Raw genomic sequence first — 56646 nt, 5'->3', positions numbered from 1 at the left:
TGTATATCGTGACGCCGCCGGCGAGCGCCGCCGCGCGCACTTGGTCTGCCAGGTCGGGAATCCATCTCTCGGGAAACATCATTCCCGGTGTGTTGGTCGTGACGACGTTGATGCCGGCCTTCAGAAAACGGACATAGTCGGGAACTGCGGCCGCATCCATGTCGGCACCCAAAGCCGCGTAGACCACGCAGTCCGGCCTGAGCTTGATGATGTCGTCGAGGTCGGATGTGGTCGTCACGCCGATGGGGCCAAGGCCGACGACCTCACCGGCATCGCGGCCCGTCTTCTCGGGACTGTGCACCCACACCCCGACCAGGTCGAGGTGTGCTCGGCGGTGAATCGCCCGCACCGCGATGCTGCCCACACCGCCTGTCGATATGACTGCTACGCGTAACACTTTGTCTGACAAGGGCCTTGCTCCTTCACTCGGTGCTTCTTGGCTACAGATCGGGGATCGGAAGCGATGAGTTCGGCCCTTAGCGGGCCGACAACAGCCCGCTGAGCTGCCGCGCCAATTCCGACTTCTTCACTTTCCCGGTCGCGGTGAAAGGGAGGTCCTGTTTTGTGGTGACCCAGATGAACTTCGGCACCTTGTACGCCGAGAGGCGCGCGCGCAGTTGCTCTCGCAGAGATTCGCCATTGAGTGTCGATTCGCCGCGGGGCACCACCGCCGCGGCGACCACCGTCCCGTCATCGCTCTCGGCGCCGACCACGTACGCCTCGAGTACGCCGTCGCACTCGGCCAGTGCCAGTTCGACTTCGCCGGGTGTGACGTTGGTGCCACCGCCGGTCTTGATCAGGTCGCCCAAGCGTCCGGTGAACCTGATCCAACCGTCGTCGTACGAGACGCCGCAGTCGCCGGTCCGGTAGTAGCCGTCCGGGGTGAACACCTCTTCCCGCTCGCGCTTGTGCAAGCGTTGCATCAACGAGTACCCGCGAACCCATATTTCGCCTTGCGCGCCAACGGGCGCCGGCTGTCCCGTGTCGGGGTCGACGATCAGATGGTGCAGCCCTTCAATTGGTGGACCGCCGATTTCGGACCGATCGGGCGCCTGCGGCAGATACGGGTCGATTCCCAGGTGATTGCCGCACAGCTCGCTCATTCCCAGGCCGCTCGAGCCCTTGGGCTGACGCTGCGGTGGCACCATCGCCGGCATGCTGGTGCGGTGCACCGAACTCAGATCGCGTGCCGAGAAGTCGGGATGTTCGGCCAACGCCTTGCCCTGCTGCGGCCAGCCCAGCGCGATGGTCGCGTGGTGGCGCTCCATGAGTTCCAACGCCTCTCCCGCGTCGAACGCGGGCTGGGTGACCAGGGTGGCGCCGTGGTGGATCACCGCGTGCAATCCGGTGATCAACCCGCCCACCCAGAAAAAGGGCATGGAGGTGAACATCACGTCGTCGTGGGTGACGGTGTACATGAACGTGAGGTTGTAGGTGTGCCGGACCAGTGTGCCCTGGCTGTGCACAGGTCCCTTGGGGTCGCCCGTGCTGCCTGAGGTGTAGATGATCATCGCGTCATCGGCCGGTGTTACACACGATTCGACGTCAACGAGAAAGTCGGTGTCGCGAAGGGACATCGGGCGATCGGCGTCGATCGTCGTCGTCCAGGCGCGATCGGATGCCGCTCCCCACACCGCGACGGTCCGCAGGAACGGAGCGACGCGCACCGCGATGCGGTCCGGCTCGCGCTCATCGGCCAATCCCGGCAGCGCCTCCTCGAGGAGGGCGAGGAAGTCCTGATTGCGGAATCGTGACCACGAGAGGATCGCCTTCAGGTCGGCATGACGCGCAGTCCAGGCCAGTTCGGACGCCCTGTAGAAGGTGTTGAGTGGAACGGCCACCGCGCCGATGCGTGTGGTGGCAAACCAGGCCAGCGCCCAGTCGACGCTGTTGGGCATCAGGATTCCGACATGATCGCCTTTGCCGATGCCCTGAGCCAACAGGGCAGTTGCGAGTGCAGCCGAGCGCCGATCGAGGTCGGCATAGGTCAATACCTGGCCGTCGGCGATGAGGAAAGCCTTGTCTCCGAAGCGTGCCGCGCAAAATCTCACCAGTGCGGGGATCGTGGGTGAGATCTTCGGGAAGGGCATGAGCGCAGGATAGTAGGATTTCCGGAAAACGGTAACACCGGTTCTCGCCCTCCGGGCTCCGCTTACAATATCCGCCATGGCCACAGAACTGCGGAGCTCGATAGCCGGCGACAGATTGGACCGTGTGGAATCGAGCCTCGCAATCAGTCAGCTGCCCAGCAAATATGCGATGGCCCTCGACGCCCGGGACCTCGACACCCTGGTGGGGCTCTTCGTCGACGATGTCGGTGCCGGCGCGGAAGGCCGTGGCAGGGATGCGTTGAAACGTTGGTATGACGGGGTGCTTCGGCGGTTCTACCGCAGCATCCACCTGATCTGCGGCCACCAGTTTGACTTCGTCGACGCCACGCACGCGATCGGATCGGTCTATTGCCGCGCCGAACACGAGGACGGTGACGGGTGGTACGTGATCGCGATGCGCTATGACGACGTCTACGAGCGCCGCGATGGCCAGTGGTGTTTCGTCAAGCGGAGGGAGCATCCCTGGTATTCAGTCGATGTGACGGAGCGCCCGGGACCGGAGTTCATGCGCTGGCCGGCTGACGTTCCGTTGCGCGCGGCCATGCCCCAACGCATGCCGACTTGGCAGGCATTTTGGGCTGACGCGGATCCGGCGCTGCCCGAACGGCTGTCGGCACGTCCGTAGCCTTAAGCTCGGGTTGCTTGCCGGTCGGCGCGGTTTACAAAACCGCATAGAACTGACATTCTCAAACAATGCAAACAGGCGTTATCGCCGTTGCTGACCTGGTGGTGCGCTCGCACCCATCCCACCGCGACCAATGGAGGCCGTCATTTCCGTCGACAAAGTACTCAGCGGTGTGCGTGTGCTGGAGGTCGCCGCGTGGACGTTCGTGCCGTCGGCCGGCGCCGTCCTGGCGGAGTGGGGGGCCGAGGTCATCAAGGTCGAGCCGCGTGACGGCGGTGACCCGCAGCGTGGACTGGTCACAATGGGCATCGTCGACGAGGGCGGCGGCACGGTCAACTACATGATCGAGATACCCAATCGGGGGAAGAAGTCGATCGGCGTCGATCTCCGCACTCCCGGCGGCCAGGACGTTATCCGCAAGCTGGCCGCGACCTGCGATGTGTTCCTCACCAGCTACCTGCCTAGTCGGCGCAAGAAAATGGGCATCGACGTCGACGACATCAGAGCCGCCAACCCCAGCATTGTGTACGTCCGCGGGTCGGGCCACGGTCCGAAGGGGCCCGATGCCGACAAGCCCGGCTATGACGGTGTCTCCTACTGGGCACGCGGCGGCATCGCCACCGTGCTCACCGAGGACGCCGAGGAGCTGGTGCGCTCGCGACCCGCCTTCGGCGACCTGCTCGGAGGAATGACGATCGCTGGCGGCATCGCGGCCGCGCTGTACCGCAAGGCGACCACGGGACAGGGATCGGTGGTGGATGTCTCCCTGCTTGGGCTTGCGGCCTGGAACCTCAGCCCCGACGTCGCAGTCAGCCAGATCCACGGCGGCGGCGCCGTCCCGCACTACAGCCACGGCGACGCGCCCAACCCCTTGGTGGGGACCTACAGCACCAAGGACGGGCGTTACGTCCAGCTGATGATGCTGCAACTCGACAAGTTCTACCCGGAAGCGATGCGCGCCATCGGCCTACCCGAATTGATCGATGATGAGCGGTTCGCCGGCCCAGCAGCGCGATTCGCCAACCGCGCTGAGCTTATTTCGCTGATGGACAACGCGTTTGCCCAACACACACTCGCCGAATGGCGGGAAGCGCTCGCAGACCTTTCCGGCGCCTGGGGCGTGGTGCAGACGCCGGGGGAGCTGTGTCATGACCCGGCGGTGTCCGCGAACGGCTATATCGCCAGCACCACGACGATGAACGGTGCGTCGTACTCGCTGCCCACCAACCCCGTCCAGTTCGACGAGCATGCCGTCGTCCCGCCGGGGGCGCCCGAGCACGGCCAGCACACCGAAGAAGTGTTGATGGAGGCAGGATTCGACTGGGACACCATCGCGGCTTACAAGGAGACCGGAGCGATCCTATGAGCGCGACGACGTCACACGAAGTCGCCGGCAGCCCCGTGGAATTCGACCCGTTCTCTGAAGACTTCTTTAACGGGGCGTTCGACACCTACCGGCGGCTGCGGGACGAGGCTCCGGTCTATTACAACGCCAGGTGGGATTTCTGGGCTCTGACCCGGTACGAAGACGTGGCGCCCGCCACCAAAGACCACGAAACATATTCGTCGGCAAAGGGCGCGACGCTGGACATGGTGCACGCGCATGACGATGCGCTACCCGTGCCGAAAGTGATCATTTCGATGGACCCGCCGGAGCACAACAAGATGCGCAGGCTGGTCAGCAGCGTGTTCACCCCGCGCGCCATTGCCGCGCTGGAAGACATGGTGCGCGAGAAGGTCTACGAACGAATCCACGCAATCGACCCGTCTTCTTTCGACGTGGTGGCCGACTTCTCGGCCCGGTTCCCGAACGAGATCATCACCACCATGCTCGGGGTGCCGAAGCAGGATCGTGACCAGATCCGGCACTGGCTCGACCTGTTGCTCGAACGGCGCCCGGGTCAGATCGCGGTTCCCGCAGAAGGTTTCGAGGCATCGACGAAGACCGGCATCTACTACTACAACCTTGTTCAGCAGCGGCGCGCCGAACCCCGCGACGACATGATCAGCCGGCTTATCGAGACCGAGATCGAGCGCGACGGTCAGGTGGAGAAACTGACCGACGTAGATATCACCGGATTCGCGACCATGCTCGGAGGCGCTGGAGCCGAGACCGTGACCAAGCTGATCGGCAACGCCATGGTCGCCTTCGCCGACTTTCCCGACCAGTGGCAGAAGTTGCGACAGGACCGCAGCAAGATTCCCGCGGCGGTCGAAGAGTTATTGCGTTACGAGGCGCCGTCGCAGTACCAGGTTCGCACCGCCACCCGCGATGTGGTGCTGCACGACAACGTGATTCCCCAAGGTAGCGCCGTGCTGCTTGTCACCGGGTCAGCGACGCGCGACGAACGGATGTTCCCGGATCCCGATCGGCTTGACATCGACCGTGAGCGCAAGATGGGCTTCAATCTCGCGTTCGGCTACGGCATTCACAGCTGTCTGGGGGCGGCGCTGGCGAGGATGGAGAGCCGCATCGCTCTCGACGCGCTGCTCGACCTCATCCCGGAGTACGAAGTCGACCGCGGCGGGTTGCGCCGGGTGGCCATGTCGAATGTTTTCGGCTGGGCCAACGTTCCCGTGCGCAAGCGGGACTGACGGGACTGAATTGTGTTCGCTCCTTTATGAAAGCGGGAAAAGATGACCTCTGATCGCGTGGCTCTACACCGCAGGATCGCACACGGGAAGTGGGAGACCTACGCGAAGGCTCCCGAGACCGGCAAAATCAGCTACGGCGAGGAGTGGGTCTACGCACCAGACGCTGTAATGATGTGCCCCCTGTTCAACGGCGGCGCCGATCACGTGATGGCCGACCTGGCGTCGGAGGAGGTTCTCGCGGCCATGCAGAAGTACGCGCCCGACGGAGACATGCTCACGTGCGAATTCCGCATGTGGTGGAAGCACATGCCGGACTTTCGAATCGTCACTCCGTTCGAGTGCACCTCTGCCGATTGGGGGTTCGCAGTCCGCGACACCTACGCGGGAACGCTGACCGACGGCACGGTACTCCAGCTTCACGAATGGGATTACGTGTGGACCAACGACGAGGGCCACATAACCCGTTGGGACTGGTTCGTCGATTCCCGGGAGTGGTATCCCTTCGTCGATCTCATCGGCCTCGATCGCGACAGCCTGACGTATCAGGCCTACACCGTTAACTTCCTGCGTGAAGGCAGCATTGTGGGCTGAGGTCTGGCGCCTTGATGTGCTTCGTCGACCGCGCCATCAGCGGGTAGCGGTGTAAGGGCGAGATCTGGTTCGTGATTGCCTGCTCACGACTGCTGGACCCGCCAAGGGATAACCAAGCACGCCGGGTGCCGCGTCCACGACCTCGGGTATGGAGTTGACCGCAGCCAGCGCTGTAACCGCGACACCCGGATTGACTCGATCCGAGGCCGATTGCTCGAAGTACAGCTCCAAACACATACTGGGCCTCCCCTCGACTCGGATGACCATGCCACCTTGGTCTTCCCTCGACGGCCTGGGCCATCGCTCCGGCCAGGGTGTGGAACTCACCGTTGCGAAATACTGCACCGCGACCGCTGGCCGACCGTCGATGACGCCGGCGAGCTGCCAACGGTGCGCGCAAATCGTCCCTTCCGGAATCACGCCGATTTCGGTTTCCAGATCCGTTGGTGCGAGCAACGTTTCCCAATCCAGTTCCACTCCGTTGAGTTCCAGACCGAGGATGTCGGCGATGTAGCGCACCACGGTCTCCCAATCGTGGTTGACCTTGCCTGACGCGATTCGAGCGGGCACATGCCCGTCCGGCTTTCCAAACCCCATGGATTCGTGCAGGACATCCCAGATGGGGTAGGACTTGTCGAGGTCGATCGCGTATTCGTCCATCCGATAGGACTCGACGGTTCCGGCGCCGGCAAGCAGGGCGGTAGGGATGTTAAGGCTGACGAAGCCCGGCTCGGCGCCGGTGGCGTAGAAAGTCGAATTACCCTTTGCCGCTGCGGCTTCTACGGCCGCGCGCCACTGCGGCGGCGCCGCAGGCGGGTAGACCATCGGGATCGTCGAGATCGTCACGACGTTGATCCCCGCCTCGAGGTAGGTGACGATGTCGGCAATTGCGTCGTTCTCGCGCCGGACAGCGGTGGCACAGTAGGTAACACAGTCCGGCGTGAGAGCCAGCACCGCGTCGAGATCGTCGGTTGCCCCTATACCGACCTCCGTTCGGCCACACAGGCGACCCGCGTCGACTCCGGCCTTTTCGGGCGTGGACACTTTGACTCCGACGAGTTCCAGTGCCGGATCATCGATGATTGCCCGGAGTGCCTCCTTCCCGGTCAGTCCCGTACCTACGTGAACAACGCGATACCTTCCACGTTTCTCAGTTGCCACCGTTCAATCTCCTATGTCGTTTTGCCGGGAGCCGCCATCATCGTGCTCCACGGTTACGGCGGATCATTGCGCTACGGCACGCACGGGTACGCGTCCCCAGCCGAAGACATTCGGCATCTTGACCCGTTGCAGGCCCGCGACGTCTACCTCGAACTCGGGGATCAAGTCCAACAGGGCATCGATGGCAATGCGTCCCTCCATGCGCGCCAGTGCCGCGCCGAGACAGCTGTGTATTCCGTAGCCGAATCCGAGGTTGTGGCCGGAGTGCCGACGATAGATGTCGAAGCGATCTGCGTCGACGAACGCACGCTCATCCCTGGTGGCCGAACCATTGATGAGCATCACCGGCTTGTGCTTGGGCATCACCGTGCCATGAAGCTCGACATCGACCTTGCTCCAACGGATGTCGTATTGCGATGGTCCCTCGTAACGCAGCAGCTCTTCGAAGGCGGCGGGGATAAGGCTTCGGTCTCGCCTTAGTGCCTGCCATTGGTCCTGGTGTCGCGCAAACACCACTGCGGCGCTGGCGACCAGCTTGGTCACCGTCTCGGCGCCCGCACCGCCGAGCATCGACGCAAAGGCCGAAATCTCCGTGTCGTCGAGGCGGGTCATGGTGCCGTCATCGCGTTCGACCTCGACCTGGGTGAGCCGCGAAATCATGTCGTCTTGCGGGTTGGCGCGTTTCTCGACGACAAGGTCGTAGTAATACCTCCACATGGTCACCGCCGACTCGCGCCCGTGCAGCGTCGTGCTGATGTTTCCCGGCTCGCGTTCCAGCAGCGCGTCGAGCCAGTGCCGGATCTGCTGGCGACCGTCCGGCGGCACCCCCAACATCGTGGTGATGATCTCGACGGGGAATGGTGCCGAGAAGTCCTCGACCATGTCGAACGACGTCACATCGATGGTTTGCGCGATTGTTTCGATCACATTCCGGATCATCGGCTCGAGCTTGGCGATTGCACGTGGGGTAAATACCTTGTTCACCAGCGACCGCATTCTGGTGTGCTGCGGAGGGTCCATCATGATGATCACCCCGTGCGGGACCATCGCGTCAGGATCGATGAAATGATCGAGGGTCACTCCCTTCGCCGAGGAATATGTTTCGTGATCACGCATCGCGGGCGCGACGTCCTCATAGCGGGAAAGGGCCCAGAAGTCGTACTGCGTGCTGTGGTAGACCGGCGCCCGATCGCGTAGTTGGCGGTAAGTCTCGAACGGATCGTTGAAGAACTCATCCGAGAAGGGATCGAAGTGAACGGATCCCGGAGACGTGCCGGAATGATCGTTCATTGCCCTCCTTTACGTTTCGATGTGCGCCACGTGATCTTGAGCCAGGTGGCCGGTCAGTTCAGCGGTCGTAGTCTCTGTGCGCCTCCTGCGCGTAAAGACCTCCTTACAATATTGAGAGTAGATCTTCTCACGTAATAGCACGGACTGGCCTCGCTCGTTATGCACCGTCTCCAGAAGGTGGGTAGGGTGATCACGGCTGGAGCGCTAGGCCCCCACGCCGCCCTCCTTCAGGAAGTTGATGGTGTACTCCTGGCTCGTCAGCCCGTCGGGCTCGAGCCCGATCAGTGCCAGCAACGATTTCCACTCGGCCGAGTCGACAAACCAGTCCCAGCGCGAGATACGCCCCTTCTCGTCGGTCCAGATGTAGTCCCATTCCCGCAGTTCCAACCGGGTCCCGTCGGGAAGTGTCCCCGCATAGGTGTCGCAGGAGGAGAAGCCCCAATCGCCAGCCACACATTCGAATGGGCTGATCAGCCGGTAGTCCGGCATGTGCTTCCACCACATGCGCCACTCCGGGGTGAGAATATCGCCGTCCGGCGCATACTTGGCGATGGCCGCCGCGACCTCGCCGGAACGCATATCGGCGGCCGACTGCGGGACCCCGTCGTTAAACAGGGGACTCATCATCACATAATCGGGTGCCCAGATGAACTCGTCGCCGAATGTAACGTGGCGGTTGCGCTCAATCGGTTTTGCATAGCCCTCCCACTTCGTGAAGGCAATCCTTTCGTGTAGCGCCACGCGGTCCTGGGCCATCTCATGTCCTTTCGGCTAGTGCAGCGAATCTCTCTAAATAGGGCCATGCGATCGCGGGCGGTATCCCGCCGCATAACGGCGAGATGTTGAACATCTCACCCGCTGCGATGCGCTTGCGCGCTTCGTCGACCGAGAGGATCACATGTGACGACGTATTGCGAAGCTCGTCGATGGTCGTGGCGGTGGTGATGTTGGCTGACACGGCGTTGCCGGGGTTCCACTCCGAGTAGGCCATTGCATCGTGCAGGAGGTACTTGCCGATCTCGTCCCATGCCGCGTCGACGTCGTCGGCGACGAAGCAGTTGGTCGCCGCGTCACGCTCGGGGATGAGGACGAAGCCGGGCTCGAACCCGTTGTCGCGGCATGCTTTTTCGTAGGCCTCCCGCATTCCGGGCACTCCGCCGTTGGCAAGCAACCCGAGACCATTGCGTCCAGCACGCCGAGCGGCTGCCAGGCTGGCACCGCCCCAGCTCATCATGGGACCTTCCGGCGTGCGCGGTCGTGGGGTGACCTTCATTCGCCTGCCGCCGTATTCGATCTCTTCGCCGGCAAGGAGGCGGCGTAGCACGCCGAGCTTCTCGTCGGCCAGCCTGCCGCGGTCGGACATAGAGAGCCCGAAGTGATCGTATTCCTCAGCGCGATATCCGATTCCGAATACATAGGTGGCTCTGCCCGCGCTGATGTGATCCAGCACGGCCATGTCCTCGGCCAGCCGTGCCGGATCGTAGAAGGGCAACAAGATCGTCAGGTTCAGCATCAGTTGCTTCGTGCGAGCGGCAATGGCCGCGCCGAGCAGCAACGGCGACGGCAGATAACCGTCATCTGCGCAGTGGTGTTCGCACAGCACGACGGCGATACAGCCATGCTGCTCGGCCCATGCCGACATCTCACTGGCCGCGGCGTACAACTCGGTGGCCGGCGCTCCGATGGAGGGCGCTCGCATGTCGAAGCGAAGGGTGAACATAGCCCTGTCTAATCCAGTTGCCGCGCGTCGGATCCCATGACTTCGGTGCTCATCTGCATGATCAGCCGAACCACTTCGTTGCGTGACATGTGCTTGAAAAGTTCAGACGCCATTCGGACGTCATCGCCCGTGGCGATCGTCGGTCCGTTGCCAAGATTGGCGAACGCCTCATCCACCACGCTCGCCGCGGTCACCGCACCCGGGGGAACCTCGTCGACAGATTTGAGTCGGCCGCGCTCGAACTCCAGTTGCCGCAGAGCCGGTGTGTCGGTCATGCCGAGGACCAGACCCAGGACGTCCACGCCCTTGTCGTGCAACTCCGCCCACAGCCCCTCAGTGAAAACCATGTCGAAGGCCTTGGTTCCTCCGTATGCCACCATGTTTCGGCCACCGGCCAGCGCAGCACCCGAAGTAAAGTTCACGATGCCGCCTCGTCCTCGCTCAACCATGAGACCCGCGAAGTGGTGGCACAACCGCATCAGCACCAGGCAGTTGCGTTGCAGCAGGGCTTCGGCCGCCGATACCGGATTGGCAAGAAAAGGTTGGTAATTCGGATCCCCGCCGGCGCAGTACACCAGCATGCCGACCTCGATGTCTGCGGTGGCGTCGATGATGGACTGCGAAGCGTCGGCCTCGGTGAGATCGATGGCGAGCGTCCGAGTTTCGGCACCGGTGCGCTCGTGAATCGCCTCGGCCACCTCCTCGAGAAGGCGTTGGCGACGGGCGACGAGCGCGACGTTCACTCCTTCCCGTGCCAACCGTTCGGCGAACAGCGCGCCGCATCCATCGGACGCGCCGACGATCACCGCCCACGGTCCGTACCTTTGTGCGATGTCACCCATGGGTGGCCGTCACCGCAGCGAGCCGAACAGAGGTGTAGGTGCGACGGTTGATCCGCCAACCGTCCGGCGTCCGTACGGCGTGGTCGTCGTAGTAACCAACGGGGTTCGCGCCCGAGCCGTCCTCCATCAGGATCAGTGCGTCGACGTAGGTGCGGATCGTCGCGGTGTCGGTGTCTATTGCTATGGCCTGGTTGGTCATTCGATGGATCGTGTGCGCCGCGCCGACGTGGGCCGCCTCCATAAACTGTGCCACCTCTGCGCCACCGGTCCATTGGCCGACCACACCGTAGTCGACGCGCGCATCCTCGGTGAAGACCGTCGTGAGAAGCCGATATTGCTGGCTGTCGATTGCGGTTGCGTACCGGACCGTGAGGTCGAATACGTCGTCGCGGTCCGACATCAGAGATCACCGTTGGGGTGGATCACGACGCGGGGTGGCCCCTCGGACCGCCGCGCCGCCTCCAGCGCTGCGGGAACCTCGTCCAGACCGATGATCTTGCCGACGCTGGGCAGTGGGTCCAGCTTCCCCTCGACGACCGCATCCAGAACGCCGTACCAGTCCTGCGGTAGCGGCCCTCCGCCGAACTGCAGAGTGAGGCCGTTTCGGGTGGCCGCGGTGATGTCGAGGGTGTCGCCGCTGTACCAGCCACCCGCGCAGTAGATGCGCGACGAGAACTCCGCCTCCGCGACAATCTCGTCGATAAGACCCGCGGCACCAACGCATTCGAATACCACGGCGGAGCCGGCCAGGTGGCGTTCGGCACGAACCTTGCGGAACACCTCGAACACCGACTCCTGTGCCGGGTCGACCAGAACATGCGCGCCGAACCCCGTGCGGGCCAGTTCGCGTCGCTCGGCGCTGAAGTCGGACACGATGATCGGATCAACCCCGCGCCCGCTCAGCGCAGCGACCGCGGACAGCCCGATGGCACCCGCGCCTAGGACGATCGGGATCTCACCAGACTGCAAGTTCGAGGCCCGGACGTAGAACTCGCCGACGGCGAAGGCGTCGACCACAGCGACCGCATCGCTGGACACCCCACCCTCTATCACCCTCGCCGTTGCCTCTGGTACAACGAGCAACTCACCGAAACTGCCCTGGGCCTCGGGGTGCTGTCCGATGATGCGCAAACCGCCGGCGCCGCCGTCAACCAACCGGATAGGCATCGACGTCACCCTGGCCCCGATCGGGAAGGCATCGCTGCATCCAGGGCCATGGCCGATCACCTCGCCCACGAACTCGTGTCCCATGACGATGTCGCGGTCGGGGTCGTAGAGCGACCGGCCCGTCGGATCGTCGATCGCCAACTCGGGATGGTCCATGTAATGCACATCGGACGCGCAGATCGCGGTGCTGAGCGTCTTGAGCAGCAGGTCACCCTGCCCGGGGATGGGATCGGCCGTCTCGCGAACCGTAAGCTCGCCGCCCCGCAGCACCACGGCACGCACTGGCTCTCACATCCTCATGGGATAATCTCTACTATTAGAGAAAGTTTTATCCGATTACTGAGTCGACCGTAGAATGCGGCGCGAAGGGAGTCAAGATGCGCGGAGTCGCCTCAGCGCCGGCCGAGCGTGTCCTCGATGTCGTTGAGTTGCTCAGCCGGCCGGACAGTGGCGGGCACCGATTTTCCGACGTCGCTCGCGAGCTCGGTCTTTCTCAGGCGACGGCACACTCCATACTCAAGACCTTGTGCGACCGCGGTTGGGCGACCCGGGATCCCATTTCCAAAAAGTTTGTCCTTGGCCTGACTGTGGCCCGCATCGCGGAGAGGTTCGAAGCCACGCGCCCATTTCACGCCGTCGCTCGCGAGGCCATCCGCCGTCTCGCAGAGACGACCCATATGCCCGCCTCGGTAGTCGAGCGCACCGGAGACGAACTGGTGATTACCGCGTTCGAAACTCCTGACGAGTCAACTAATCCGGTCGCTTCCCACGAGCGTATCCCGTATGCCCCGCCTTTCGGGATCGCCTGCGCCGCTTGGGATATCCCAAGCGAGCAAGAATTGTGGATTCAGCGCGGCGCGGCGGGAGACGCGCCGCTGGCAGAGCGCCTTCGCACCGTGTTGGCTCAGACGCGAGACCGCGGTTATGACGTCGATTGGATGACCCCGGCGCTGGCGCAGGCGGCTCATGCGATCGAAACGTTGTCTAACGAGACAGTGCCCCACAATCTGCGCTCCGTTGTGGACCAACTGCGCGTCGAATTCATTTCGGCGAACTTGCTATCGGGTGACAGCGCACGCGATGAGCTCCCGGTTGCCACAATCTCGGCGCCCGTCTTGGACGAGAAAGGCCGTGTGCGACTCATTCTCGGGCTCCACCCGCTACGCGTTATGACGATGAGCGAAATCCGTGCTGCGGCAAAACCGCTGCTGCGCGAGATCGACCGAGTGGGAGGCCACAGGGCGCCATGAGCTCGTGCACCAATCGCCTCGACGCTCGGGGCCGGAAAACTCGTCGAGGCGCTCGGCGGCGCATCGTCGTGCCGGACCTCACGGCTCGAACGTGAGCTTGTATGCGATGTACTGCCGCCGAAATCTCGTGCATAACTTCACGTTCGACCACTAGGCCGAGTCGGGCAGCACCGCTTGGGCGATGTCGGGAAGCGGGCGTCTGCAGATCTCGCGCGCCTCGTCGGTGGGAACTCCGAACAATCGCAACACGTCTTCGGTCACCCGATCGGCGGCCGCGGCATCGTCACGCTCCGGCTCGTCCTGCAGTAGCTTGCCGAGCCCTAAGAGCGCGCCGGCGGCGACCGCGACGGCCAACTTGGGATCATCGACCGTGAACCGCCCGGCCGCCGCTGCCGCCGTGATGTCCCGCAGCGCACGCGGACCGAGACCGCGGTCCGACCCCATGAGATTGAGCCCACTGACAAGCAGGATCCGGCTCTCCTGCGGGCGGCGCCGAAAGAGCCGACCGGTCAACCGGAAACTGCAGGCGAAGGTTTCGGCGGGATCCTCGATCGAGTCCGTTAGCTGATCGAGCAACGCGCCGTGGGCGTCGAGCACATCTGCGACGGCCGCCTCGAACAGCTCTTCCTTGCTGTCGAAGTGGTTGTAAAACGATCCCATCCCGACGTCGGCGGCCTGGGTGATTTCGAGCACCGGGACGTTCAGCTTGCCCGCGGCGATCAGCGCCTGCGCCGCCTGGATGAGGGCCGCTCGGGTGCGCTGTTTCCGCCGCTCCAGCCGGTTGATCGGCTCATCCTGCGCTTCGCTCACGTGGACACAATAGCAGAGCTCAGTTTTGAGGATTTCGTCATAAGCTCTTGACTGAGCGTTCCGTCGCATGTGACGATTTCATCAGTTAGAGAGGAGGCCGGGATGAAAACTGGTCGGCGCCCCATCAGCAAGCTCGGCCGCTACGACCTGACATGGGACATCGAGGAGCGGTCATGACCGGCACGTCGTCGACGGTCGTCACGGCCATGCGCGCCAGCGTGCCGCGCTACCTCCGTTGGTATCACCGCCACGAGATCCACATTGACGCCGAAATACCCGAGCCCGCACTGATTGTCGGCAACCACGGTTTTGGCGGGCTGGCCGACCTCAACGTGCTGGCGATGTTCGCCGTACGCGAGGAAGCGGCATTCACACGACCCATCACCGCGTTGGTTCACCAACTGGCGTGGACGATGGGCGCCGGGCGGGTTGCCGAAGTTCTCGGTGGTCGGCCTGCGAGTCGCGAATCCGCTGATGCCGCGTTCGCCGCCGGACACAACGTGCTGGTCTTCCCCGGCGGCGACGTCGACGCCGGCAAATCTTGGCGCGACCGCAACCGCGTCCAGTTTGATGCTCGCTGCGGATTTGCCCGCCTCGCGATGATCCACGATGTGCCGGTCGTGCCTGTCGTCACGGCGGGGGCGGGTGATTCGTTGTTCGTCGTCTCCGACGGCCAACACCTTGCGCGGCGGCTGCGGCTGCACCGGCATCTGCGAGTCAAGGCGCTTCCGATCAGCGTGTCGATTCCCTGGGGAGTCAGCGTCGGAGTCGCCGGGATACTCCCCTATGTCGCATTGCCAACCAAGTTGATCACCGCAGTGCTGCCTGCCATGACTGCGCACCCCGACGAATCAGCTGAAGATTTCGCCGCCCGCGTCGAGGCCGCCATGCAGGCCCGCCTCAACGAACTTGTCGCCAACCGCACGCCGCTCGTCGGCTAACACCCATTCAGCACTGACCCCCAATCAGCTCACCGCCCACAGCGAAACCCCATGAAGCGCCGAGCGATACGAGGATCCAATGATCGTCATTCATCCCGCCCTAGCGACACGGTCTCGATGATGAGCCGACGCAAACAATCAAAAGGCCAAGCCGACCGAATCCTGGGCACGTTGTGGATGCCATTGGTGGCGCTTCTCGTCATCGCAATCGTGGGTTTCGGTGTGAATCGGATTCGGGAGAAGTCACTGGCGATCAGCCACCCGCCGAATACCCGTCCGATCGCCGCCACGGTGGTTCAGATCAATCCCAAGAACGTCACCTACGAGGTGTTCGGCAATTTGGGAATTAGCGGAAAGGTGTCTTATGCCAACCTCAATAGCGAACCCGTCGACGTCGTGCTGACATCGTTGCCGTGGTCGGTATCTGAAACCACTATGTCGTCGGCGGTGTCGCTGAGCATGGTGGCGCAGGTGGACGGGGACTCGTTGGGTTGCCGTATCCGGGTCAATGGTGAGGTTCGTGAGGAACAGGTCGTCAACCACGCCGGTGCCGCGGTTGCATGCACGGTGGCGGCAGCATGACCTCGGGCCGGCAGCCGCCACCACCGGGTGACGACGTCGACACGGGTCCGGTTCCGGTGCCGGCCCAACGCCCGGTGAAGCACGAAATGCAGAAATATCCAGCTCCCGCACGCTGGCTTCGCGTGCTTGCGATTCCGGTGTTGCTCTTCTGGGTCATCGCTGCGGCGATCCTGAATATTTTTGTTCCCACGTTGGAGGAAACGACCGCGGCCAACGCCAAGGCGATGATCCCGCGTGATGCACCTTCCTCGGCAGCTGCCATCACGCAAGGGCAGGACTTCAACGAGTCCCACTACACCAGCGCTGCCGTCGTCGTGCTCGAGACTGAGGGCCGCAAGCTCGGCGGGCCGGATCACCGGTACTACGACGAGTTGGTCCGCCGGCTGCTCGAGGACAAGGCGCATGTGCAGTCGCTGATGAACCTGTGGGGCGATCCGGTGACCCGCTCGGGTCAGCAGAGTGCGGACGGTCAGGCTGCAACGCTGACGGTCCGGCCGACCGGAGATTTGGGTGACGCCGACTCGAACAGGTCGATCAAGGCCATCCGCGGCATCGTCGAAAAGCTGGACAAGGACAAGCCCGCGGGGCTCAAGGTATATGTGAGTGGCCCCGCGCCGCTGGCGTCGGACACGCTCGGTGCCGCCGACGAGAGCATGGTCACGCTGACCATCGTCACCATCGTGGTGATCATCATCATGCTGCTCATCGCCTTTCGCTCCATCACCCGGGCGATCATCCCGTTGGTGGGTGTGTTGATCACGCTGGCTACGGCACGTGGCGTGGTTTCTCTGCTGGTGGAGAACCATGTCATCGGGATTTCGTCGTTCGCGATGAACATGGCGGTGTCGTTGGTTCTCGGTGTCGCCACCGATTACGGCATTTTCTACCTGGGCCGTTTTCAGGAGGCTCGGCGGGCCGGGGAGGACCGCGAGTCGGCGTATTACACCTCGGTGCGCAGCGTGGCTCACGTCGTTATCGGTTCGGGGGTCGCGATCTCGGGTGCGTGCCTATGCCTGAGCCTGACCACGCTCGATTACTTCCGCACCTTGGGGCCGCCGTGTTTCGCGGCGATGGTCGTGGCGGTCGTCGCGGCCCTCACGCTGGGCCCGGCGCTGTTAACGCTGGGCAGCAAGCTGCCCTGGTTGTCGGCGCCGGCCAAGACCAGCCCCGCCTGGCGCAAACTCGGCACCGCCATCGCTAAATGGCCCGTCGCGATGATCGCGGTTGCGGCACTGGTGATCCCGCTGTGTATTGCGAATCTGGCCAATTACACGGTGAGCTACAACGACCGGGACTACGCGCCCAAGGGCGTCGAGTCGTCGCAGGGTTATGCGGCGGCCGACCGGCATTTCCAACCCAGCCAGCTCTCCATCGACACCCTGTACATCAAGGCCGATCACGATATGCGCAACACCACTGACATGATCAGCCTGGATCGGATTGCCAAGAATATTGTTCGCACACCGGGCATTTCGATGGTGCAAAGCATCACCCGGCCCAACGGCCGACCGCTGGAACACGCCTCCCTGCCTTATGCCATGGGTTCGATGGGCACCAAGATCGGCCAGAATCTCGGATTCTTGAAAGACCGGGTCGCCGATATCGACACCATCGCCGCCCGCATGGGCGACACAATGGCCTCGACCGAAAAGATGGCGGACATCACACGACAGTTGGCTGAAGGTGCGCAGATCTCCACAGAGGCCGCCAAGGGGCTCAAAGAAACGATGGAGAAGATGCGCGACAACATGGCCAACTTCGATGACTTCTTCCGGCCGTTGCGCTCCTATCTGTATTGGGAACGGCACTGCTTCGACATCCCGATCTGCTGGGCCATGCGCTCGCTGAACGAGTCGCTCGACGGTATCGACGAAACGACGCAGTACCTTGGGCCGATGGTCGATGGTCTGACCAAGATTTCCACCGCCACCCCGCAGATGATCGCCCAGCTCAATGCGACAGTGCAGAACATGGCTGTCATGCAGCGGCTGACGCTGACGATGCAGAGCCTGTTTCATGCCACCATCGTCCAGCTCGAGCCGATGATCAACCCGATGGTCGACATGGCGCAGGCATTCGACAACGCTAAGAACGACGACTTTTTCTTCCTGCCACCGGATTCGTTCAAAACCAAGGACTTTCAGGCTGGGTTGAAGTTCATGATGACGCCCGACGGCAAGGGCGCCCGCATCATGATCTACCACCAGGGCGAAGCGATGAGCCCCGAGGGCATCGATCAGATCCAGCGCGCCGAGGCCGCCGCACACGAAGCCATCAAGGGCACCTCCGTGTCGGACGTGGAGCTTCTCATGGCCGGCTCGTCCTCTAATTATCGTGATGTACAAGTGTTTTCGATGAACGACATCTTGACGATGATGTTGGCCACATTCGGATTGGTGTTCCTGATCGTCATGGCCATCACCCGCACCCTGGCCGGTTCGGTGATCGTCTTGATCACTGTGGTGTTGTCCTTCCTCGGCTCGCTGGGACTGGCAGTCTTCATCTGGGAAACCCTGATCGGCATCAAATTGCATTGGCTCACACTGCCCATCGCCTTCATCGTGCTCGTCGGCGTGGGGTGCGACTACAACTTGCTACTACTCTCCCGATACCGCGAAGAACTCTCCGCCGGAATACGTACCGGCCTCATCCGCACCATTGCCGGCTCAGGCAACGTCGCCGTCACCGCGGCGTTCGTGCTCGCCGGAACCATGCTCGCCATGCTCTCCAGCGACGTGGTCAACATCGGCCAAGCCGGAGCGACCATCTGCATCGGACTGATCTTCGACATGATGATCGTTCGCCTCTTCTTGGTGATGCCGCTAGCCAGGATCCTCGGGCCGTGGTTCTGGTGGCCGCAGAAACTACCCACCCGTCATGCCGCCCAATTCAGGGAAGCACCGGCGCCGGACCACAATCGATCAGCATTGGCCAACCAGGCACTGGAGGGCAGCGCATTGGTTTAGGGTCCAATTCAGTCGATCGCACCAGTCGGGTCTAGTTACGACCTCAAGCGATCTTGACCCGCTGCTACCTCTTGCGTCGGTCATGGACGAATCCTCGCACGACATACGCGCGGACGAAGTCGCCCACCGCGACGTCGTTAGCGCCGTGATACGGCGACGGAGTGGTGAACAACGAGAACAAGATTCGCGCAAACCACTCCGATGCCGACCGAATGTCGAGATCGCTGCGCACCTCACCGGTCAGTCTCGCGGCCGAAATGTACGGCGCGAGAAATTCGCCACATTCGCGGAGGAGCGTCGCCGCATTCTTCGTCAACATCAGGTCGACTTGTTCTTGGTCGAAATACAACTCGGATTCCACTAGTCGGCGGGCCTGGGTGACGAAAACGCCTGCCCGGACCAGTTTGTCCTCGAGGGTGCTTCCGCCGTCGCGCTCGATTGCCCTGGCCAGCTTGCGGTAGAAGCCCTGCGACGCCGCCTCCGCACAGGCCTCGACAATTGTTTCCTTGTCCCGGAAGTACTCGTAGAACGTGCTCCTGGACACCTCCGCGGCCCGAGCGATGTCGACGATCGTCGTCTTTCGCAGCCCGTGCGTTCGGAAGCAGGTGAAGGCGGCAGAGATGAGCAGCGCGCGGGTGTCGACGGCGGTCGCGCGGGTCATCAGGCTCCCTTGCATCGGCGAACTCAGCGATCCGGCGCGAGAATCAGACCGCTCGTCGGAACGCCCGTGCCGGACGTGACGAGCACGTGTTCGACGTTGTCGACCTGGTTGTGCGAGGTGCCGCGCACCTGACGGACGCCCTCGGTGATGCCGTTCATGCCGTGGATGTATGCCTCGCCGAGCAGGCCACCGTTGGTGTTGATCGGCATCCGGCCCCCGAGCGACAACTCGTCGACTGAAACGAAGTCCTTGGCTTCCCCGCGCCCGCAGAATCCCAGTTCCTCGAGCTGGGTGAAGACGAAGGGTGTGAAGTGGTCGTAGAGGAAGGCGGTCGAAATATCTTGCGGTTTAAGGCCGGAGTCGCGCCAGAGCTTGTCGCCGACGACACCCATCTCGGGCAGGCCCGTGATGTCCTCGCGGTAGTAGCTGGTCATCACTTCGCCGTCGTAGGCGGCGCCCTGCGCTGCGGCGGTGATGACTGCGGGCGGTTTGGCCAAGTCTCGCGCTCGCTCGAGGCTTGTCACCACCATCGCAACACCACCATCGCTTTCCTGGCAGCAGTCGAGCAGCCTGAGCACCGGCTCGATGATCCAGCGCGATTGCTGGTGCTGCTCAATGGTTATCGGCTTGCCGTAGAACCACGCGTCCGGGTTCTTCGCGGCATGCTTGCGGTCGATGACGGAGATCTTGCCAAAATCGGCGTTACTGACCCCGTACGCCGTCATGTAGCGTTGCGCATGCAATGCGACCCAGGCCGCGGGCGTCATGAAGCCGAACGGGGCATAGGGCGCCATCCACAACGGCGTCACGCCCGGTTGGCGGCCGGCACCCCCGAAACGAAAGCCGGAGCGCTCGTTGAAGGCGCGGTAGCAGACGACCGCCTCCGCAACGCCCGTCGCGACCGCCATCGCGGCCTGCATTACGGTTCCGGCGGCCGCACCGCCACCGTGCGGGACTCTGGTGAAGAAGGTCAGGTCGCGAATTCCGACGTTACGGGCGACCTCGATTTCCTCGTTCTCGTCGACGCTGAATGTGACCATGCCGTCGATGTCGGCGGGCTTCAGGCCGGCGTCGCGGATCGCCGCCAATACCGCTTCGCAGGCAAGCTGCATCTCGGTGCGGCCAGATTCCTTGGAGAATTCGGTTTGCCCGATTCCGACGAGGGCGGTTTTGCCGCCGATACCGTCGCTCATGCATCCACACCCTGGAGCAGGCTGAGCACCGCGGTTCCCGAGACGTGGTCGCCCAGGCTGTTGGTGCCCTTGAAGGTGACCTCGACAAGGCCTTCCCCGTCGGCCGATGATTTGTCCGTGACGGAACCCGTGAAGCGCAGCGGGTCATTCGGGTAGGCCGGTACGCCGAGTCGAATGGACAGCTTCTTGATCATCGCCTCGGGGCCCGCCCAGTCGTGCAAGAACTTCACACATAGCCCGTTGGTCGTCAGGATATTCATGAAAATGTCTTTGGAGCCTTGAGAATTGGCGAAGTCGCGGTCGTGGTGTACCGGCATGTAGTCGCGTGATGCGATGGCGCCGGCAACGATCAGCGTGGTGGTCACCGGTACGTCCATTGGGGTGACTTCGTCGCCCACGTTGATGGAGTTCCACGCCCGTGTGGTGGTGCGGTCGACGGTGGAGGTCATTTGCTTCCTTCCGGGTATGCGGCGCCGAGGCGGGCGAGTTGTTGGGAGGCAGAGCCGAGCGAAAGCTCGATTTGCTTGGCCCATAGGAAATAGCGGTGGAGCGGGTAGGTGACGTCGATGCCCATCCCGCCGTGTACCTGCTGGGCCGATGCGACGACCCGAGCGCCGGCCTCGGCGGCCCAGAACTTGGCGATCGCCGCTTCGCGGCTCGCTGGCCGGCCCTCATCGATCAGCCAGGCCGCGTGCCAGGTGGTCCAGCGGATCGCCTCGACGTCGATGAAGGCATCGGCCAGCCGCTGCTGCACCGCCTGGAACGAGCCGATCGGCCTGCCGAATTGCTCGCGTTCGCTGGTGTAGGAAGCGGCGAACTTCAGCGCCCGTTCGGCCACGCCGACCTGCATCGCGCACAGCCCGACGAGCGCCCTGGTGTAGAGGGAACCGATTGCGTCCGCGCCGCCGGTGTTGTTGAGCCGCTGTGCGACGGCGCCGGTGAGTTCGACGTCCGCGTAGGGTTCACCGTTGGTGGTAGTCGCCGGCGTGACGGTCACCCCGGCGGTCGCCGCCTCGACGATGAATAGTCCAGGTCCGTCGTCGGCGAGCGCCGAAACCACTATGGCGTCGGCAAGCTGAGCGGCGGGTACGAGTTCTTTTGTGCCGTCCAGGATCCAAGCGTCACCATCTGCGCGTGCGGTGGTGCGCGGCGTGGTCGGATCCGAGTTGCCCGGCTCGGCGAGTGCGGCGGTCAGAATCGCACTGCCGTCCACGACTTTTGACAGGTAACGCTGCTGAATTGTCGAATTACCGTGCCGCGCAATTGTATCCGCGCCGAGGACGAGGGTCGCGTAGACGGGGACGGGCGCAACGCTCCAGCCGACCTCGACGAGCAGCACGCCGAGCTCGAGGAAGCCGCCGCCACTGCCGCCAACGGACTCGGGCAGCGCGATGCCCAGCAAGTCCGAGGATGCCAACTCGCGCCACAGCGCTTCGTCGAAGCGGACCTCGCCGGATTCCAGGTCGGCAAGGTGTTCGGGGGTGGCGCGGTGCTCGAAGAGCTGGCGCGCCACCTTGCCGACTGTCTCTTGTTCTTCGGTGAAGGAAAAGTCCATACTCGCCTAATTCCTTATGGGTCAGCGCGCCGGCCGGAACTGGTGCAGAACCAGTTCCTCACCGCTCGGGATTGCTTCGAACTTTTCGTAGAAGACCTCAACGGGAAGCCCCACCTCGATTGCCTCGGGCTCGATGTCGCAGAGGTTTGAGACGATGCGCACGCCTTCGTCGAGTTCGATCAGCGCCACCACATACGGATACTGGAGGAAGGGCAGCGGCGGATATTGCGGCATTACGAAGCTGTAAACAACGCCACGCCCGGTCGATTCGACGGAACCCCAGTTCAGGGACTGACAGTGTCCGCACATCGGCCGAGGCGGCACGCGCAACGTATTGCAGTCCTCGCACCGCTGGATCAGCAGCTTGTGGTCCTTCAGGCCCGACCAGAAGAATTCGGTGTCGGGGCTGATCGATGGAGCGAGTCTGGTGGCCATCAGTTTCCCGTCTTGAATCGCAGGGTGCGGAACCGCTGGCGGCCGATCACTTCACCGTTCTGATCCCGATAGGTCGTGATCCAGGTGACGAAGTAGCCCATACCCATCGCCGTCTTCTTCTCGTCGGAGATTGTCTCGAAAACAGTTTCGGCCGTGATGTCGTCGCCGACGCGCGGGTATCGCTCGATCTCGAACTCGGAGTTGGTGGCGACCGTGCCCGTGTAGCCGGCATCGGTGAGGAACTGGAGCGGATTTTCCTTGAGTTCGACCGGGACTCCACCTCGCTCGTGGATGCCGACAAGTTTGGGTGGCGCCATGGTCCACGACTGCAGCATCACCGGAGGCGAGACGAGGCCGCCGTAGCGGGAGGAGGCCGCGAACTCCGGATCCAGATACGCCGGGTTCATATCGTCCAACGCGTAAGCCCAGTGTCGGATCATGGCCGCATTCACGGGATCTGGCGCCTTGACCGGCTGTCCGGAGCTGATGGGTTGGCCGATGAGCGCATCGAGGCGTTCGCGCAGTTCGTCCTTCGTTGTCTCGGTCACGAGCTTCCTTTCTCCGATGCGCTGGCTCGCATGTCCCGGGGTGCGCGCGGCATCCCGAGACCGGCCATAGCGATGATGTCGCGTTGAAGCTCGTTGGCTCCGCCGCCGAATGTGTTGATGACCGCCATGCGGTATGCGCTCTCCAGCTCGCCCTTGAGGGGAGCCGCCGAGCCCTTCCGAACGCCGGCCTGACCCACGACTTCGAGTAGTTCGCGGGCGACCTGCTGGGTGAGTTCGGTGCCGAATACTTTTGTAGCGGAGGCCTCACCCATGCCGAGCGCGCCAGAACTCATCGTCGTGTTCACCCGCAGGTTCAGCAGCCGGTAGGCGGCGACTTGCGCTTCCACCCGGGCGAGAGCCTGCTGCACCCAGGGCTTGTCGATGACAAACCCGTCGTCGAGCGGCGTCGTCGATGCCCATTTGAGGGTCTTCGTGAACAACGGCTCCAGCGCGCCGAGGTTGCCCAAGGCGGCGCGTTCCAGGTTGAGCTGGTTGGTGACCAAGGTCCAGCCTTGGTTTTCGCCGAGCACGATCGCACTTTCGGGCACCCGGACATCGTCGTAGAACGTGTAGTAGGTGGACACGCCCGGCATCGTGTGCAGCGGCTTCCACGAGAATCCTGGTGAGTCGGTCGGCACGATGAAAAGCGTGATGCCCTTGTGCTTCTTGGCAGTTGGATCGGTGCGTGCAGCCAACCAGATGTAGTCGGCGAACTCGGCGCCGCTGGTGAACATCTTCGAGCCGTTGATGACGAACTCGTCGCCGTCGCGCACTGCGGTGGTGCGCAGTGACGCGAGATCGCTTCCCGCGCCCGGCTCCGAGTAGCCGATCGCGAATTCAACAGTTCCCTTGAGAATTGCGGGGAGGAACTTGGTCTTCTGCTCCTCGGTTCCGTACTGAATGAGCGTGGGGCCCACCGTGTTCAGGGTGATCATTGGCAACGGCGCGTTGACCCGGCGCGCCTCTTCCGAAAAGATGTATTGCTCCAGCGCTGTCAGTCCGCCGCCGCCGTATTCGACTGGCCAGGCGACGCCGAGCAGGCCGGCTTCGCCGAGCGCGCGCCGGCATTCGGCGATCGCGGGGCCTCCCTCGAGCAGGTTGGCTACAGCGGCGCGGCGCTCGGGGGTCATCACCGCCTCGAGGCGGGTGCGGTAGTCCTTGCGGAGCTGTTCCTGTTGAGGTGTGTAGTCGAAGTCCATCAATTGCCCGTTCCCAGTCGAATCGGCATGCGTTTCACCCCGGGCACCATGGTGGCCCGCAGGCGTGACACGTCACCGGTGAGTTCGATCGTCGGATATGTGCCCAGCAGCACCTCGAACATCACCCTGGCCTCCAACCGGGCGAGCTGGGCGCCCAGACAGGCGTGCTCACCGGCACCGAACGCGATGTGCGGGTTGGGGTTCCGCGTGATGTCGAAATCTTCGGACGTCGGGCCGAAGATCTCTTCGTCGCGGTTGGCGGCGCCGTAGAGCATGACGACGGTGTCGCCGGCCTTGATCTGTTGGCCGCGGATCTCCACGTCCTGGGTGGCGCAGCGGGCCATATGGGTGACCGGGCTGGTGAATCGCAGCATCTCCTCGACCGCGCCGGGCAGCAGAGAAGGGTCCGACCGCAGCAGGGCGAACTGATCGGGATGGTCGATCAACGCCAACGTGCCCAGTGCGATGAGGTTGCGAGTCGTCTCGTTGCCGGCGACCAAGAGCAAGAAGGAGAAGTTGAGTAGATCGGCGTCGGTGAGTTGCTCACCGTCTACCTCGGCCGCAGCCAAAATGCTCAGCAAGTCGTCCTGCCCACTGACCTTGCCGGTTCGCCGTGCAGCGATGAGCTTGGTGAAGTACTCGTAGAGCTCACCGAGTGCGACTACCGAGTCCAGTTCGATGTCGGGGTCCGCAGTGCCAACTGCGGCGTCTGACCAGCTGCGGAACTGCTCCCAGTCTTCGGGTGGTGCACCGAGCATTTCGGCGATCAGCCGGGTGGGAAGCGGTGCGGCGATTTCCTCTGCGAACTCGTACTCCCGCGATGTGTCGACACTGTCCACGATGCCCTTCACGATCTGGCGCACCTTGGGCTCCAGCAACTGCACCTGGCGGCGGGTGAAGCCGGAGTTGATCAGCTTGCGGAGCTGCCGGTGGCGCGGCGGATCGGTGAAGATCAGGTTTCCCTCCTGAACGGGTTCGGGCTGGGCGGGATCCGGGATCGAGATGCCCTTCGTCGAGGAGAAAGTCAACGGGTGACCGGACACGTAACGGATGTCCTCGTACTTCAACAGCGCCCAGAAGTTCGTGACATCGTTCCAGACGACGGGCGTTGTGTTGCGAAGTTCGCGGTAGGTCGGGTAGGGATCGCCGGCGTAGAAGTCCGGTGAGTGCAAAGGAACCGTAGTAGTGGGCACCGCAGGCCTTCCTCGACGCTGAGAGCTGTTCGGACAGATAAATAAAGAATGTCCGTTTCCAAGGTATCTACAGTAGACCCGACTCGCCTGTCAAACACCGGCTATTTGGCTTAAATAAAGGTGGATTGCCGTTGACGGCCTCTTCGGAGCCGTGTACACACAGTCAGAGAGTGTATGTTGTGGCTACGTCACCGGGCCGCGCCGCGATCGATCAGTCAGGAAGGCAGGCAGATGATGGCTGGCTCACGGTCTCTCCGCGACGCCTACGGGCATTACATCGACGGCCGATGGGTCGATCCGGACAGCGGGCGCTACGACGTGGTAAACCCCGCGACCGAGACGGTGATCGGTACCGCGCCGGACGCGAGCGTTGCGCAGGTCCAACAGGCCGTCGCAGCGGCGAGGGCCGCGTTCGATTCGGGCCCCTGGCCGGCGGCGGAGCCGGCGGACCGGGCCAGATGCCTGCGACAGCTCAGCGAAGCGCTACTGGCCAACAGCGAGGAGTTCTACGCCCTGGCGCAGGCCGAGTGGGGTTGTTCGGCAAACGAGCGCATCATCCACGTCGAAGGCCCGGCATTCATGGTCGGTCACGCCGCCGAGCTCGCGATGGAGCCCGCTGAGGAACCGATGGACGCGTGGGGCGCTGCGGGCACCACGCTGTTGCGCTACGAACCGCTCGGTGTGGTGGCCGCCATGACCCCGTGGAATTTCCCGCACACCATTAACGTGATGAAGCTGGGTGCGGCGCTGGCGGCGGGAAATACGCTCGTGCTCAAGCCATCGCCGCTGACGCCCCTGGCCGGGCTCGCGCTGGCTCGAATCGTCGAGGAGGAAACGGATATCCCCGCCGGTGTCGTCAACGTGGTGACCCCGACCAGCGTCGAGGCCAGCAGGAGCCTGACCCTGGATCCCAGGGTCAATATGGTCAGTTTCACCGGCAGCTCGGCGGTCGGCCGCGACGTGATGGCCGGCGCGGCAGCCACGATGAAACGCGTTCTGCTGGAATGCGGTGGCAAGTCCGCGACCGTCCTATTGCCTGACGTCGAGATCACCGACGAATTGTTGGAGCGGTTGCTGTTCGAAGGATGCACGATGCACGCCGGTCAGGCCTGCATCCTCAACAGCAGGCTGTTGTTGCCCGATGCGATCCACGACGAAGTGGTGGATCGACTCGCGCGGCTGGCCCGCGGGGTCGTGATCGGCGATCCCAGCGACCCCGCGGTGACGATGGGCCCGCTGATCAGCCGTGAGCATCGGGACCGGGTCGAGGGATTCGTCGAACGTGCCGAAGCCGACGGCGCAACCGTGGTCGCCGGGGGAGGGCGCCCGAAGGATCTGACCCATGGATTCTATTTCGAGCCAACGATACTGACGGACGCCTCGCCCGATTCCTATATCGCTCAAGAGGAAGTGTTCGGTCCCGTGCTGACGGTGTTGCGGTATCGCGACGACGATGACGCAGTGGCCATCGCCAACAATTCGGCATATGGGCTCGGGGGCGCGGTGTGGGGAAGCGACGTCGACCGCGCGGTTGCGATCGCCCGCCGGATCAGGACCGGGCAGGTCTCGATCAACGGGACGATCCCCGGAGACGCACCGTTCGGCGGCTTCAACCAGAGTGGAATCGGCCGGGAGGGTGGTGTGATGGGGCTGCGGGCCTATATGGAGCCCAAGGCCATCGGAGTGCCCGCGTGAACGGGCCCCTTGCGGGTCTGCGCGTTGTTGAGCTGGCCTCCGAGATCGCGGGTCCGTACTGCGCCAAATTGCTCGTCGACCTTGGCGCCGACGTCTGTAAGATCGAGCGCCCAACGGGTGACCCGCTGCGCCTATGGGGTCCGTTTCCGTCGGCCGATCCCGATCCGGAACGAAGCGGGCTTTTCGCGTATCTCAACGCCGGAAAGTCCGGCGTCACAGTCGACTTGGCACGTCATAGCGACCTCGCCGACCTTCGCGAGCTCATCGCGCAGGCGGATGTGTTTATCGAAGACCTGAACGCCGGCGCGCCCGAGCGGCGGGACTGGGGTCTGGACGCGGAAGCTCTTGGCCCGATCAACCCAAACCTCGTCGTGGTCCGGATATCGAGCTTCGGCCAGGACGGGCCGCTGCGTGACCGGGCGACGACTCCGTTGACGCTGCAGGCGGCGGGGGGCTGGGTCAATGCGCGCGACCCCGGGAGGGCGCCGGTGCAGGCCGGTGCACGGATCCCGGAGTACATAGCCGGCGCGTACGGGGCCCTGGGAGCGCTGACGGCGCTGCGGATCGCCGCGGCCGGAACGAACCGGCCGGTCGAGGTGGACGTCTCGATGTTCGAGTCGCTGCTCTCGACGCTGCCCTATCCCATGCTGTTGGCGGAGCGCCTGAAAAGCCTTGGTTTGCCGACCAATTCGAAGGCAGCACCGATGTTGGGCATCGTGCGTGCCGCCGATGGCTGGATCGGAATCAACTGCCTGACCGGCCAGCATTGGCTGGACGTGTGTGCCATGGTCGGGTTACCAGAGTTCGGCGAGCACCAGCTTGCGATCATGCTCGGCGGCCCCGAGCGCGACGAATTTTTTGCAAAGGCACAGCCGTTTTTCGATGCGATGACCGTTGCCGAGCTGGTCGACCTGAGTCAGGCCATGCGGATACCCGCGGCGCCGGTCACCGACGGCGATACGATACTGGACTGTCCGCAGTACGCCGAGCGAGGATTTTTCATCGAGGTGACGGCTGACGCATGGCGATTCACCAGACCCGGAGCGCCGTTTCGGTTTTCGAAGACACCCGTTCCTTCGCCACTTCCTGCACCGGCCTGCGGAAAAGACTCGCGGATTGCCTGGAGCGAGCGCGGTGCGCGCCGCCGCGCCGGCGGCGGCGAGAGGACGCCGGACGTCGCGATGCCCTTCGCCGGATTGAAGGTGTTCGACTTGAGCACCTTCTGGGCGGGGGCATATCTGACGTGCTACCTCGGCGCGTTCGGGGCTGACGTGATCAAGGTCGAGTCCATTCAGCGCCCCGACGGCCACCGCTACTCCGGCTCGCTACTGCGTGAGGGGGACGACTGGTATGAACGCGGGCCGCTTTGGCAGGGAACCAATCTCAACAAACGCGACATCACCCTTGATCTCACTTCGACCGCCGGCCGCGAGTTGGCGCTGCGGCTGGCCGCAGAAGCCGACGTGGTGGTGGAGAACTTCTCCCCGCGCGTGGTTGAGCAGTTCGGACTCGATTACGACTCGCTCGCGAAGATCAATCCCGCACTGATTATGGTGCGGTTGCCCGGATTCGGGCTGGAGGGGCCGTGGCGCGACTACGTGGGCTGGGCGCTGAATATCGAGCAGGTGTCCGGTATGTCGGCCATGACCGGTTACCCGGACGGCCCGCCGTGCAATCTGCAGGGGCCCGCCGATCCGATAGCCGGTGTGCACGCAGGTGTCGCGCTGCTGGCCGCGCTCGAGCACAGGAGGTCCACCGGTGCGGGCCAGCTCGTGGAGGTCGCGCAGATCGAGGTTGGCGCGGCGGTGACCGCCGAGCCTGTGATCGAGTACTCGCTGACGGGCGCGGTCCGAACACGAGAGGGAAACCGCCACCGCGAATACGCCCAGGGCGTCTATCCCACCAGTATCGCCGGCGAGTGGATCGCGCTGTCGGTGCGCAATGACACTGACTGGGTGGCGCTGCTGGGCGCCCTTGGCCGCGCTGATCTGCGAAGCGACCCGAAATTCGGGAGCGCAGAAGCCCGCCGGCAAAATCATGACCAATTCGACGAGATTGTCGCGAGTTGGACGTGTACGCAACCCGCCGAGGAGCTGGTGACAACGCTTGTCCGGCACGGCGTCCCAGCCGCGCGACTACTTGCAGCCGACGAGATGTATGGGGTCGAGCAGCTCGATGCGCGTGGTTACTATCAGGATCTGGTCCACCCGATTACGGGGCGACAGAGGTTTCCGGGCTGGCCATTTCAGATTTCGCCGGGTCCGGCACACCACCACAGGACCGCAGCCCCGACGCTGGGGCAGCACAACGCCGAGGTGCTGGGGGCACTTGGACTTTCCGACGCGGAGATCGCCGCGCTGCGCGACCAACAAGTGATCGGGCAACGCCTGCTCAACGCCTAGCTGTCGTCGACCATCGCTGCGATCGTGTCGACAACGCAAGCCGGCCGGTCGTTTCCCTCGACCTCGACGGTGACACGAACCGTGGCCCGCCCCCCGCGGTCGCTGCGCTCAACCTTGAGTAGCTCGGCTCCGGCCCGGATGCGGGAGTCGACCGGTACCGGCGCGGGGAACCGCAGCTTGTCGGAGCCGTAGTTCACCTGCATCGACAGCCCGGTCACCCGGTAGATCTGTTTGACGAGAACGGGTACGAGCGACAAGGTCAGATAGCCGTGTGCAATGGTCTTGCCGTAGGGACCGGCCGCCGCTTTCTCGGGGTCGACGTGAATCCACTGATGGTCACCGGTCGCCTCGGCGAACAGATCGATCTGCTTTTGAGTGACCCGAAGCCAGTCGCTGTAGCCGAGGTGCTCGCCGATATGCGCCTCGAAATCGGCGATCCCGTCGTACTCCTTCGGAGACGCGGACGCCTGGGTCATGCCGGAACCTTGAGCCCCAATTGCTCAATCGCGTTGCCGCCCATGATCTTTGCTTTGACGTCGTCCGAGAGGCCGTCCAGCCGGTCGACAAAGCTCAGCGGGTCGCCAATGCCCTCGGGGTGCGGGAAATCCGAGCCGAACATGACGTGGTCCTCGCCCATGATCTCGACGATTCCCTTGACGTCGTCTTCGAGGAACGGGTGGATGTAGATGTTGCGCTTGAACACCTCGACGGGATGCTCGTCGAATTCCTTGGGCATGATCTTGTATGCGGTGTTGAGCTGCTCGAGCAGGTTGCGCACCCAGCCGCTGCCGTTCTCCACGCACAGGATCTTCAGGTCGGGGAACCGGGACAGCGCGCCGTGACAAATCATCGCGGCCAGCGTGTCCTCGATGGCCCGGTGCCCCATCACCACCTCGCGTAGGGCACTCGGTTTGAAGGACAAGTACTCGTCGCCGCCCTCCCACTCCATGAGGTGTTTCTGGTAGCCGCTGTCCGAGGCGTGCATGGTGACCGGCATGCCGGCGTTGACGACCTCCTCCCAGAAGGGGTCAAACTCGGGGAGGCCCATGGACCGCGAACCGCCGAAGCGGCTGGGCACGGGTGCGGGCCGGACAAGGAATGTCTTCATACCGCGCTCGAGGCACCAGTGAAATTCTCTGATGGCTTCCTCCACGATCGGCAGGCAGATGACGGGCGTCGGGAAGATCCGCTCGTGGTAGTTGAACGTCCAGTGTTCGTGCATCCACTCGTTGAGCGCGTGGATGATCGCGTGGGTGAGGATGACGTCGTCGGTGGTGCGCTCCTCGATGAGGCTGGCGAGGGTCGGGTACATCACGCACTGGTCCAGGCCCAGCTCATCCATCAGCTCCAGTCGGGGTGCGGGAGCCTGGTATGCGGGGATGACATCCATTGCCTCGCCGACGAACTCGCGGAAGTTGAGACCTTCGGGATTGTTGCCCAGGAAGTAGTCCTCGGCGCTCCCAGGCCTGGCAACACGCGCGAACGTCGGGTTGGGGATCATGTGGCTGATGTGGTCCTTGACGACCAGTTTGGGCCTGCCGTTGACCTCGACGTAACCGACCTTTCCGCGGTGCTCCTTCGGCAGGTACTTCGTGAGCGCGTCCGTCGTCTCGTACATGTGGTTGTCGATGTCGAAAACCGGGTACGGCAATGAACGGCGGGACATGGGACTTCCTCCTGAGCAGCGAATATAATCATTTACGCTATCTGAGAACGACGTTATCATCATCGGTCCTTAACCTCCACATCTCAGTGGCCTGAGACGGGTCAGACCACCGCACTCCACACGTCAATGATCGCGCTCGACGGGGTCACGGTGGCGAGCAGTGACAGGGTGTTGTCGATGATCGAATCGGCGTACTCCCGCGGGTATCCACTGACCGCATCCCTTGGCAGCACGAACTGATAGCCACGGTTGACCGCATCCATGACGAAGTTCGTGATCGCGATGTTCACCGACACACCCACTCCGACAATGGTTTTTATCCCGAGGTTGCGCAGCACCGAGTCGAGATCGGTGCCGGTCATCGGGCCGACCCCGTGGGTGCGAGTGAGAACGAGGTCGGTATCGAGTGGCCCCAACTCCGGCAGTAGCGAGGCTCCCTCGCTACCGGGCGTCAGGTCGGCGGTGAAGGATTTCCCCGCCGCGAACAACCGGGCGTTCGTATTGGACCCACGACCGTCGGCGCGGCGTTGGATGAGGCAATGGACGACCGTGACACCGGCCGCCCTGGCCGCGTCAAGCAACTTGGCGATGTTGGGAACGGCTTCGCGCCGGGCTTCCTCGGCCAGCAAGGGGAGGCCGGCCTGCGGCCCGATCACCCCGCCTTGGCATTCTTGGGTCACGACCGCGGTAGTCGCCGGATCGAGCAGGTCCTGGAGGCTTGGCTGGGGCATGAGAATAGACGTTATCGTGTGCCAGAATGCTCGTTTACCAGGAGGTCAGGTGGAGGCTTGGGAGCTCGAGGTGCGGGAGTCGGTGCGCCAAACCCTGGCCGACTACACCGCGGCGACGGATCGATTCGATCTCCGGGCGCTGGCAGAGTGCTTTAGCGACGACGGCGTCTTGGAGTTCACCGGACGTGCCGAACCGCTGACGGGACGCGCCGAAATCGAGGCCGGTTTGGGCGATGCGGTAGCCCAGCCTTCGAGCTCGGGCCGGCGAGCACCGACTCACGTCCGGCACCACGTTTCCAGCATCCGCTTCGGGGCGGTTGCTCCCGACAGCGTCGAGGTCAGCAGTTACTTCGCCGTCCACACCGACATCGGCCTTGACCACTGGGGACGTTACCGCGACAAGCTGGTACCGGCGAACGGCCGCTGGTTGTTCGCGCATCGTCGCATCAGCGTCGACGGATTCGCGACCGGCAGCCTGATGGCATGAGGCCAATCAGGCGGCGATGAATTCCTTGGCGAAGCCGCGCGACCGGTCGATGACCTCCGCGCGGTCGGCGCCGGCAGGCGCGATGGTCAGCCAGGTGACCCCCGCCGCCTCGAGCCTCGCGATGGTCGCGCGACGTTCGTCGGCCGATCTGCTGTCGTCCAACAGGTTTCCGGCGGAGAAGCAGATGTCCAGCGGTTCGGTGCGGCCGATTTCGGCCGCGTATTGCTTGGCCCAGTCGATGGCGAGCTCCAACTCGTCGATCGTCGAGATCTCCGCCGTGCGCGACGCCGCGGCGTAGCCGAACGTATTGAACGGCGCCCACCCCTGAGCGCGCGACACCGCACGGCGTACCGCAGGCTTGCTGTTGCCGCCGACCCACACCGGTGGCGGCGTGGTAGGCAGTGGCCGCAGCCGGACACCCCGTGCGGCGAACGACGTTCCTTCGTAGGCGATGTCCTCACCGGTGAGTACCTTGTCCAAGACGTCGAGCGCCTCGTCGAGCAGCGCGCCGCGGTTGTCGAAATCTATTCCGAGGGCTTTGAATTCGGGTTTCAGGTATCCAGCAGCGGTGCCGAGGATGAGTCGCCCCCTCGACAGCGCGGCGAGGCTTTGGATCGACTTCGCACCGAGGAACGGGTTGCGGTACGCGGCGATGTAGACATTGGTCAGCAACTTGAGCTCGGTAGTTGCGGCGGCGGCGAAGGCCAAGGCGACGAACGGATCAAGGGCGTGGTGGCCGCCGTGGTCGAGCCATTTCGCGTCGGGCGCGGGGTGGTCGGTCACGTGGACTGCTGCGAATCCGGTTGCCTCGGCCACTCGCGCGACGTCGGCGATCGCGTCGGCGGTCACGAACTCGTCGACCGCCTCGACCCGTTGGGTGGGCAGTTCGAGGGAGAAGCGAATGGTCACGAGGGTCCTTTCATTCCGGAGACGAGTGTGGCCAGGCGTTGCGCGTGGTAGTCGGGGTCGCCGAACATCAATTGGCTGGCTTTGGCGCGCCGTACGAACAGGTGGGCATCGTGTTCCCAGGTGAAGCCGATGCCGCCGTGGATCCGCATGTTGTCGAGCGCGACCTGCAGGAAGGCTTCCGAACAGACCATTTTCGCGACCGACGCGGCTGTCGGCAGGTCATCGGTGCCGGCCACGTCGGCCGCATGTCCCACGGCCGAACGAGCACCCTCGACCTGGACGAGCATGTCCGCGCACCGGTGCTTGATCGCTTGGAAACTGCCGATGGGCCGACCGAACTGGATTCGGTGCTTGGCGTAGTCGACGGCCATCTCGAGGCAGCGTTGCGCTGCGCCGACCTGTTCGGCGGCCAGCGCCACGATGGCGAGGTCCGAGGTCCGCGCCAGGAACTCTGTGGCGGCGCCATCGGCTCCAATCAACCCCGCTGGTGCCCCGTCGAACTCCAGCCGAGCCACCTTGCGGGTGCGATCGAGGCCGGACAGCGGTGTGCGGCGAACACCGTCGGCCCCGGCGCGGATCGCCAGCAGCGAGATGCCGGCGTCGGTGCTGGCCGCGACAAGGACGACGTCCGCGGTGTGACCGTCGATCACGAGCGGTGCCTCCCCGTGGATCCGGTAGGCGGCGCCGTGGCGCTCGGCCCGCAGCGTAACGGCGGCGGGGTCCCAGGCGTCGAGTCGGCCGTTGAGGATCAGCGTCGCGGTGGCGGAGCTGTCGACGAAGCCGGGGACGAACTCTTCGGCCGCCGATTCGTCGCCGCTGGCGAGAATGGCCTGTGTCCCCAGCGCCACGGTGGCGAAGAACGGGGAGCAAAGCAGCGCGCGCCCCATTTCCTCGAAGACGACGGCCAGTTCGGCCACACCTGCGCCCGCGCCGCCCCATTTTTCGGGTACGCCGATGCCGTGCAGGCCTAACTCGCCGGCCATCTGACGCCACGACGCCTCGTCGTAGCCGGTGTCCGTCGCCATCAGCTTGCGCACGGTCTCGCTGGGTGATGTGACAGTCAGGTAGTCGCGTACGACGCTGCGCAGCTCGTTGAGCTCACTCGGGGGCATGGGATCGTCTGATCCTGTTGTCCGCCAGCGATTGTGAAGGTGCCATGTCTCCTCTGTGCCGTCGCGGCCGAGCCGGCGCCGTGTACTACTCGGGCGCGTCGGCCATCCAGCCCGGGATAGCCATTGCCGAATCAGGATAGTATGTTTTCTGGAAATAGAGAATTTACATTCTCGCTTAAGGAGCAACGCGGTGACGACCAAACTCGACTACGGCATCTTTGACTGCGATACCCACTGCTACGAGACTCGGGACGCGTTCACCCGTTATCTGCCCGAAAAGTTCAGGGACCGGGCCATCACCACTGTGCGCGGGGCGGACGGCGTCGAGGTGATCCTTGCGGGGCACCGCGTCGCCACCTTCAACAGCGAGGGCGGTCTGGGTCTTGATGTCGCGTACCGGCCGGGCTCGCTCAAGGAGATGCTCAAGCAAATGGGCTCGGGCAACCCCGAGGAGTCCTACGAGCCGCAACCCATGCAACCGGAATTCGTCGAGCGTGCTGCGCGCCTGGCCGTCATGGCGGAGCAGAACATCGAGCGCATGGTCATCTATCCAAGCGGCATGGCCCTGGCCGGCGAACACTACGTCGATGACACAGCGGCACTCTATGCCAATCTCCGCTCGTTCAACCGGTGGTTCGACGAAGAGTGGGGTTTCAACTACGAAGACAAGATTTTTGCCACGGCGCTGATGTCGTTGCGCGACTTGGATTCCGCGATCGCAGAAACAGAGGCGATCATCGCGCAGGGGGCGAAGTTCGTGCTGCTGCCAACCGGCCCGGCTTACGGTCGATCACCCGGCGACCCGTACTTCGACCCCATTTACGCACGCCTACAGGAGGCCGGCTGCGTCCTGGTGTTCCACATCATGCCGTTTTGGTACTTCAATGCGATCTCGCCCGCCTGGGGACAGAACCCCGACCCCGCCTCCTGGCACATGTCGGCGTGGCAGTGGATGAACATCTACGGCCAGCGTCCGATCGAGGACACGTTGTCCGCGCTCATCTTCGACAACCTGTTCGGTCGCTTCCCGGGTCTGAATGTCCTCGTTGCCGAGCATGGGGCGGAATGGGTGCCGTTCTTCGTCAGGCACATGGACAAGAGCCGGGGCATGGGCCGCAACGGTCCATGGATCGGTGGGAAGCTGACGGAGCGGCCGTCGGCGATCTTTCGCCGTCACGTCCGTGTCGTGCCGTACCCCGAGGACGACATCCCCGCGATCGTCGGAAGCATGGGATACGACGACTGCCTGGTGATGGGCTCGGATTACCCGCACGCCGAAGGCCTGGCCGTACCGGCCGAGTTCGCCAAGCTGCTCGACCCGCTCGACGACGCGACCAAGCGGCGGATCATGCGCGACAACGCCGAGCAGCTGCTCTTCCGGAGCTGATCGCGGCATGGCTGATGAGGACCCAGCCGGCGTCGACCTCGATCTGTTGAGAGCGTCGGCGCGTCAGTTCCTGGCCGAACGCGGGGAGAGGGGAACGGTCAAGGACCTTGCGGCGATGGACTGGACCGGGCTGCTCGTCGATGAGGTCATGGGCGGCGCGGGCTGGCGTCCGGTCGAGGCGTGCGTCGTGGCCGAGGAGCTCGGGCGAGCGCAGGACGGGTCGGCGTGGTTCGGAACCACACTGGGCGCCGCGGCGCTTGCCTGCGGGCCCGAGGAGGTTAGGGAACAATTACTGCCCGGCTTGCTCGACGGCACCGTGGCGGCGGGCTTCGCCGTCCTCGACGAGCCCGCGCGGGTCATCCGCGGCGATGCGGTTGACATTGTCCTTCTGCTGGGGCGCAACGGAATTCACCTGCTGCGTGACCTGGATCGCGACCGGTTCGAGCTGGACGCAGACGTGCTGGACGTCACCAGGACGGTATGGCGTTTCGACGTGACGAACGCGCCCAGCGCCTTGATCGGATCTCCCGAACGGGCCGACCAGTTGGTCGCCGTGGCCCGGCTGCTTGTTGCCGCCGATTCCGTGGGCGGTGTGTCGATGACCCTTGAACGGTTGACCGCATACCTCAAGGAGCGCGTCGCGTTCGGTGCGCCGATCGCGAGCTTTCAAGCGATTCAGCACCGGCTCGTCGAGCTACTTGTCTTCGAGGTCAAAGCGCGCGCCGTCGTCATGAGGGCGGCGCGGGCAATTGCGTCAGCCGACGAAAGGGCGACCTTGCTGACGGCGGCGGCGCACGCGTTCGTAGCGGCGAAAGCCGCCACCGCCGTCGACGAGTGCATGCAACTGTCAGGCGGCATCGGCTTCACCTGGGAGTATCCGCTGCACCACGAGCTGCGTCGTGTCTTCACCAACGGCCATCTGATCGGCACGGCGCGCTCGAGTCGGGCGTTGGTGGCGGAGGTGTCGGGTTGGTGAGCGTCGTCGCGAGCCGGCCCACCGATGCGCAGCTGGCCGCGTTCAGGCGGCGGGTCAGGGCACACATCGCCGAGCATGCACCGGCGATCGAAGCGCGCGAAGGGCACCGGGCGCCCGAGACCGCCGAGCAGGAGGCCCAGCTGCGCGCGTGGTTCGCCGGCCTGTTCGAGGCCGGGTTCGCCGGTGCGGACTGGCCGGCCGAATACGGCGGTCGCGACGACCACCACCCGCTGCACGATCGCATCGTGAGCGAGGAGATCCTGCGCGCCCGCGCGCCACGGCCGGTCGACCAGGTCAACCTGGCCGCGCATGTCTTGTTGCACTTCGGATCCGAAGAACAGAAGCGAAGGCTGCTGCCCCCGATCCGGCGCAGCGAGCACGTTTGGTGCCAACTGCTCAGCGAACCCGATGCGGGCAGCGACATCGCCGCAGTGCGCAGCCGTGGTGTGCGGCAAGCCGACGGCAGCTGGGTCATCGACGGGCAGAAGACGTGGATCACGGACGGGCACTGGGCCGACATGGGCCTCGCCCTGATCCGCACCGACCCGGCGTCGTCGCGCCACCACGGCCTGTCGGTCTTCACCGTGCCGCTCTCGGCGGACGGTGTCGAAGTTCGTCCGATCCGCACGATCGGCGACGCGATCGAGGTCAATGAGGTCTTCCTGACTGGAGTCAGGCTCGGTGCGGAGAGTCTGATCGGCGAGGTGGGCCAGGGCTGGTCGATCATTATGGCCGGCCTGGACTTTGAACGTTTCGGCATCGGCGGCAACGTCATCTTGCTCGAACTCTTGATCGGTGATCTGGTCACCGTGGCCCGCCACGCGCTCATCGACGGCGCGCCGGCGCTGGAGTGTGATGACATCCGCCAAGAGGTGGCCGAGTTGGCCGTCGAGGTCGAAGTGGCCAAGGCGTTCATCGACGATTACGTGGAGCGGCTGATATCGGATGACGAGCAGCCAGGTGACGGTTCGATCGCGAAGTTGAGTTTCGCCGAGACATATCACCGAGTCGCGGCCTATGGCGCCGAGCTGGCCGCGTCGGTGGTTGCCGTGGGGGCTGCGAATCCTGATGTGGAACAGGCCAAACAACGCCTGCGGGAATGCTGGCTGTGGTCTCGGGCCTACACGATATCCGGTGGCAGTTCGGAGATGATGCGCAACATTCTCGCCAAGCGCCGACTGCGCCTGCCGAGCCGATGACCGCATACCCAGCCGCGCAGACCTACTGGTCCCTCGTCGAAACGGCGGCGCGGGCGCATCCCGATCGAGTGATCCTCGTCGACGACTACGGACGCACCCTGTCGTGCGGGCAGCTATGCGAATCCGCGCTGACGTGTGCAGCGGCACTGGCGCAAAGGGGAATTGGTGCGGGGACGGTGGTGTCGTGGCAACTGCCGACGACGCTGGAGACGATGGTCGTCATGGTGGCGCTGGCGCGCCTGGGTGCAGTCCAGAACCCCGTTCTGCCGATATGGCGGGAGAGTGAACTGCGTTTTGTGACAACGCAACTCGCGACAGATGTCATCATCGTGCCCGGATTGTGGCGCAATTTCGACCACACGGCGCTTGCGCACAAGATCAACGGTGACCAGTCCATGTCGGTGGTGGTCATCGACCACAATGTGCCCATCACCGGTGCACTTCGACTGCCGGCCGGTGATCCGGCAGCGCTGCCTCCACCGCCGCGCTCGGGCGAGGACCCGCGCTGGATCTACTATTCGTCGGGCACCACGGCGGCTCCGAAAGGCGCGCGGCACTGCGACCGTTCGGTCATCGCCGGCTCGGCAGGCGTCGTCGGTATCGTCGGCGCCTCCAGTAGCGACGTCAACCCGATCGCTTTTCCGGTGTCGCACATCGGGGGAGCGGCCATGCTCGCTGCGGGCCTGCATACCGGGATGCGTTTGGTGCTGTTCGACGCTTTCGATCCCGTTGAGACCCCCTTCGCCATCGCTGCGCACCGCCCGACTCTGCTGGGCAGCGCGACCCCGTTCTTCGTCGCCTTCATGGCGGCGCAGGCCAAGCACGGCGACGAACCGCTCTATCCAGATCTGCGTGGCTGCGTCGGCGGTGGTGCGCCCATCACCGCGGAGCTGGGACGCCAAGTGCGGGAGACGCTTTCGGTAAAGGGTGTGGCCAATTCCTGGGGTTTGACCGAGTTCCCGGTCGCCACGTCGCAGACACCGGACGCCGCCCCGGACGTCCTCGACCGTACCGTGGGACCGCCGGTGGCGGGTGTGTCGGTGCGGGTCGTCGACGAGGCGGAGTGCGAGGTCGGCATCGGCGAGGAGGGCGAGCTTCGCCTCAAGGGGCCGCAGTGCTTCCTCGGCTACGTCGATGAGTCGCTGAACGCGCAGGCCTTCGACGCGGAGGGCTGGTTCCGGAGTGGCGACCGCGGATTTATCGACGCCGAGGGCAATGTCATCGTCACCGGCCGGATCAAGGACGCCATCATCCGCAACGCGGAGAACATCTCGGCTCTGGAGGTTGAAGGCGTGCTCGCAACGCATCCTGCGGTAGCGGATGTCGCAGTTATCGGTGTTCCGGATGAGCTTACGGGAGAACGCGTTTGCGCCGTCGTCGTTCCGCAGTCGGGCAGTGAGATAACGCTGTCGACTCTGGCGGAGCATTGCCAGGCGCAGGGACTGAGCCGGCACAAGTCGCCCGAAAGGGTCGAGATCATCGATGCGCTGCCGCGCAACCTCACTGGAAAGGTGCTCAAGACCGAACTGCGCGCCAAGTTCGGAAGTCGGTGATCCTTCCCGACGCCCCAACGTTCTACAGGCCGATGAGCTCCTTGAGGTTGCCGCCCATCACTCGTGCTGTGGTCGCTGACGGGAGGTTCTCGAGTTCCTTGACGAAGTCCGCGGGCGCGGCCAATCCCTCGGGATGCGGGTAGTCCGAGCCGAACATCACCCGGTCTGCACCGAGAATGTCGATGAGGTGCGACATGTCCTCCTCGTGGAACGGATTCACCCACACGTGCCTGCGGAAGACATCCCCCGGGTGCTCGCTGAAATCGCGCGGCTTCTTCCGGTACACCCGATCGAACGCTTCCATCAGACGATTCGCCCACGACCCGCCGTTCTCGACCACGCCGATGCGCAGGCCCGGAAACCGCTCGAACACGCCGTGTGCGATAAACGCCGCCAGCGTGTCGAAGATATGGCGGCTCTCCTCGTAGACGAAGCCACGAAACTTCGTCAGCTGGAAGCCCTGGAACTCGTTGCCGTCCTCCCAGTCGGAGAGATAGCGGTCATAACCGGAGTCGGAGTTGTGCATCTGGACCGAGATACCCGATGACTCAACCAGCCGCCAGAAGTCGTCGAACTCGGGTAGCGCCGGCGAGCGGGACGTGCCGTCTTCCCTCGGTACTGGCGCCGGTCGGATCAGCGCAGTCCTCGCCCCGTTTTCCAGACACCATTCGAGTTCTGCGACGCCCTTAGCGGGATCGTTGAGCGAGATCGCCGGGACCGGGAAGATGCGGTCCTTGAAGTTGAACGTCCAGTCGTCAAGCAGCCAGCGGTTGAAGGCGTGGGTAACTGCGTGGGTGAGTTCGGCGTCTCCCTTGGTCCGTTCCTCGAGCATGCCCGCCGTGGTCGGGAACATCAGCGCGCCGTCAACCCCCTGGCGGTCCATCAACGCCAGGCGCAGGTCGGGACGGCGGAACTCGTCCGGACAGCGGATCGGCTCGGCAAGCTCCCGCAGTGTCTTGCCCTCCGGGTTGATCCCACGGTAGTAATCCGCCCACGCGCCCGGGGTGGGAATGACCTCGTACGTCGGGTTCGGAATGGTCTCGGTGACCACGCCGAGGATCTGCAGCTTCTTGCGGCCGTTGACGTCGATGAACTTCAGCGCCTCGGAGTACTTTTCCGGCAGATACCGCGTGTAGGCGTCGATGGTCTCGTACATGTGGTTGTCGGCGTCCCAAACTTCCACTGCATTACCTCCAGCATCGCGAGAATCTTAATTCTCAAGATAGCAGAACGGTGCTATCCGACGCGCTAGAGGTTCATGAAGTGGCCGCCGTCCACACCCAGGGTCTGGCCGGTGATGTAGCGCGCGGCGGGGCCGACGAGAAATGCGACGGCGGCTCCGATATCGCGCTCGGGATCGCCGATTCGGCCTAGGGGTACGCGCCGCGAGAGGCGTTCCTCCATCGCAGGTTCGGCTTGGATGGCCGCGGTCATTGCGGGCGAATAGGCAAGCGGCGAAACGGCGTTGACGGTGATGCCGTGGGGCGCCCACTCGCGGGCGAGGCTCTTGGCGAAGCCGCGTAGAGCGCCTTTCATCGTCGCGTACAGCGGAAGTGTCGCGCTGCCCTCCATGCCCGCGGGCGACGTCATCACCAGGAAGGTACCGCCCTGCCGCTTGAGCGCGTCGAACGCCGCGGCGGCGCAGTGTTGTGCGCCCGCGACGGACACCGAGAAGTGCTCCTCCCAGAGCGACCGGTCGACCTCGGCCAGGCGATGCGGCTGGCTGGATCTATTGCTGGTCGCGTTGTGCACCAGCGCGTCGAGCCGCCCGGTCTCGGCGACTGCGACTCCCACCGCGGCGGCGACCTGTTCCGGTGCCGTCACATCGCAACCTGCCCAGGTCCCCCGGTGGCCCCGTCCGGAGATCTCAGCCACGACATCGCGTCCGGATGCGGAGCGAGACGCGACCACGACGTGCGCGCCGTCGGCGGCAAGCGCCATCGCGATACCCCGTCCGACGCCCGCGCCCGAACCGGTTACCAAAATCGTGTGGCCGTCGAGACTCACGGCATCATCACCGACCCCCCGTCGGCGATGATCGTCGCGCCGACGACGTGAGTGACGTCGCGGCGCAGCAGGAATTTCGTTGTCTCCACGACGGCAGGGATCAGCGCGCTGTCGTCCGGTACCGCGGCGGCCGTCAAATGAGACGCATCGACCTCGCGGCCGAACAGACTCATGGGCGCGGCGACCATGTTGACCCCGATTCCTTCCGGAGCCCATTGCCGTGCAGCGGATTTGGCCATCGCCCGGATGCCTTCGATCGCCGTCGTGTAGTCCACCAGCCCGGCCGCGCCCGTCATGCCGATCGTCGGGAGGACCAGGACGATTCGTCCGCCCTTTGCCGCCATCGCGGCGTGCGCAGCCTGGAGCGCGACCAGTGCCTGCCACATCGTGTCCCCGGCGTCGGCGGATCCGTCGATCGTGGTCACGCCGCCGAACTCGTCGGCGAGCGCCCTCGAGAGCGGTTCGGCTGGGCCGACGACGATGGTGCTCACGCGCCGGCCAGCGCTGCCAGTTCGCGCTTGACGACCTTGCCGACGTCGTTGCGCGGCAACCGTTCGACGAACACGACGCGGACGGGGACGCGGTACGGGGTCAGGCGCTGCCGGCACCACGTGATCAATCCGTCTTCGGAAAGCTCGCCGTCGCTGCGCGCGACGAAGGCCCACGGGACCTCTCCGAGCCGCTCGTCGGGTATGCCCACGACCGCGGCCTCACGCACACCATCGGCGGCCAGCAGGACGTCCTCGACGGTTCCCGGGAACACCTTGAGGCCGCCGCGGTTGATCATGTCGGACACCCGGCCGTCGAGCCACAGGAAGCCGTCGTCGTCGAACCACCCGAGGTCGCCGGTGTGGAACCAGCCGTCGTCGGTGAGCCGGTCCAAGAAGGCGGGATCGATCTTGCGGGCGGCCGTCGTGGGCGTGCGCACCATCACCTCGTCGTCGGCGATCATCACGTCGATGCCGGGCAGGGGTCGGCCGACGGATCCGAGTTTGGTCTCGCCCCACTCGCGGGCGTCAGCGGCCGACCAGCCCACCACCTCGCCGCCGAGTTCGGTCTGGCCGTAGGAGTTCAGCACGATCACACCGAATTTGTCCCGGAACCGGGCCGCCTGAACGGGCGACAGGGGAGCGGTGATCGACCGCACGATCTTCAGCGGTGACAGGTTCGTGACCGAGTCGTCGTGCAGCACCATGGTCAGCGCTGCGGGCGGCAGCACGGTGGAACGCAGCTGGTGGCGCCGGACGAGGGCGGCGAAGTCACTGGGGGAGAAACGGTCCATCAGCACGACGCCCGAGCCGGCCCGGAATGCGAACAGCACCTGGTAGATGCCAGCCCACAAAGACAAGGACAAGGGCACGAGATTCGGCATGGGAGCGCGGTTGGGCTTGTTACCAACGGATTTCGCGCCACGGAGCTTCTCGAGCAGCCGGTCGATCAGATCGAGCACGGTGGTGTGACGAAGCGGCACCGGCTTCGGGGGACCTGTGGTGCCGGACGTGAACTGCAGCAGCGCGACATCGTCGTCGTACGAACGCGCGCCGGCGGGGTGTTCGGTCGATACGCTCGCAGCCCAAGTCAGCGCGTCGCCGGTAATGACCGGCAGATGAAATCCCGAGAACCGCTGTGCAAGTGACGGAGTCGTGATGATTGCCACGGGCTGCAACGTCTCCAGCTGGGTCACGATCTCGGCGTCGGCGGCCCTGGGGTTCAGCGGCGTGTACACGCCGCCTGCGCACCACGTGCCGAACAGCGCGGCGATGGTCGTGGCGTCGTTGGGCAGCATCGCGGCGACTACTTGTCCCGTCGTCAGTCCGTGTTCGGCGAGCAGCGTCCCGAGCCGACCGGCGCTGGCGGCCAGCTCGTCGCGCGACACCTCAGCGCCGAGCGTATGTACTGCGACTTCGGGCAGGCCGTCCAGCAGATCCGCGAGACTCACGAATCACCCTCTAGCGGAGCCCAGTTCGGAGCTCGCCTGTCCGCGAAGGCAAGCGGACCCTCGTTCTGGTCGGGATGCCCCCACATCGACGTCAGGTGCTTCGCACCCGCGCGGCACGCATCCGTCAGGCCGTATTCGAGTGCGCCCCACAGTGCACGCTTGGTGGCGCGCATCGCCGCGGGCGAGTTCCTGGCGATCTTTTCGCCCAGCTCCTGGGCGACCTCGCGCAGCTTTTCGGGCGGGTCGACGACCTGGCTGATCATGCCGAGCTGGTATGCCCGCTCGGCGCTGAGCCGTTCATGGCTGCCCACCAGAGCCATCCGCAGCACGGCCTCGGCGGGCATCTTGCGCATCAGCGTGATGGTCTCGAGCGCGCTGACCTGACCGATCGATACATGGGGATCGACGAAGCTCGCATTTGACGACGCGATGACGACGTCGGCGTCGGCCACCCAGTGCAGGCCGCCGCCGGCGCACACCCCGTTGACGGCGGTGATCACCGGCTTGTCGACGTTGCAGTGCCACGCCGTCAGCTTGAGGTCCAGTGTGCGCATGGTCTCCTGAAACTGCAGCACGGCCTCACCGTCCAGCTCCGCGACGTCGGCGCCCACCTGAAAGGCTCGACCATTACCGGTGTGCACAATGACCCGAACGTCGGGGTCGGCGTCTAATTCGGCCCAGGCTCTCGGGAATTCCTCTCGCATCACCACGTCGTAGGCGTTGAGGCGCTCCGGCCGGTCGTTGATGATCCAGCCGACGGGCCCATGCCGCTCAACGATCAGCCTCTGGTAGGTCATGAAACCTCCGCCGCATCCGACAGCGGCTGCCACTGCGGCCGGCGCTTTTCGCGCCACGCCCTGGCGCCCTCGCCGTGGTCGGGGTGATTGCGCAGCCGCCAGATCTCATCGGAGGCATCGGTGCGGGCCTGCGTCATACCGACCTCCAGCGAGTGCCACAGCGCCTTCTTGGTGGCGCGCATCGCGGTCGGCGAATTCGTCGCGATCGCGGCGGCGAGGCGCCCGGCCGCCGCGCGCAGCTGGTCGGCGGCCACCACCTCGGACAGAATGCCCAACTCGTAGGCGCGTTGCGCCGAGATGCGTTCGCCCTTGCCGCTCAACGCCATTCGGGTGATCGCCTCCATCGGAGACTTGCGAAGCAGCGTGATCGCCTCATAGGCGACGGCCTGGCCGAGCGACACGTGCGGGTCGACGAAAGAGGCCTGCTCGGCCGCGATCACGATGTCGGCGTCGGCCACCAGGTGCAGTCCGCCGCCCGCGCAAACACCGTTGACCGCCGCGATCACCGGCTTCCACACCCCGCAGTGCCACGACGAGATCTTCAGCTCGGCATCCCTGGTCCGGCGTGAATGCCTGCGCATTGCCGCCTTGTCGCGCGCCACCTGCACCACGTCCATTCCGGTGCAGAAGGCCTTGCCGTTGGCGGTGTTGACGATCACGCGGACGGCGGGGTCGGCCTCGAGGTCGGCCCAGGCGGATTCGAGCTCGTCGAGCATCAACGAGTCGAAGGCGTTGCCCGCGTCCGGCCGGTTCAGGATCAGCCAGCCGATACCATCAGATTTCTCCACCACCAGGCGCTGATAGCTGCTCACGAGCGCGGAATTTCCTTCCAGGGTTTGCCCTTCCATGGGTCCGGTTCCTTGGGTAACCCGAGCACACGCTCGCCGAGGATGTTCTTGTTGATGTCGGTGGTGCCGCCCTCGGTGCCGTTGGCGAGGCTGCGCATCATTCCGTGGACGTCCCGCGGCAGGGCGTCCGGGTCGTCGGTGGCCGGCCAGGCGACCGCGTCGGTGCCCAGCAGATCCACCATGAGGTCCTGGATTTGCTGGTTCAGGGTGGCCTGGTGCACTTTGCCGATCGAGGACGCGGCCCCCGGCGACTGACCGGCCGAAAGTGCCGCGCGGACACGGTCATTCGTCCAGCCGCGGATCTGCTCCTGGGCCCACAACCGCATGACTTTGTTCCGGACGACCGGGTCGTGCCATCGGCCGGTCTCGCGCGCCAGCGCTATCAGGCGGTCGGCGCCGGAGCCGCCGAGGCGGCCCATGCCTCCCGACCCGGAACCCGAAACCATCTGCCGCTCACTGGACAACGTCGATGCGCTGACACGCCATCCGTCGTTGACCTCGCCCACACGGTGCGCGTCGGGAATTCGCGCATTGTCGATGAAGACCTCGTTGAACTCCGCCTCACCGGTGATCTGGCGCAGAGGACGCACCTCCACGCCGACCTGATGCATATCGAGCAGGAAGTACGTAATGCCTTTGTGCTTGGGCGCCTCTGGGTCGGTTCTCGCGAGCAGGATCGCGAAGTCAGCCTCGTCGGCCCACGTGGTCCAGACCTTCTGGCCCGAGATCACCCACTCATCGCCGTCCCGGACGGCTCGCGTCGCCAACGAGGCGAGGTCGGACCCGGCACCCGGCTCGCTGAAGAGCTGACACCACTTTTCCTCGTTGCGCACGATCGGCGGCAGGAAACGCAGCCGCTGCTCTTCGGTGCCGTGGCTGAACAACGCTGCGGCAGCGTTGTTGAGCCCCAACGGGTTCAGCCGGGAGAGCCGCAGCGGACGCAGCACCTGATCGATCGCCCGGGCCACCTCGTTGCCGATTCCCAGACCGCCGTATTCGCGAGCCCAGGTCGGTACGACGAGGCCGGATGCGGCGAAGGCCGGGTACCACTGCCGGTACTCCGCGGGACTCCGCACCGCCCGGAGGGCGGCGGGGCCCTCGGCGGCTGCTGCGCGCCAGGAGACCGGTACCTCGGCGTCGACCCATCGCTCGACGGCCTCGACGGCGTCTGCGGTGCTGGTGGCCTCGGTGATCGGCAGCGGTGTCATGATCCTCTAGCGCCCCTGGAACTTCGCCTCGCGCTTGTCGCGGAACGCCGCCAAACCCTCTTTGAAATCCTCACTGCGGCTCGACAACTCGAGAGCCATCGCCTCGTTCTGCAGGTGACGGTCGAGGTCGAGCCCGTTGCCGCTGTGCAGCAGCCACTTGGTGAGGCCCAGCGCCACTGTGGGTGCGTCGCCGAGGCCCGCGATCAGTTCGCGCGCAACCGCGTCCAATTCGTCGGCGGCGGCCGCGCCGTGAATGATGCCCCACTCGGCCGCGGTGGTTCCGGAGATCTCGTTGCCGAGCATCAAGAGTTGCCGGGTGCGCACCATGCCGATGAGGCGGGGCAGCAGCCAGGCGGCGCCGCTGTCCGGCGTGAAACCGCGTGCCATGAAAGGTTCCCAGAACCGCGCGTCCTCGGCGGCGACGCAGAAGTCGGAAGCCAGTGCGATGTGGAATCCGAGGCCGGCCGCCCAGCCTCGCACCACGCACACGATGGGCACCTGCGTCTCGAGCATCAATGGGATGAGCCGGTTGGCCTTGTTCGGCAGCCTCCGCTGTGTGCTGCCCACCCGCGGCTTACGCTCCGAGCGACTGTTGTTGGCGATCAGGTCGGAGCCTGCGCAGAAGTCCGGTCCTTGGGCATCGATCCGGATGACACGCACCGACTCGTCGGTGCCGGCCGCGACCAAATGCGCGATCATCGCGTCGAGCATCACGTCGTTGACCGCGTTACGGCGCTCGGCACGGTCGAAGTTCAGGTGCAGGACCTGACCGTGTTGTTCGGCGCCGAGGCCGGGCACGCTGTCGTAACTCATGGCTTCAGCGCTCGGCGAACCCTGCCGACACCGCGGTCAACAGGTCGGCGAGGTTGGTCGCGCCGCCCGGCGGATCAGGTAGCCGGATGGGGCCGCGTTCGCGGCTGGGCAACAGGATCGTGGCGTGTCCGGGCGCCGTGACCTGGCCACGGTGGTTCGTCGCCGCCAATTCGAGGTCGACGGCGGGCCGGTCGCCCTCGGCGAGATATTTACGCACCACTTTTCCGGTGACGGTGTGCAGGTCGCCGACGTAGTTGAAGAGCCGAAACTCGCAGTCGAGCTTCCACAGCCAGGCGTCGTCCCCCATCCAGTCCGTGCACAGGTGGATCAGCCAGGTCTCGCGCATGCGGCCGTAGTCGAAGGTGGTGGGGTTGCCCGCATTGCGGGCCGCATCCGGTTCCCAATGCACGCGCTGCTGCACATCGGGGACACCGTGTTCGTTTGGCGTGTAGAAACGGGGAATGCGTTGCCGGTTGCGCCACGCCAGCCGCAGGGGCCGCACACCGTACATCCCGGTGCCCATGCCGACGTGCCAGCAGACCATGTCGGTGACCGTCAGCGGCCCTTTGGTCAAGGGGCCGACGTCGTCGCCCTCGTCGACGTCCTCCCACCATCGCGGTTCGGCGCCGCGCGGCGACTCGCGCGCGTATCTTTCGTCCAGTTCGGCGATCTCGTCCGGCGTCCACGACTTCAGTTCGACCGTCTCGTACTTCTTGCGTCCGCGGGCCTTGCCGCGCTCGGTGCGGATCATGTTGCGGTACTGCCCAGCCAGAATGACGCCCTCGTCGTCGCGGAACACCTGCGCCGACCATTCGTGCACGGCGCGCTCGGCGAATTCGCTGCTCTTGTCCAGCGCCGCTACCAGAGCGTTGCGCCGGAACACCCGATGATTCGCCCGCAGCGGCGCCCACCATTCCCGCGCGGAGGAGGCGTAGAAGGCGTGTACCCCGCGCAGCGGGTCGCCTTTGGTCAGCGCACGGTCCTCGTCGGAGAGCGCCGTCACCTCGTCCTCACCGATCAGCGTGTCGCCCCCCACGAGCGCCGGCGGCGCGATGGACTCGCCCCAGATGGATTTGGCCGCGTAATCCGGATCGGCCCACAGCGGGTTGGCGTCGCCGTAGCTCTCCGCCACGTGGCGGAAGCAGTCCTCGTTCGGGCGGTAGTAGTGCGGCGGCTGGGTGTGTGGAACGGCAATACCGATGGTGGCGCGCAACCGGGCCAGTCCCTCGTCGGTAATCTGACCCGTCGCCAGCATGGAAATTAAGATACCCGAAAAACGGAAACGCCGTTAACGCAGGGATGAGTCAGATGAGTGAAGAACGATCAGGCATCGTGGTAGGCGTCACCGATGGCGGGGTGCAACGAATCACCATCGACCGCGCCGATGTCGGAAACTCGCTGTCGCCCTTGGCGCGTGACGCGCTTACGGAGGCGTTCACGCGAGCGAACGACGATCCCGCGATCCGCGCCGTGCTGTTGGGCGCCACGGGTGGCCGGCACTTCTGCACCGGCGCGGGCTTGGCGCCGCAGACGGGGGACGCCGTTGCACATTCGAAACCCGTCGCCGAGAAACGGCCCGGCGAGATCGCTCGCATGCTCCAGCAGGGCTGGCAGCGGTTGGTGGCGTCGATATTGGACTGCGACAAACCCGTGGTCGCCGCGGTCAAGGGCACCGCTGCGGGGGCCGGGGTCAGCCTGGTCCTGGCGTGCGACCTCGTCGTAATGTCAACGGAGGCAAAGCTTGTCGAGGCGTTCGTGCACCGCGGGATCCTGCCGGATTCGGGTGCCATTCACCTGCTGACCAGAATTGTGGGGCTGCGCAAGGCGACCGAACTGCTGATGCTCGGCGAGCCCGTCGACGCTGTCACGTGCGAAAGGCTCGGACTTGTCAACCGGGTGACCGCAGCCGGCGACACCGACGCCACGGCGGAAGAGATCGCCGGACGCCTCGCGGCGGGGCCGACCGTGATGCTGGCGCTCACCAAGCGGTTGTTGTCCGTTTCATCGGAGTCCGGGCGCGATCGCGCCTTCGAACAGGAAGCCTGGGCGCAGGAGGTGGTGTCGCGGACCGCTGACCTGCAAGAGGGCCTGCGATCGTTCGCCGAGCGGCGCCCCCCACGGTTCCAGGGATTCTGACGCTCAGCCCTGCTCAACCGGTTGGGGGCCACCGCGAATGGTAAACGCGGAGCTGTCGTCGATCTCGTCGATCGAGGATGCCACCGACTCCGCGGTCAGCGACGTGTCCTCGATTCCCTTGGTGACACCGATGAACACCCGTGACACCTTGCCTGCGCCTACCGAGTAGATGTGCGCAGTGCGGTCGCAGCTGTGGTGTGCCAGGTAGATGACCACCGGCGTGACGAGTTCGGGGTCCATCTTCTTGCCGGCCTCGCCCATGATGTCCTCGGTCATTCGCGTGCGCGCGATGGGTGCAATGGCGTTGATGGCGATGCCGTTGCGGGCGCCCTCGATGGCAAGGACGTGCATCATGCCGACGAGACCCATTTTCGCCGCGCCATAGTTGGCCTGACCGAAGTTGCCGAAAAGGCCGGTGCCCGAGGTCGTCTGAACGATTCGGCCGTAATTCTGCTCCCGCATGACCGGCCAGACCGCCCGCGTCACATTGAAGGCGCCGGACAGGTGCACGGCGATGACCGCGTCCACCTGCTCGGCGGTCATGTTCTTGAACGCGGCATCGCGCAGAATCCCGGCATTGTTGACCAGAATGTCGATCCGCCCGAAGGCGTCGATCGCCGCCGCCGCGATCGCCGCACCGCCCTCCTCGGTGGCCACGGAGTCACCGTTTGCGATCGCGGTGCCGCCCGCGGCGGTGATCTCGTCGACCACCGCTTGAGCCGCCGACGTCGACGCGCCGCTGCCGTCCACCGAACTGCCCAGGTCGTTGACCACGACACGCGCGCCGCGGCGGGCGAGCTCGATGGCGTGGCAGCGGCCGAGCCCGCCGCCGGCGCCGGTGACGATGGCTACCTGGTCATCGAAAGTCATTGACTTCATGCGTGAGAGGTTACATTTACTAAATCGAGAGCAGACATTTGCATCGGAGGCACTCCATTGACTGGCGCCACGCAGTTGCTGCGGCATGCGCACCGGCGAGCCGAAAAGCTGCGGCCCCGGTACCGCGCGGCCGGAACCTGGGTCGGGGAGCCGGTTGACGTGGTGCGATCGGCCGCCGCACTACATCCCGACCGGCCGGCCGTGGCGGACCGCGACGCCGAACTCACCTACGGTGAGCTGGACCGGCGCATCGATTCGGCCGCACTGGCCATGGTCGATGCCGGCACAGCCCCGGGCACCGTGATCGTCCTGGTCGCCGGCAACGACGTGGACTCGGTGGTGGCCGTTCACGCGGCGCTGCGAGTCGATGCGGTGGTGCTGCTCGTGCCGCGCAGCGCCGGGCACAAGCAGCTGGCCGACATCCTGACTCGCACCGGCGCGCGGCTTGGGGCGGCGCCGAACTGGACGGCGATCAACCAGCCGGAACTATCCGTGGGTTGTCATTGGATCGAACTGGGTGACCGCGAGCGCGTCGACGCAGATCCGCCACGCCCGGCGCGGCCGGCGGACGAACCGTCGTTCGTGCTCTACACCTCAGGCACTACGGCTCGACCCAAGGGCGTGATCCATTCGCTGAGCACGTTGGCCAAGGCGTCGGCGAATTACATCACCGCAGCGGGCCTCGGGTCGGACGACCGGATCTTTCTGATCAGTCCGCTGGCGTCGGTCACCGGGGTGCTGCAAGCGCTGTTCATCGCTCCGATGCTCGCGATACCGGTGATTCTCGAGGATCGTTGGGATCGGTCGGCGACTTCGGACTTGCTGACCACCTCCGGCGCGACGTGGTATGGGGGCCCCGACCGGCTGTTGGCCCAAATGCTCGACGAGGCCGCGGCGCGCGGCGCTGAAGTCGCGCTACGCGCGGTGTATCTGGGCGGCACCATGCTGGACCGGCGGATCGTCGAACGTGTCGAAGACGAATTCGGCATCGTCGTCATGCGCGCCTACGGGTCCTCGGAGATCCCAGTGAGCACGTCGGGCATGCGGACCGAATCCCGAGAAGTGCGTCACACGGATGACGGGGTGGCGCTCGGCGACGTCGATGTGCGGGTCGGATCCATGGCCGAACCCACCGAGTGCTGCGTCAAGGGCCCGCACACTTTTCTGGGGTATACCGACGCCGCGGACGACGAGCACGCGTTCGAGGGTGAGTGGTTCCGCACCGGCGACGTGGCAGAGGTCATCGACGGGCGGGTGCGGATCATTGGCCGCATCAAAGACATCGTGATTCGCAACGGGTTGAAGATTCCGGCCACCGAAGTGGAGGAGGCCGTTTCGCGGATTGATGGGGTCCGCGACTGTGCCGCCTACTCGGTCGCCGACGACACCACCGGTGAGCGGCTGGCCGTGGCAATCGTGCCCGAACCCGACATCGAGATTTCGCTGGCAGAGGTCGCCCGGGCGCTCGTCGCTGAAGGTCTGCCGAAATACAAACTGCCGGAGGAGCTGGTGTTCTGGGACGAGCCGCTTCCCGTCAACGCGAACGGCAAGGTCGACCGCGCCAAGCTCGACGCACGATCAGCGGGGCGCCGGCGGCTCCTGGCCGACCGAGTTGCCACTACCCGGTAACCGGATGGAAAACCGGGACCAGGAATCCGTCCCCGTCGTCGCGGAAGGCAAGGACCAGTTCCATGTCGGCGCGCAGATCGTCGACGCGGCAACGCTCCAGGACGGTCATCAGCCGCGGTCCCTCCTCGAGATCCACCATTGCCAGAACGTAGGGCGTCCGCGCGTCAAAGGGTGCGCCGTTCTGGTGAATGACGCTCCACGTGTACAGCCGCGCGCGTCCGCTGGCCGGCACCAACTCCACGTCCTCGCTCCAACAGAGTGGACAGAACGGCCGCGCGTACAACGACGTCTGACCGCAGGGGCGGCAGGCGTTGACCATCAGCCTGCGGTCCTGCGTGGCTGACCACCACGCTTGGCCGTCGGCGTCGATCGTGGGCCGATCTGGAGCCGTCACTACTGCCTCCCGAGGATCATCGTGGCGCTGTGGGTGAAGAAACCACCCATCGCGTGGACACACGCCAGGCGGGCCCCGCCAACCTGGCGCGGTCCGCATTCCCCCCGCAACTGCCGCACCGCCTCGACCATGAGGAACATTCCCCGCATGCCGGGGTGGCAGGCGGCCAGCCCGCCTCCGTCCGTGTTGGTCGGAAGCGTTCCACCAGGGCGCAGGGCGCCGGACCCGATGAGCGGCCCGCCTTCGCCCTTGGCGCAGAAACCGAGGTCCTCCAGCGTCAGTAGCACGGTGGACGTGAACGAGTCATAGAGCTGGCACACATCGATGTCAGCCGGACTGACGCCCGCCTGCGCGAAGGCTCGCGGGCCCGAGCGCGCGGCGGCCGACGTCGTGAAATCGGCCCATTGGCTCATGCTGACGTGAGACGTCGCGTCGGCGGCCCCGAGAATCCAAATCGGGTCCCTCGCACAATCCTTGGCCACGCGCTCGCTGGCGAGCACCACAGCGCCGCCGCCATCGGTGCGCAGGCACACATGCTTGGAGGTGAACGGGTCGGCCAGCATCGGTGCGGCCGCGACGTCGGCCACGGTGATGCGGTCGCGCTCAAATGCGTTCTCGTTCATGGCCGCCCATTCATGGGCGGCGACGGCGACCTCAGCCAGCTGGTCGACGGTGGTGCCGAATTCGATCATGTGACGCCTGGCTACCATGGCGTATTTGGCGATCAGTGTCGCGCCGTAGGGCGCCTCGTACTGCAGTGCGCCGCCGGTGCCCATGGCGGCAGCGGACGCTCGTACCCGGCGCTTGACGTCGGAGCGCGCGGTGGACCCGTACGTCAACAGAGCGACCTCGATCTCCCCGGCCGCGATCGCGGCGGCGGCATGAGCGGCCATCACTTCCCACGACGAGCCGCCGACATTGGTCGCATCCACCCAGTCGGGCCGCAGGCCCAGGTATTCGCTGACCTCGACCGGCGGAAGCAACGTCCCGTGCCCCCCGAAACCGTCGATGTCCTCCTTCGTCAGGCCGGCATCGGCGACCGCCCGCCGCGAGGACTGGGCCATCAGCGCCATGGCGGTCTTGTCGGGGACCCGGCCGCAGTCGGACAGGGCAGCACCCACGATGGCGACGCGGTTCGACGACATAGCTCATGGTTATCACATTGCCGTCCCGCTGATAATGGTCGCTCGCAAAAGCATGGAAACCGTATTCTCGGTCCGCTACGGTGAGCCTATGACGGCGGCGTTGCGCGACGCGTTGCGGGGGGAATCGCTCGTGCTGTGTCTCGCGCTGCTCAACTCACGCACCCCCGACGTGCCTGCGGTTGCTGCGGCATGCGGGTATGACGCCGTTTACGTCGATCTCGAACACACACCGACGTCGCTGGACACGGCGCAGCTGCTCTGCGCGAGCGCACTGGGAGCGGGCATCTCCGGCCTGGTGAGGGTGCCGTCGCACGATCCCAGCCTAATCGCGCGGGTATTGGATTGTGGGGCAGTGGGAGTCATTGTCCCGCATGTTAATTCGAGGGATGAGGCGGAGGCCGTCGTGCGCGCCGCGCGGTTTCCGCCGATCGGCCATCGGTCGATCTCGGGCTTCAACGCGGTCAGTGGATACCAGCCACTGACTGCGACGCAACTTGTGGAGCTGTTGGAACAACGCACAGTCGTGGCCGTGATGATCGAGACCCCGGAAGCTGTCGATGCATCGGATGCCATCGCCTCAGTGGAAGGCATCGACATGATCCTCGTCGGACCGAGCGATCTGACCGCCGAAATGGGCATTCACGGGCAGTACGAGAATCCACATTTCCAAAGTGCAGTAGAATCGGTTGCGGCGGCTTGCCGTAGTCACGGCGTGGCGCTCGGGATGGCCGGAATAAAGTCCCTTGAACTGCTGAATCGGTTCGTGGGACTTGGATTGCGGTTCATCTCGGCGGGGACTGACATCGGGATGATGACCGAGGCGGCCACAGCGCGAGCGCAAGCGCTCCGTGGGCTGGACAAGTCACCGCGGAAACCGATTTGACGAACGAAACCGAGAGCGGAAGCGACGCCAACACATCAGGAGGACCGGATGCCGACAGCCATCTACACCGAACCCGTCACCGACCCAATGGCGTGGACAGGCGCCGACTTCACGAGCAAGGAAGACTTCGCCTTCGACCTGTCGGCCCGCAATGTGGCTGCGCTGGAATCGATCTTGGCCAAGACCGCGCATAAGGACCGGGATGACATCACGCCGGAGGACGCCCGACACCCAGACCTCGACGATGATCTGGCGCGGCTTTATCGGGATCTGATGTTCGGCAAGGGCCTGGCGTGCGTGCGCGGCTTCCCCGTCGAGCAGCACTCGATCGAGGATCTCGAACGGATTTACTGGGCGTTCTGCACCCACCTCGGATATCTCGTGTCTAACAACTCCTTTGGGCACCGGATGGTGCGCGTCCAGGAGGAAATCCTGCCCGGCGGCGTGCAACCCGCCCGCGGAACCAAATCCCGCGCCGAGCTGGCGATGCACAACGATGCCGCAGACATCCTGTCGCTGCTGTGCGTATATCCCGCGGCTGAGGGCGGAGAGAGCCAGTTCGCCAGCGGGCCCGCGGCCCACAACCGGATTCTGGCGGAACGCCCGGACCTGCTCGGCGTGCTGTACCGCGGTTTTCCGCACCATCGGCGCAGTGAGCAGCCCGACGACCAGCCCGACGTGACGCCCTACGACGTGCCCGTCTTCTCCCAGATCGACGGACGCATCTGCATCAACTTCACCTACAGCAGCATCCTTCCCGCCATGCACGCGCTCGGCCGCGAGTTCACGCCGGAGGAGACGGAGGCAGTGGAATTGCTGCGCACCATTCTGATCGAGCAACAGGTCGAGTTCCGACTGGAATCCGGTGAGGCCGCGGTGGCGAACAACTTCGCGATGTGCCACTCGCGCTCGGACTTTGTGAGCAGCAACGACCCGAAGAAGGCGCGCTGCTTCCTGCGGGCATGGATGGAGGTGCCGCGCGAAGACCGGCGGCTGCCGATCGGCCGCGAGTACTTCCACATGGAGAACAAGGACCTGCGTCTCGGGTACGACGTCGTCGAGGGCCGGGACGGGGCCATTGCCCGCAACGACTACAAGAACGTCAACGCCGAACTGGCCGAGATGTTCAAGGCGGCGCAAGCGAAACCCAAAGTCAAGAACACGTGAGCGTTCGCGCTCGTCTGGTCTACGAACGGTGGACCGATCCCGTTGCTGGCGACATCCTCGAAGTCGGTGACATCGATCTGGTCAAGCTCGACTTGGACGCTGCCGACGAGAAGGGCTGGGCCGCCCTGGAATCCGCGCACGGATACCAAGTGGCCACCCGCACCGATGTGGCCGGATACACCGATGGTGCACAGTGGCTGGCAGGGCCGGCACTGGTGCGGCGTTGTGAGAAGCTGCTCGCCGTGTGCTCGGCCGGCGCAGGGTATGACGTTATCGACGTCGACGCGTGTACGCGGGCCGGAATCGCGGTGTGCAACAACTCCGGCCCCGGCGCGGAGGCGGTCGCCGAGCACGCCCTGGGTTTCATGCTCGACCTGGCCAAGAAGATCACGGCCGCCGACCGGATGCTCCGGGCCGGCGCGCTGAGTGACCGGTTGGTCCTGCGGGGGAGTCAGCTACTGGGCAAGACGCTCGGCATCATCGGGCTCGGGGCTATCGGGGGCCGCCTCGTCGAGCTGTGCGCGCCTTTCCAGATGGAGGTCCTGGTTTTCGACCCCTACCTCGACGAGGTCAGCGCACATTCGCGCGGGGTGCGAGTCGTCACACTCGCCGAACTCCTCGGGCGATCGGATTTCGTACAGGTGACGTGCCCGTTGACCGCTGAGACGCAGGGACTCATCGGCAAGGCGCAGTTCGCGGCGATGAAGCCGACCGCGTTTTTCATCACCACTGCGCGCGGACTCGTCCACGACGAAGCCGCGCTGCGCGAAGCACTCACGAGCGGAGGCATCGCGGGAGCGGCGCTCGATGTGTTCCACGAAGAACCGCCCCGCCGGGACAACCCCCTGCTGCATCTCGACAACGTGATCGCGACGCCGCATACCGCGGGAATCACCGTCGAGGCCGCACGCGACCTCGCCGTCGCCACCGCCAAGCAGTGGCAGACGATATTCGCCGGCGGTCTGCCGCCACGCCTACTGAATCCCGATGTCTGGCCTCGCTACTCCGAGAGATTCAAGGACATCTTCGGATTCCGTCCAAGCGCCACAACGGCTTTGGAGAAGGGGGGCCGCGCCCGGTGACACAATACGACACGATCGAGGTGGAGGTCAGGGATCACACCGCGTGTGTGACCCTCAACCGCCCCGAGGTGCTCAACGCGATCAACGACGAGATGATCGCCGAATTGACGGTGGCCTACGCGGAAATCGAACGATCGCAGGATATCTGGACCGTCATCATCACCGGT

At 64.7% G+C, this 56646-nt stretch carries 56 protein-coding genes (2 of these 56 running past the window's edge); 21 read left to right on the top strand and 35 right to left on the bottom strand.

Going from position 1 to position 56646, the window contains the following annotated elements; genetic code table 11:
* A protein-coding gene (locus tag A9X00_RS04885) for a dihydrodipicolinate reductase (RefSeq protein ID WP_067149795.1) crosses the window boundary here: on the bottom strand, positions 1-409 show its start. 671 nt of this gene lie to the left of the window's left edge; 409 of the gene's 1080 nt are visible here — the first part of the coding sequence; its start codon is at positions 407-409; its stop codon lies beyond the left edge, outside the window.
* Positions 410-476: 67 nt separating this feature from the next.
* Positions 477-2090, bottom strand: coding sequence for a class I adenylate-forming enzyme family protein (locus A9X00_RS04880; protein WP_067149793.1), 1614 nt, complete (start codon positions 2088-2090; stop codon positions 477-479).
* A gap of 115 nt (positions 2091-2205) precedes the next feature.
* Between A9X00_RS04880 and A9X00_RS04875 the strand changes: the two genes are divergently transcribed.
* The 4 genes from A9X00_RS04875 to A9X00_RS04860 all read left to right on the top strand — a co-directional run bounded on the left by A9X00_RS04875 (position 2206) and on the right by A9X00_RS04860 (position 5922).
* On the top strand, positions 2206-2736 hold the full coding sequence (locus tag A9X00_RS04875; RefSeq protein WP_082974687.1) for a nuclear transport factor 2 family protein: 531 nt from the start codon (positions 2206-2208) through the stop codon (positions 2734-2736).
* Positions 2737-2869: 133 nt separating this feature from the next.
* The gene (locus tag A9X00_RS04870) at positions 2870-4102 is read left to right on the top strand and encodes a CaiB/BaiF CoA-transferase family protein (RefSeq protein WP_067149789.1); all 1233 of its coding nucleotides are present in this window, start codon (positions 2870-2872) and stop codon (positions 4100-4102) included.
* Entirely contained in the window at positions 4099-5331 is a 1233-nt protein-coding gene (locus tag A9X00_RS04865; protein ID WP_067149787.1) for a cytochrome P450, read from the top strand. Before A9X00_RS04870 ends, A9X00_RS04865 begins: the two co-directional genes overlap by 4 nt.
* A 42-nt stretch (positions 5332-5373) precedes the next feature.
* Positions 5374-5922, top strand: a complete 549-nt coding sequence (locus tag A9X00_RS04860; protein ID WP_067149785.1) for a hypothetical protein — start codon at positions 5374-5376, stop codon at positions 5920-5922.
* Positions 5923-5958: 36 nt separating this feature from the next.
* Here the strand turns inward: A9X00_RS04860 and A9X00_RS04855 are convergent, their stop codons facing one another.
* The 7 genes from A9X00_RS04855 to A9X00_RS04825 form a co-directional block, all read right to left on the bottom strand.
* Positions 5959-7083, bottom strand: a complete 1125-nt coding sequence (locus tag A9X00_RS04855) for a dihydrodipicolinate reductase (protein WP_232006672.1) — start codon at positions 7081-7083, stop codon at positions 5959-5961.
* Between the two features lie 63 nt (positions 7084-7146).
* The gene (locus tag A9X00_RS04850) at positions 7147-8373 is read right to left on the bottom strand and encodes a cytochrome P450 (RefSeq protein ID WP_067149783.1); all 1227 of its coding nucleotides are present in this window, start codon (positions 8371-8373) and stop codon (positions 7147-7149) included.
* Between the two features lie 204 nt (positions 8374-8577).
* A complete protein-coding gene (locus tag A9X00_RS04845; RefSeq protein ID WP_067149781.1) occupies positions 8578-9129 on the bottom strand; it encodes a hypothetical protein in 552 nt (183 codons plus the stop codon).
* 1 nt (position 9130) lies between these two features.
* A complete protein-coding gene (locus A9X00_RS04840) occupies positions 9131-10093 on the bottom strand; it encodes an LLM class flavin-dependent oxidoreductase (RefSeq protein WP_067149773.1) in 963 nt (320 codons plus the stop codon).
* 8 nt (positions 10094-10101) lie between these two features.
* Complete coding sequence (locus tag A9X00_RS04835) at positions 10102-10935, bottom strand: SDR family oxidoreductase (protein ID WP_067149772.1); 834 nt, start codon at positions 10933-10935, stop codon at positions 10102-10104.
* Positions 10928-11335 (bottom strand): nuclear transport factor 2 family protein, encoded by a 408-nt coding sequence (locus A9X00_RS04830; protein WP_067149770.1) that lies wholly within the window; start codon positions 11333-11335, stop codon positions 10928-10930. Before A9X00_RS04830 ends, A9X00_RS04835 begins: the two co-directional genes overlap by 8 nt.
* Positions 11335-12375 carry a zinc-binding dehydrogenase gene (locus A9X00_RS04825; RefSeq protein WP_067149939.1) on the bottom strand — a complete coding sequence of 347 codons (1041 nt, stop codon included), beginning with the start codon at positions 12373-12375 and terminating at the stop codon, positions 11335-11337. Before A9X00_RS04825 ends, A9X00_RS04830 begins: the two co-directional genes overlap by 1 nt.
* Before the next feature lie 104 nt (positions 12376-12479).
* On the opposite strand from A9X00_RS04825, the gene A9X00_RS04820 reads away from it, so the two are divergent.
* Positions 12480-13352: a helix-turn-helix domain-containing protein gene (locus A9X00_RS04820; RefSeq protein WP_067149768.1), complete on the top strand. Its 873-nt coding sequence runs from the start codon at positions 12480-12482 to the stop codon at positions 13350-13352.
* Between the two features lie 150 nt (positions 13353-13502).
* Here the strand turns inward: A9X00_RS04820 and A9X00_RS04815 are convergent, their stop codons facing one another.
* Positions 13503-14162: a TetR/AcrR family transcriptional regulator gene (locus tag A9X00_RS04815; RefSeq protein WP_067149766.1), complete on the bottom strand. Its 660-nt coding sequence runs from the start codon at positions 14160-14162 to the stop codon at positions 13503-13505.
* Positions 14163-14335: 173 nt separating this feature from the next.
* On the opposite strand from A9X00_RS04815, the gene A9X00_RS04810 reads away from it, so the two are divergent.
* The 3 genes from A9X00_RS04810 (at position 14336) to A9X00_RS04800 (ending at position 18651) form a co-directional block, all read left to right on the top strand.
* The gene (locus A9X00_RS04810) at positions 14336-15103 is read left to right on the top strand and encodes a lysophospholipid acyltransferase family protein (protein ID WP_067149764.1); all 768 of its coding nucleotides are present in this window, start codon (positions 14336-14338) and stop codon (positions 15101-15103) included.
* A 120-nt stretch (positions 15104-15223) separates the two neighbouring features.
* Positions 15224-15685, top strand: a complete 462-nt coding sequence (locus A9X00_RS04805) for an MmpS family transport accessory protein (RefSeq protein ID WP_067149936.1) — start codon at positions 15224-15226, stop codon at positions 15683-15685.
* Positions 15682-18651, top strand: a complete 2970-nt coding sequence (locus tag A9X00_RS04800) for an RND family transporter (RefSeq protein WP_232006670.1) — start codon at positions 15682-15684, stop codon at positions 18649-18651. Before A9X00_RS04805 ends, A9X00_RS04800 begins: the two co-directional genes overlap by 4 nt.
* 64 nt (positions 18652-18715) lie before the next feature.
* Here A9X00_RS04800 and A9X00_RS04795 read toward each other — a convergent pair whose 3' ends face one another.
* From A9X00_RS04795 to A9X00_RS04760, 8 genes are read right to left on the bottom strand one after another with little or no spacing between them, the layout of a single operon-like run.
* Positions 18716-19312: a TetR/AcrR family transcriptional regulator gene (locus A9X00_RS04795; RefSeq protein WP_067149762.1), complete on the bottom strand. Its 597-nt coding sequence runs from the start codon at positions 19310-19312 to the stop codon at positions 18716-18718.
* Positions 19313-19335: 23 nt separating this feature from the next.
* Complete coding sequence (locus tag A9X00_RS04790; RefSeq protein ID WP_067149761.1) at positions 19336-20505, bottom strand: lipid-transfer protein; 1170 nt, start codon at positions 20503-20505, stop codon at positions 19336-19338.
* Complete coding sequence (locus tag A9X00_RS04785; RefSeq protein ID WP_067149759.1) at positions 20502-20954, bottom strand: MaoC family dehydratase; 453 nt, start codon at positions 20952-20954, stop codon at positions 20502-20504. The genes A9X00_RS04790 and A9X00_RS04785 overlap by 4 nt, the downstream gene beginning before the upstream one ends.
* Positions 20951-22060 (bottom strand): acyl-CoA dehydrogenase family protein, encoded by a 1110-nt coding sequence (locus A9X00_RS04780; RefSeq protein WP_067149757.1) that lies wholly within the window; start codon positions 22058-22060, stop codon positions 20951-20953. Before A9X00_RS04780 ends, A9X00_RS04785 begins: the two co-directional genes overlap by 4 nt.
* A 21-nt stretch (positions 22061-22081) precedes the next feature.
* Positions 22082-22495 (bottom strand): Zn-ribbon domain-containing OB-fold protein, encoded by a 414-nt coding sequence (locus tag A9X00_RS04775; RefSeq protein WP_067149755.1) that lies wholly within the window; start codon positions 22493-22495, stop codon positions 22082-22084.
* On the bottom strand, positions 22495-23043 hold the full coding sequence (locus tag A9X00_RS04770; protein WP_067149753.1) for a MaoC family dehydratase N-terminal domain-containing protein: 549 nt from the start codon (positions 23041-23043) through the stop codon (positions 22495-22497). The genes A9X00_RS04775 and A9X00_RS04770 overlap by 1 nt, the downstream gene beginning before the upstream one ends.
* Positions 23040-24242, bottom strand: coding sequence for an acyl-CoA dehydrogenase family protein (locus tag A9X00_RS04765; protein ID WP_067149751.1), 1203 nt, complete (start codon positions 24240-24242; stop codon positions 23040-23042). The genes A9X00_RS04770 and A9X00_RS04765 overlap by 4 nt, the downstream gene beginning before the upstream one ends.
* Positions 24242-25414 carry a cytochrome P450 gene (locus A9X00_RS04760; protein ID WP_067149745.1) on the bottom strand — a complete coding sequence of 391 codons (1173 nt, stop codon included), beginning with the start codon at positions 25412-25414 and terminating at the stop codon, positions 24242-24244. Before A9X00_RS04760 ends, A9X00_RS04765 begins: the two co-directional genes overlap by 1 nt.
* A gap of 255 nt (positions 25415-25669) precedes the next feature.
* Between A9X00_RS04760 and A9X00_RS04755 the strand changes: the two genes are divergently transcribed.
* On the top strand, positions 25670-27130 hold the full coding sequence (locus A9X00_RS04755) for an aldehyde dehydrogenase family protein (RefSeq protein ID WP_067149933.1): 1461 nt from the start codon (positions 25670-25672) through the stop codon (positions 27128-27130).
* Positions 27127-29532 (top strand): CaiB/BaiF CoA-transferase family protein, encoded by a 2406-nt coding sequence (locus tag A9X00_RS04750; RefSeq protein WP_067149744.1) that lies wholly within the window; start codon positions 27127-27129, stop codon positions 29530-29532. Before A9X00_RS04755 ends, A9X00_RS04750 begins: the two co-directional genes overlap by 4 nt.
* Here A9X00_RS04750 and A9X00_RS04745 read toward each other — a convergent pair.
* From A9X00_RS04745 to A9X00_RS04735, 3 genes are all read right to left on the bottom strand, one after another.
* Positions 29529-30008, bottom strand: coding sequence for a MaoC family dehydratase (locus tag A9X00_RS04745; protein ID WP_067149743.1), 480 nt, complete (start codon positions 30006-30008; stop codon positions 29529-29531). The two genes, A9X00_RS04750 and A9X00_RS04745, sit on opposite strands and share 4 nt — an antisense overlap.
* A complete protein-coding gene (locus A9X00_RS04740; protein WP_067149742.1) occupies positions 30005-31198 on the bottom strand; it encodes an amidohydrolase family protein in 1194 nt (397 codons plus the stop codon). Before A9X00_RS04740 ends, A9X00_RS04745 begins: the two co-directional genes overlap by 4 nt.
* A gap of 101 nt (positions 31199-31299) precedes the next feature.
* Complete coding sequence (locus A9X00_RS04735; protein ID WP_067149740.1) at positions 31300-31929, bottom strand: cysteine hydrolase; 630 nt, start codon at positions 31927-31929, stop codon at positions 31300-31302.
* Positions 31930-31978: 49 nt separating this feature from the next.
* Here A9X00_RS04735 and A9X00_RS04730 point away from each other — a divergent pair, with 49 nt between their 5' ends.
* The gene (locus A9X00_RS04730; RefSeq protein WP_067149738.1) at positions 31979-32416 is read left to right on the top strand and encodes a nuclear transport factor 2 family protein; all 438 of its coding nucleotides are present in this window, start codon (positions 31979-31981) and stop codon (positions 32414-32416) included.
* A gap of 6 nt (positions 32417-32422) precedes the next feature.
* On the opposite strand, the gene A9X00_RS04725 is transcribed toward A9X00_RS04730, so the two are convergent.
* Together A9X00_RS04725 and A9X00_RS04720 are read right to left on the bottom strand one after the other, a co-directional pair.
* Positions 32423-33325 (bottom strand): TIGR03619 family F420-dependent LLM class oxidoreductase, encoded by a 903-nt coding sequence (locus A9X00_RS04725; RefSeq protein WP_067149736.1) that lies wholly within the window; start codon positions 33323-33325, stop codon positions 32423-32425.
* Positions 33322-34437, bottom strand: coding sequence for an acyl-CoA dehydrogenase family protein (locus A9X00_RS04720; protein ID WP_067149735.1), 1116 nt, complete (start codon positions 34435-34437; stop codon positions 33322-33324). Before A9X00_RS04720 ends, A9X00_RS04725 begins: the two co-directional genes overlap by 4 nt.
* A gap of 190 nt (positions 34438-34627) precedes the next feature.
* Between A9X00_RS04720 and A9X00_RS04715 the strand changes: the two genes are divergently transcribed.
* Genes A9X00_RS04715 through A9X00_RS04700 form a run of 4 tightly spaced genes read left to right on the top strand, consistent with a single transcriptional unit; the run spans position 34628 to position 39552 of the window.
* On the top strand, positions 34628-35824 hold the full coding sequence (locus A9X00_RS04715; RefSeq protein WP_067149734.1) for an amidohydrolase family protein: 1197 nt from the start codon (positions 34628-34630) through the stop codon (positions 35822-35824).
* 7 nt (positions 35825-35831) lie between these two features.
* Positions 35832-36800 (top strand): acyl-CoA dehydrogenase family protein, encoded by a 969-nt coding sequence (locus A9X00_RS04710; RefSeq protein WP_067149733.1) that lies wholly within the window; start codon positions 35832-35834, stop codon positions 36798-36800.
* Positions 36797-37999 carry an acyl-CoA dehydrogenase family protein gene (locus A9X00_RS04705; RefSeq protein ID WP_067149727.1) on the top strand — a complete coding sequence of 401 codons (1203 nt, stop codon included), beginning with the start codon at positions 36797-36799 and terminating at the stop codon, positions 37997-37999. Before A9X00_RS04710 ends, A9X00_RS04705 begins: the two co-directional genes overlap by 4 nt.
* Positions 37996-39552: a class I adenylate-forming enzyme family protein gene (locus tag A9X00_RS04700; RefSeq protein WP_067149717.1), complete on the top strand. Its 1557-nt coding sequence runs from the start codon at positions 37996-37998 to the stop codon at positions 39550-39552. Before A9X00_RS04705 ends, A9X00_RS04700 begins: the two co-directional genes overlap by 4 nt.
* 22 nt (positions 39553-39574) lie before the next feature.
* Here A9X00_RS04700 and A9X00_RS04695 read toward each other — a convergent pair whose 3' ends face one another.
* The 9 genes from A9X00_RS04695 to A9X00_RS04655 form a co-directional block, all read right to left on the bottom strand.
* Positions 39575-40708 (bottom strand): amidohydrolase family protein, encoded by a 1134-nt coding sequence (locus A9X00_RS04695; RefSeq protein WP_067149930.1) that lies wholly within the window; start codon positions 40706-40708, stop codon positions 39575-39577.
* Positions 40709-40800: 92 nt separating this feature from the next.
* Positions 40801-41559: an SDR family NAD(P)-dependent oxidoreductase gene (locus A9X00_RS04690; RefSeq protein WP_067149716.1), complete on the bottom strand. Its 759-nt coding sequence runs from the start codon at positions 41557-41559 to the stop codon at positions 40801-40803.
* The gene (locus A9X00_RS04685) at positions 41556-41984 is read right to left on the bottom strand and encodes an SDR family oxidoreductase (RefSeq protein WP_232006668.1); all 429 of its coding nucleotides are present in this window, start codon (positions 41982-41984) and stop codon (positions 41556-41558) included. The genes A9X00_RS04690 and A9X00_RS04685 overlap by 4 nt, the downstream gene beginning before the upstream one ends.
* 62 nt (positions 41985-42046) lie before the next feature.
* A complete protein-coding gene (locus A9X00_RS04680) occupies positions 42047-43498 on the bottom strand; it encodes a class I adenylate-forming enzyme family protein (protein WP_067149714.1) in 1452 nt (483 codons plus the stop codon).
* Positions 43495-44295 carry an enoyl-CoA hydratase/isomerase family protein gene (locus A9X00_RS04675; RefSeq protein WP_067149712.1) on the bottom strand — a complete coding sequence of 267 codons (801 nt, stop codon included), beginning with the start codon at positions 44293-44295 and terminating at the stop codon, positions 43495-43497. Before A9X00_RS04675 ends, A9X00_RS04680 begins: the two co-directional genes overlap by 4 nt.
* Entirely contained in the window at positions 44292-45107 is an 816-nt protein-coding gene (locus tag A9X00_RS04670; protein ID WP_067149708.1) for an enoyl-CoA hydratase/isomerase family protein, read from the bottom strand. Before A9X00_RS04670 ends, A9X00_RS04675 begins: the two co-directional genes overlap by 4 nt.
* The gene (locus tag A9X00_RS04665; protein WP_067149706.1) at positions 45104-46351 is read right to left on the bottom strand and encodes an acyl-CoA dehydrogenase family protein; all 1248 of its coding nucleotides are present in this window, start codon (positions 46349-46351) and stop codon (positions 45104-45106) included. Before A9X00_RS04665 ends, A9X00_RS04670 begins: the two co-directional genes overlap by 4 nt.
* Positions 46352-46357: 6 nt before the next feature.
* The gene (locus A9X00_RS04660; RefSeq protein WP_067149704.1) at positions 46358-47164 is read right to left on the bottom strand and encodes an enoyl-CoA hydratase/isomerase family protein; all 807 of its coding nucleotides are present in this window, start codon (positions 47162-47164) and stop codon (positions 46358-46360) included.
* A gap of 4 nt (positions 47165-47168) precedes the next feature.
* Positions 47169-48419 carry a hypothetical protein gene (locus tag A9X00_RS04655; RefSeq protein WP_067149702.1) on the bottom strand — a complete coding sequence of 417 codons (1251 nt, stop codon included), beginning with the start codon at positions 48417-48419 and terminating at the stop codon, positions 47169-47171.
* Between the two features lie 44 nt (positions 48420-48463).
* Here A9X00_RS04655 and A9X00_RS04650 point away from each other — a divergent pair, with 44 nt between their 5' ends.
* Positions 48464-49300 (top strand): enoyl-CoA hydratase/isomerase family protein, encoded by an 837-nt coding sequence (locus A9X00_RS04650; RefSeq protein WP_067149700.1) that lies wholly within the window; start codon positions 48464-48466, stop codon positions 49298-49300.
* A gap of 3 nt (positions 49301-49303) precedes the next feature.
* Here A9X00_RS04650 and A9X00_RS04645 read toward each other — a convergent pair whose 3' ends face one another.
* On the bottom strand, positions 49304-50179 hold the full coding sequence (locus A9X00_RS04645) for an SDR family NAD(P)-dependent oxidoreductase (RefSeq protein WP_067149698.1): 876 nt from the start codon (positions 50177-50179) through the stop codon (positions 49304-49306).
* A gap of 108 nt (positions 50180-50287) precedes the next feature.
* On the opposite strand from A9X00_RS04645, the gene A9X00_RS04640 reads away from it, so the two are divergent.
* Positions 50288-51808, top strand: coding sequence for a class I adenylate-forming enzyme family protein (locus tag A9X00_RS04640; RefSeq protein WP_082974689.1), 1521 nt, complete (start codon positions 50288-50290; stop codon positions 51806-51808).
* On the opposite strand, the gene A9X00_RS04635 is transcribed toward A9X00_RS04640, so the two are convergent.
* Together A9X00_RS04635 and A9X00_RS04630 are read right to left on the bottom strand one after the other, a co-directional pair.
* Entirely contained in the window at positions 51798-52202 is a 405-nt protein-coding gene (locus tag A9X00_RS04635; RefSeq protein ID WP_067149694.1) for a Zn-ribbon domain-containing OB-fold protein, read from the bottom strand. The two genes, A9X00_RS04640 and A9X00_RS04635, sit on opposite strands and share 11 nt — an antisense overlap.
* A complete protein-coding gene (locus A9X00_RS04630; RefSeq protein WP_067149692.1) occupies positions 52202-53347 on the bottom strand; it encodes an acetyl-CoA acetyltransferase in 1146 nt (381 codons plus the stop codon). Before A9X00_RS04630 ends, A9X00_RS04635 begins: the two co-directional genes overlap by 1 nt.
* A 52-nt stretch (positions 53348-53399) precedes the next feature.
* Between A9X00_RS04630 and A9X00_RS04625 the strand changes: the two genes are divergently transcribed.
* The 4 genes in view from A9X00_RS04625 to A9X00_RS04610 are tightly spaced (at most 48 nt apart) and all read left to right on the top strand, a layout consistent with a single transcriptional unit that may run on beyond the window.
* Positions 53400-54230, top strand: a complete 831-nt coding sequence (locus tag A9X00_RS04625; RefSeq protein ID WP_067149927.1) for an HpcH/HpaI aldolase/citrate lyase family protein — start codon at positions 53400-53402, stop codon at positions 54228-54230.
* A gap of 48 nt (positions 54231-54278) precedes the next feature.
* Complete coding sequence (locus A9X00_RS04620) at positions 54279-55397, top strand: TauD/TfdA family dioxygenase (RefSeq protein ID WP_067149690.1); 1119 nt, start codon at positions 54279-54281, stop codon at positions 55395-55397.
* Positions 55394-56479: an NAD(P)-dependent oxidoreductase gene (locus tag A9X00_RS04615; RefSeq protein ID WP_067149688.1), complete on the top strand. Its 1086-nt coding sequence runs from the start codon at positions 55394-55396 to the stop codon at positions 56477-56479. Before A9X00_RS04620 ends, A9X00_RS04615 begins: the two co-directional genes overlap by 4 nt.
* Positions 56476-56646, top strand: the beginning of a protein-coding gene (locus A9X00_RS04610) for an enoyl-CoA hydratase/isomerase family protein (RefSeq protein ID WP_067149687.1). Its footprint extends 654 nt past the window's final position; the window shows 171 of its 825 coding nt (coding positions 1-171); the start codon lies at positions 56476-56478; its stop codon lies off the right edge, out of view. Before A9X00_RS04615 ends, A9X00_RS04610 begins: the two co-directional genes overlap by 4 nt.

It is taken from the genome of Mycobacterium sp. 1245805.9 (assembly GCF_001672915.1).
In the GTDB taxonomy this organism is placed as follows: Bacteria; Actinomycetota; Actinomycetes; order Mycobacteriales; family Mycobacteriaceae; genus Mycobacterium.
This window is presented reverse-complemented; position numbering and strand designations above follow the sequence as displayed.

Coding starts and splice junctions, on each gene's coding strand:
- A9X00_RS04665 (WP_067149706.1), bottom strand. CDS start 46,351: ATGACACCGCTGCCGATCACCGAGGCCACCAGCACCGCAGACGCCGTC.
- A9X00_RS04830 (WP_067149770.1), bottom strand. CDS start 11,335: ATGTCGGACCGCGACGACGTATTCGACCTCACGGTCCGGTACGCAACC.
- A9X00_RS04785 (WP_067149759.1), bottom strand. CDS start 20,954: ATGACCTCCACCGTCGACCGCACCACCACACGGGCGTGGAACTCCATC.
- A9X00_RS04800 (WP_232006670.1), top strand. CDS start 15,682: ATGACCTCGGGCCGGCAGCCGCCACCACCGGGTGACGACGTCGACACG.
- A9X00_RS04765 (WP_067149751.1), bottom strand. CDS start 24,242: ATGGACTTCGACTACACACCTCAACAGGAACAGCTCCGCAAGGACTAC.
- A9X00_RS04720 (WP_067149735.1), bottom strand. CDS start 34,437: ATGCCCCCGAGTGAGCTCAACGAGCTGCGCAGCGTCGTACGCGACTAC.
- A9X00_RS04745 (WP_067149743.1), bottom strand. CDS start 30,008: ATGACCCAGGCGTCCGCGTCTCCGAAGGAGTACGACGGGATCGCCGAT.
- A9X00_RS04655 (WP_067149702.1), bottom strand. CDS start 48,419: ATGCTGGCGACGGGTCAGATTACCGACGAGGGACTGGCCCGGTTGCGC.
- A9X00_RS04620 (WP_067149690.1), top strand. CDS start 54,279: ATGCCGACAGCCATCTACACCGAACCCGTCACCGACCCAATGGCGTGG.
- A9X00_RS04630 (WP_067149692.1), bottom strand. CDS start 53,347: ATGTCGTCGAACCGCGTCGCCATCGTGGGTGCTGCCCTGTCCGACTGC.
- A9X00_RS04865 (WP_067149787.1), top strand. CDS start 4,099: ATGAGCGCGACGACGTCACACGAAGTCGCCGGCAGCCCCGTGGAATTC.
- A9X00_RS04700 (WP_067149717.1), top strand. CDS start 37,996: ATGACCGCATACCCAGCCGCGCAGACCTACTGGTCCCTCGTCGAAACG.
- A9X00_RS04660 (WP_067149704.1), bottom strand. CDS start 47,164: ATGAGTTACGACAGCGTGCCCGGCCTCGGCGCCGAACAACACGGTCAG.
- A9X00_RS04845 (WP_067149781.1), bottom strand. CDS start 9,129: ATGGCCCAGGACCGCGTGGCGCTACACGAAAGGATTGCCTTCACGAAG.
- A9X00_RS04850 (WP_067149783.1), bottom strand. CDS start 8,373: ATGAACGATCATTCCGGCACGTCTCCGGGATCCGTTCACTTCGATCCC.
- A9X00_RS04710 (WP_067149733.1), top strand. CDS start 35,832: ATGGCTGATGAGGACCCAGCCGGCGTCGACCTCGATCTGTTGAGAGCG.
- A9X00_RS04645 (WP_067149698.1), bottom strand. CDS start 50,179: ATGAAGTCAATGACTTTCGATGACCAGGTAGCCATCGTCACCGGCGCC.
- A9X00_RS04835 (WP_067149772.1), bottom strand. CDS start 10,935: ATGGGTGACATCGCACAAAGGTACGGACCGTGGGCGGTGATCGTCGGC.
- A9X00_RS04820 (WP_067149768.1), top strand. CDS start 12,480: ATGCGCGGAGTCGCCTCAGCGCCGGCCGAGCGTGTCCTCGATGTCGTT.
- A9X00_RS04695 (WP_067149930.1), bottom strand. CDS start 40,708: ATGTACGAGACCATCGACGCCTACACGCGGTATCTGCCGGAAAAGTAC.
- A9X00_RS04795 (WP_067149762.1), bottom strand. CDS start 19,312: ATGACCCGCGCGACCGCCGTCGACACCCGCGCGCTGCTCATCTCTGCC.
- A9X00_RS04840 (WP_067149773.1), bottom strand. CDS start 10,093: ATGTTCACCCTTCGCTTCGACATGCGAGCGCCCTCCATCGGAGCGCCG.
- A9X00_RS04870 (WP_067149789.1), top strand. CDS start 2,870: ATGGAGGCCGTCATTTCCGTCGACAAAGTACTCAGCGGTGTGCGTGTG.
- A9X00_RS04860 (WP_067149785.1), top strand. CDS start 5,374: ATGACCTCTGATCGCGTGGCTCTACACCGCAGGATCGCACACGGGAAG.
- A9X00_RS04675 (WP_067149712.1), bottom strand. CDS start 44,295: ATGACCTACCAGAGGCTGATCGTTGAGCGGCATGGGCCCGTCGGCTGG.
- A9X00_RS04775 (WP_067149755.1), bottom strand. CDS start 22,495: ATGGCCACCAGACTCGCTCCATCGATCAGCCCCGACACCGAATTCTTC.
- A9X00_RS04740 (WP_067149742.1), bottom strand. CDS start 31,198: ATGTCCCGCCGTTCATTGCCGTACCCGGTTTTCGACATCGACAACCAC.
- A9X00_RS04650 (WP_067149700.1), top strand. CDS start 48,464: ATGAGTCAGATGAGTGAAGAACGATCAGGCATCGTGGTAGGCGTCACC.
- A9X00_RS04735 (WP_067149740.1), bottom strand. CDS start 31,929: ATGCCCCAGCCAAGCCTCCAGGACCTGCTCGATCCGGCGACTACCGCG.
- A9X00_RS04790 (WP_067149761.1), bottom strand. CDS start 20,505: ATGAGCGACGGTATCGGCGGCAAAACCGCCCTCGTCGGAATCGGGCAA.
- A9X00_RS04755 (WP_067149933.1), top strand. CDS start 25,670: ATGGCTGGCTCACGGTCTCTCCGCGACGCCTACGGGCATTACATCGAC.
- A9X00_RS04625 (WP_067149927.1), top strand. CDS start 53,400: ATGGAAACCGTATTCTCGGTCCGCTACGGTGAGCCTATGACGGCGGCG.
- A9X00_RS04880 (WP_067149793.1), bottom strand. CDS start 2,090: ATGCCCTTCCCGAAGATCTCACCCACGATCCCCGCACTGGTGAGATTT.
- A9X00_RS04780 (WP_067149757.1), bottom strand. CDS start 22,060: ATGGACTTTTCCTTCACCGAAGAACAAGAGACAGTCGGCAAGGTGGCG.
- A9X00_RS04805 (WP_067149936.1), top strand. CDS start 15,224: ATGAGCCGACGCAAACAATCAAAAGGCCAAGCCGACCGAATCCTGGGC.
- A9X00_RS04810 (WP_067149764.1), top strand. CDS start 14,336: ATGACCGGCACGTCGTCGACGGTCGTCACGGCCATGCGCGCCAGCGTG.